Annotated in this window: 41 protein-coding genes (2 of these 41 running past the window's edge); 22 read left to right on the top strand and 19 right to left on the bottom strand. The window is 37.5% G+C overall.

Annotation, left to right across the window (positions count from 1 at the left end):
* The 8 genes from BDD43_RS03330 to BDD43_RS03295 form a co-directional block, all read right to left on the bottom strand.
* Nucleotides 1-205 carry the start of a MauE/DoxX family redox-associated membrane protein gene (locus BDD43_RS03330; protein WP_121196336.1) on the bottom strand. Its footprint begins 251 nt before the window's first position, so only the first 205 of its 456 coding nucleotides appear in the window; it begins with the start codon at nt 203-205; its stop codon lies beyond the left edge, outside the window.
* A 15-nt stretch (nt 206-220) separates the two neighbouring features.
* Nucleotides 221-2,827, bottom strand: coding sequence for a lanthionine synthetase LanC family protein (locus tag BDD43_RS03325; protein ID WP_121196335.1), 2,607 nt, complete (start codon nt 2,825-2,827; stop codon nt 221-223).
* A 535-nt stretch (nt 2,828-3,362) separates the two neighbouring features.
* Nucleotides 3,363-4,364: a helix-turn-helix transcriptional regulator gene (locus BDD43_RS03320; protein WP_121196333.1), complete on the bottom strand. Its 1,002-nt coding sequence runs from the start codon at nt 4,362-4,364 to the stop codon at nt 3,363-3,365.
* Nucleotides 4,365-4,878: 514 nt separating this feature from the next.
* Entirely contained in the window at nt 4,879-7,074 is a 2,196-nt protein-coding gene (locus tag BDD43_RS03315) for a peptidase domain-containing ABC transporter (protein ID WP_121196332.1), read from the bottom strand.
* 36 nt (nt 7,075-7,110) lie between these two features.
* The gene (locus BDD43_RS03310) at nt 7,111-7,479 is read right to left on the bottom strand and encodes a hypothetical protein (protein WP_121196330.1); all 369 of its coding nucleotides are present in this window, start codon (nt 7,477-7,479) and stop codon (nt 7,111-7,113) included.
* 2 nt (nt 7,480-7,481) lie between these two features.
* Entirely contained in the window at nt 7,482-8,765 is a 1,284-nt protein-coding gene (locus BDD43_RS03305; protein WP_121196329.1) for a hypothetical protein, read from the bottom strand.
* Between the two features lie 57 nt (nt 8,766-8,822).
* Nucleotides 8,823-9,023 (bottom strand): hypothetical protein, encoded by a 201-nt coding sequence (locus BDD43_RS03300; protein WP_121196328.1) that lies wholly within the window; start codon nt 9,021-9,023, stop codon nt 8,823-8,825.
* Between the two features lie 93 nt (nt 9,024-9,116).
* Nucleotides 9,117-11,492, bottom strand: coding sequence for an outer membrane beta-barrel family protein (locus BDD43_RS03295; RefSeq protein ID WP_121196326.1), 2,376 nt, complete (start codon nt 11,490-11,492; stop codon nt 9,117-9,119).
* 456 nt (nt 11,493-11,948) lie between these two features.
* On the opposite strand from BDD43_RS03295, the gene BDD43_RS03290 reads away from it, so the two are divergent.
* Nucleotides 11,949-14,795: a lantibiotic dehydratase gene (locus BDD43_RS03290; RefSeq protein WP_121196325.1), complete on the top strand. Its 2,847-nt coding sequence runs from the start codon at nt 11,949-11,951 to the stop codon at nt 14,793-14,795.
* Here the strand turns inward: BDD43_RS03290 and BDD43_RS03285 are convergent.
* On the bottom strand, nt 14,695-15,861 hold the full coding sequence (locus BDD43_RS03285; protein WP_121196323.1) for a sensor histidine kinase: 1,167 nt from the start codon (nt 15,859-15,861) through the stop codon (nt 14,695-14,697). The genes BDD43_RS03290 and BDD43_RS03285 overlap by 101 nt on opposite strands.
* A 698-nt stretch (nt 15,862-16,559) precedes the next feature.
* On the opposite strand from BDD43_RS03285, the gene BDD43_RS03280 reads away from it, so the two are divergent.
* The 4 genes from BDD43_RS03280 to BDD43_RS03265 all read left to right on the top strand — a co-directional run bounded on the left by BDD43_RS03280 (nt 16,560) and on the right by BDD43_RS03265 (nt 26,358).
* On the top strand, nt 16,560-20,510 hold the full coding sequence (locus BDD43_RS03280; RefSeq protein WP_147425560.1) for a hybrid sensor histidine kinase/response regulator transcription factor: 3,951 nt from the start codon (nt 16,560-16,562) through the stop codon (nt 20,508-20,510).
* A gap of 115 nt (nt 20,511-20,625) precedes the next feature.
* Nucleotides 20,626-22,944: a glycoside hydrolase family 31 protein gene (locus BDD43_RS03275; protein WP_121196320.1), complete on the top strand. Its 2,319-nt coding sequence runs from the start codon at nt 20,626-20,628 to the stop codon at nt 22,942-22,944.
* Between the two features lie 271 nt (nt 22,945-23,215).
* A complete protein-coding gene (locus BDD43_RS03270; RefSeq protein WP_121196318.1) occupies nt 23,216-25,156 on the top strand; it encodes a family 43 glycosylhydrolase in 1,941 nt (646 codons plus the stop codon).
* 95 nt (nt 25,157-25,251) lie between these two features.
* Nucleotides 25,252-26,358 (top strand): TlpA disulfide reductase family protein, encoded by a 1,107-nt coding sequence (locus BDD43_RS03265; protein ID WP_121196317.1) that lies wholly within the window; start codon nt 25,252-25,254, stop codon nt 26,356-26,358.
* 344 nt (nt 26,359-26,702) lie between these two features.
* Here the strand turns inward: BDD43_RS03265 and BDD43_RS03260 are convergent, their stop codons facing one another.
* The gene (locus tag BDD43_RS03260) at nt 26,703-27,443 is read right to left on the bottom strand and encodes a LytR/AlgR family response regulator transcription factor (protein ID WP_121196315.1); all 741 of its coding nucleotides are present in this window, start codon (nt 27,441-27,443) and stop codon (nt 26,703-26,705) included.
* Nucleotides 27,444-27,957: 514 nt separating this feature from the next.
* Between BDD43_RS03260 and BDD43_RS03255 the strand changes: the two genes are divergently transcribed.
* Complete coding sequence (locus tag BDD43_RS03255; RefSeq protein WP_121196314.1) at nt 27,958-28,713, top strand: LytR/AlgR family response regulator transcription factor; 756 nt, start codon at nt 27,958-27,960, stop codon at nt 28,711-28,713.
* An 816-nt stretch (nt 28,714-29,529) separates the two neighbouring features.
* Nucleotides 29,530-30,207 carry a hypothetical protein gene (locus tag BDD43_RS03245; protein ID WP_121196311.1) on the top strand — a complete coding sequence of 226 codons (678 nt, stop codon included), beginning with the start codon at nt 29,530-29,532 and terminating at the stop codon, nt 30,205-30,207.
* Here BDD43_RS03245 and BDD43_RS03240 read toward each other — a convergent pair.
* Nucleotides 30,204-31,336 (bottom strand): IS630 family transposase gene (locus BDD43_RS03240; protein WP_233276784.1). Its coding sequence is split into 2 segments (ribosomal slippage): nt 30,204-30,907 and nt 30,907-31,336, totalling 1,134 coding nucleotides; the frame shifts between segments, so codons are not numbered across the junction. The genes BDD43_RS03245 and BDD43_RS03240 overlap by 4 nt on opposite strands.
* Nucleotides 31,337-31,510: 174 nt before the next feature.
* On the opposite strand from BDD43_RS03240, the gene BDD43_RS03235 reads away from it, so the two are divergent.
* From BDD43_RS03235 to BDD43_RS03205, 7 genes are all read left to right on the top strand, one after another.
* Nucleotides 31,511-32,245: a TlpA family protein disulfide reductase gene (locus BDD43_RS03235; RefSeq protein ID WP_121196124.1), complete on the top strand. Its 735-nt coding sequence runs from the start codon at nt 31,511-31,513 to the stop codon at nt 32,243-32,245.
* Between the two features lie 133 nt (nt 32,246-32,378).
* On the top strand, nt 32,379-33,203 hold the full coding sequence (locus tag BDD43_RS03230) for a hypothetical protein (RefSeq protein WP_147425547.1): 825 nt from the start codon (nt 32,379-32,381) through the stop codon (nt 33,201-33,203).
* 46 nt (nt 33,204-33,249) lie between these two features.
* A protein-coding gene (locus tag BDD43_RS03225) for an IS630 family transposase (RefSeq protein ID WP_233276784.1) occupies nt 33,250-34,382 on the top strand; the annotation gives its coding sequence in 2 pieces (ribosomal slippage) (nt 33,250-33,679 and nt 33,679-34,382; 1,134 coding nt in all).
* 13 nt (nt 34,383-34,395) lie between these two features.
* Complete coding sequence (locus tag BDD43_RS03220) at nt 34,396-35,034, top strand: sensor histidine kinase (RefSeq protein WP_162846968.1); 639 nt, start codon at nt 34,396-34,398, stop codon at nt 35,032-35,034.
* Between the two features lies 1 nt (nt 35,035).
* Nucleotides 35,036-35,791, top strand: a complete 756-nt coding sequence (locus BDD43_RS03215; protein WP_121196308.1) for a LytR/AlgR family response regulator transcription factor — start codon at nt 35,036-35,038, stop codon at nt 35,789-35,791.
* Between the two features lie 470 nt (nt 35,792-36,261).
* On the top strand, nt 36,262-37,281 hold the full coding sequence (locus BDD43_RS03210; RefSeq protein WP_162846967.1) for a S41 family peptidase: 1,020 nt from the start codon (nt 36,262-36,264) through the stop codon (nt 37,279-37,281).
* Nucleotides 37,282-37,424: 143 nt separating this feature from the next.
* The gene (locus BDD43_RS03205) at nt 37,425-38,588 is read left to right on the top strand and encodes a pepsin/retropepsin-like aspartic protease family protein (protein ID WP_121201863.1); all 1,164 of its coding nucleotides are present in this window, start codon (nt 37,425-37,427) and stop codon (nt 38,586-38,588) included.
* 145 nt (nt 38,589-38,733) lie between these two features.
* Here the strand turns inward: BDD43_RS03205 and BDD43_RS03200 are convergent, their stop codons facing one another.
* The 3 genes from BDD43_RS03200 to BDD43_RS03190 all read right to left on the bottom strand — a co-directional run bounded on the left by BDD43_RS03200 (nt 38,734) and on the right by BDD43_RS03190 (nt 41,437).
* Nucleotides 38,734-39,063, bottom strand: coding sequence for a hypothetical protein (locus BDD43_RS03200; RefSeq protein ID WP_121196305.1), 330 nt, complete (start codon nt 39,061-39,063; stop codon nt 38,734-38,736).
* Nucleotides 39,045-40,175: a DUF4932 domain-containing protein gene (locus BDD43_RS03195; protein ID WP_121196304.1), complete on the bottom strand. Its 1,131-nt coding sequence runs from the start codon at nt 40,173-40,175 to the stop codon at nt 39,045-39,047. Before BDD43_RS03195 ends, BDD43_RS03200 begins: the two co-directional genes overlap by 19 nt.
* A gap of 341 nt (nt 40,176-40,516) precedes the next feature.
* A complete protein-coding gene (locus tag BDD43_RS03190; protein ID WP_246001428.1) occupies nt 40,517-41,437 on the bottom strand; it encodes a class I SAM-dependent methyltransferase in 921 nt (306 codons plus the stop codon).
* A gap of 169 nt (nt 41,438-41,606) precedes the next feature.
* On the opposite strand from BDD43_RS03190, the gene BDD43_RS03185 reads away from it, so the two are divergent.
* Nucleotides 41,607-42,191 (top strand): RNA polymerase sigma factor, encoded by a 585-nt coding sequence (locus BDD43_RS03185; protein ID WP_121196302.1) that lies wholly within the window; start codon nt 41,607-41,609, stop codon nt 42,189-42,191.
* On the top strand, nt 42,188-43,894 hold the full coding sequence (locus tag BDD43_RS03180; protein ID WP_121196300.1) for a porin family protein: 1,707 nt from the start codon (nt 42,188-42,190) through the stop codon (nt 43,892-43,894). The genes BDD43_RS03185 and BDD43_RS03180 overlap by 4 nt, the downstream gene beginning before the upstream one ends.
* Nucleotides 43,895-44,328: 434 nt before the next feature.
* On the opposite strand, the gene BDD43_RS03175 is transcribed toward BDD43_RS03180, so the two are convergent.
* Both BDD43_RS03175 and BDD43_RS03170 read right to left on the bottom strand, forming a co-directional pair.
* Nucleotides 44,329-45,039 carry a LytR/AlgR family response regulator transcription factor gene (locus BDD43_RS03175; protein WP_121196299.1) on the bottom strand — a complete coding sequence of 237 codons (711 nt, stop codon included), beginning with the start codon at nt 45,037-45,039 and terminating at the stop codon, nt 44,329-44,331.
* Nucleotides 45,039-45,824 carry a sensor histidine kinase gene (locus BDD43_RS03170; protein ID WP_162846966.1) on the bottom strand — a complete coding sequence of 262 codons (786 nt, stop codon included), beginning with the start codon at nt 45,822-45,824 and terminating at the stop codon, nt 45,039-45,041. Before BDD43_RS03170 ends, BDD43_RS03175 begins: the two co-directional genes overlap by 1 nt.
* Before the next feature lie 428 nt (nt 45,825-46,252).
* Between BDD43_RS03170 and BDD43_RS03165 the strand changes: the two genes are divergently transcribed.
* Genes BDD43_RS03165 through BDD43_RS03155 form a run of 3 tightly spaced genes read left to right on the top strand, consistent with a single transcriptional unit; the run spans nt 46,253 to nt 50,373 of the window.
* On the top strand, nt 46,253-48,670 hold the full coding sequence (locus BDD43_RS03165; RefSeq protein WP_121196296.1) for an outer membrane beta-barrel family protein: 2,418 nt from the start codon (nt 46,253-46,255) through the stop codon (nt 48,668-48,670).
* A 1-nt stretch (nt 48,671) separates the two neighbouring features.
* The gene (locus BDD43_RS03160) at nt 48,672-49,619 is read left to right on the top strand and encodes an ABC transporter ATP-binding protein (protein WP_121196295.1); all 948 of its coding nucleotides are present in this window, start codon (nt 48,672-48,674) and stop codon (nt 49,617-49,619) included.
* Nucleotides 49,606-50,373: an ABC transporter permease gene (locus tag BDD43_RS03155; protein ID WP_121196293.1), complete on the top strand. Its 768-nt coding sequence runs from the start codon at nt 49,606-49,608 to the stop codon at nt 50,371-50,373. Before BDD43_RS03160 ends, BDD43_RS03155 begins: the two co-directional genes overlap by 14 nt.
* Nucleotides 50,374-50,607: 234 nt before the next feature.
* Here the strand turns inward: BDD43_RS03155 and BDD43_RS03150 are convergent, their stop codons facing one another.
* The 3 genes from BDD43_RS03150 to BDD43_RS03140 all read right to left on the bottom strand — a co-directional run bounded on the left by BDD43_RS03150 (nt 50,608) and on the right by BDD43_RS03140 (nt 55,015).
* Nucleotides 50,608-53,337, bottom strand: coding sequence for an outer membrane beta-barrel protein (locus BDD43_RS03150; protein WP_121196292.1), 2,730 nt, complete (start codon nt 53,335-53,337; stop codon nt 50,608-50,610).
* Nucleotides 53,338-53,360: 23 nt separating this feature from the next.
* Nucleotides 53,361-54,386 (bottom strand): FecR family protein, encoded by a 1,026-nt coding sequence (locus BDD43_RS03145; protein WP_121196291.1) that lies wholly within the window; start codon nt 54,384-54,386, stop codon nt 53,361-53,363.
* A gap of 92 nt (nt 54,387-54,478) precedes the next feature.
* Nucleotides 54,479-55,015, bottom strand: a complete 537-nt coding sequence (locus BDD43_RS03140; RefSeq protein ID WP_121196289.1) for an RNA polymerase sigma factor — start codon at nt 55,013-55,015, stop codon at nt 54,479-54,481.
* A gap of 448 nt (nt 55,016-55,463) precedes the next feature.
* Between BDD43_RS03140 and BDD43_RS03135 the strand changes: the two genes are divergently transcribed.
* From BDD43_RS03135 to BDD43_RS03125, 3 genes are all read left to right on the top strand, one after another.
* A complete protein-coding gene (locus tag BDD43_RS03135) occupies nt 55,464-56,057 on the top strand; it encodes an RNA polymerase sigma-70 factor (protein ID WP_121196288.1) in 594 nt (197 codons plus the stop codon).
* A 308-nt stretch (nt 56,058-56,365) separates the two neighbouring features.
* A complete protein-coding gene (locus BDD43_RS03130) occupies nt 56,366-56,851 on the top strand; it encodes a nuclear transport factor 2 family protein (protein ID WP_121196287.1) in 486 nt (161 codons plus the stop codon).
* A gap of 243 nt (nt 56,852-57,094) precedes the next feature.
* Nucleotides 57,095-57,671, top strand: the 5' portion of a protein-coding gene (locus tag BDD43_RS03125) for a FecR family protein (RefSeq protein ID WP_121196285.1). It continues 455 nt past the right edge of the window; the window shows 577 of its 1,032 coding nt (coding positions 1-577); its start codon is at nt 57,095-57,097; its stop codon lies beyond the right edge, outside the window.

Raw genomic sequence — 57,671 nt, 5'->3', positions numbered from 1 at the left:
TACGTTCCTGCATGAGCCCGATGGCAATGATAATCTCCACTGGTGGGATGGTATAAATAAGGCATGTCGCCATCCAGTGCGGAAAAATCTGATTATACATGCTACGCTGAAAATAAGCATAATCAAAGTACTTGCTGAAGCTGGCGTACAGGAACAGAGCGACTAGAAGCGCTGTAATGCATACGATGATAATGTCTTTCTTCATAGGCTTTCTTTATAGCTAAAAATTAAACAATGACCAATTGATCTTTTTAGATTGGGTATAGTGCATGAGAAAGTTTATAATGCCTGCATTCCCGTACATGTAACTGGCAGAAGGCTGGGTAAAGTTCCCTTCCTGCCAATAAGTAATTCCATCTGTTTCGGTCTTGCGGCAGTGCATTAAATAATACACAATGTACCTGGCGCGATCTCTCCAGTCTTCATCCTTAAACGCTTTATATGCTTCAATATAAACGTGTCCCAAGCCCGCCAGCCCATTATTCACAGTGATGTAATTGCTGCATATAAATTTAGGGTGGCTTGCCAGTGCCTCGGTAGCGGCCACTTTAAATGTATTTTCTTTAAATATCTCATAAGCCTTTATAAAAGTTAAAGCCACCCCGGTAAAGCCATATTCAAACCAAGGCTCGATTACCCCATTTTTTGAATTTAGCGGCCATAGCAAGTGGCCGTTTGATGAAACCAGTTGTTTTAAAAGCCAGGACAGTGCTGTGAAAATTGCCTTCTTGACTTTTTCATCATTGTATTTTGAATAATACATCAATAAGAAATAAACTATACCTGCTATCCCGTAAGAAAAGCCTAAAAGCTTGATTCCCTTTTTGTCGGATTGATGTTTTTTAATTATCCACGATCCATCAGATTGCTGTTCTTTCAGTAAATCTGAAACTATTGAATGTAACTCCTGCTCATATAATTGTTGTTGGGTATGAGACGCACAGTATATCATTGCCAATCCACGTCCCGAACTCCCGGTGGCTAGGTTAACACCGTTGGACGGTTTAGTAAGGCCTTGATAAATTTGATTATGATAGTGGATATTTTTCTCCAAAACACCGGCATTGATCAAGGCGCATAAGGCCACCGAGTTGCCTGAACTTCCGTAAAACAAGCCAGAGTCACCACTCTCGGTTTGAGCGGCGCTTGCTTCCAGGCGTTCTGAATTTCTTTGGATAGGAATATTTAATGCCTTAAGATCAAACCCCAATTTCCCGGCATTGGCAAGTATGTAAAGTATGCCCCCGGCTCCATTGGCAAACCCATTGAGAGATTCATAACCGCGAAATTCGTTTGCTATGGCATTGCCCGTTTCAGCATTTTTGCTAATCCAATAACCAAACTGATCCATCATGATAGGATGTGCCAGGGCATTTAACCCTTTTTGAATTAGTTCTTTTATTTCAGTATTCTCGTTCCCGTGAATTTTAATTTGGGGTTCCGGAGATTTGGTTTTTAAGTTGGTTAATAATAATGCATCATAGGCTGACAACGTATGGCGCATGGACTTGATTTTAGGTCTTGATTGCGGATTGTTGACCAGGGATCTGCTGATCATGGATGCTATCGCATTGTTATCCGTGAAGAATTTCATGGACTTGAAAATGTCTTCCTCCTTATTGCCCGTAAATTTCGAGGGGGATATCCCTGTAAAAACTTTGAGCATCAAAGCGCCCAACCCAAAATAATCATCTTCAATACCTGCGGGATTCAATTGCAATTGCTGAGGAGAAATATAGCCTGGGGTACCCAAAGTAAAGGGAGGCTTCGGCGAATCAGGGCCTTCATCATGCGCAAGTTCAATATCTATACCAACAACAGTACCGTCCATACGTACTAAGAAATTCCCCGGATTAAGATCGCGGTGAATCGTATCCAGTCTGTGAAAATTATCAACAATTGAAACTACCTCTAAAAGGATTTTTATTAATTCGCGCCTGGCTTCGATGGGCATCGCGATCCACATCTGCCCTTGATGGAGCTGGTTAACCTTATCATAAAGGTTTATACCATCTATATATTCGATGACCAGGTAACCATCATTCTTATGCTCGAAATATTCTACAGGCTTTGACAATGAAATTCGATTTTCTGTCAACCATTGCAGTAGTTCATATTGCCATTCCAACCGGTCTTTTATAGTCCTGCCGAAATCATCCGTGCATTGGTGCGCTAAGCCTTGTTTAACTACGCACCAGTGTATGTTTCTCCAGTTATTCAGATTTAAGCATTTATATACATTGCCTTTTGCATCGCCTTTTAATTGAGAAACGATTAAATATTTGCCAATCCAGCGACTCGGTTTGGTGATCTTTTTTTCTTTTATGGGATGGAATGGCCACTTTACTTTCCGTTCAGCCGAAAACTCATGATTAAAGCTGGTATATACGTTATTGGCCAGGTGAATGACACCAGGTATTACCGGCCCTGCAAAAGTTTTGGTTAATTCGATCAACTGGTTAGCAAGTAATGTTAAAGTCTTTTTATCGGGGGGATAAATGGAGATTACTTTTCCAATTTCACCATAGCCAAGGCTTCCATCCAAAATCCTGGTATGTATAGTACTGTTAGCCGGGATGGTAAATGAAAAATTTAAAGGAACATTGTTGCTTAAAAATTGATTCATGAATAAGGCCATCTCTTGCCGGATAATAGAAATATGCAATACCCATCCCTGCATCCCGCTTTTGCTGCCGACCGATAGATAATTACCAATCGTTTGGTATTCCAATCCGTACTTTGTCAAAACGGTGGCATAATTAAAATCACCACTTGCCACAGGTGCAATTTCAGTTTGAACTGGTGTATTGACATATTGCTCTTTCATGTGTACGATTGAAATAGAAGCGTATTTTGACTTTGTAAGCGTCAACTTATAATGGTGATATTATAACCATCGATTCCAATTTCAATGAAACGACGGTTAGCGTCGCCCAGGATATGAGCAAAAAGACTAGTTAAGAAGCCTTTTAACCTCTCATATTGTTGAGTTTCCGTCGTTTCATTTATTTTCTCTTTTCTAATTTTCTTTTCAGCACGACCGTAGCCTTGATACGATCCCACCCATTTTTTACACTTGCGCTTATCGCTGCGCCTGCGTTCCTTGCACCTGATCCGGCAACCAACTTACGAGTACCACCGGTTTAAACATGGATGACAGCTTAATTAGGTCAGGGGACTATCACCTTAGTGCGATGCTTGTCGCCTGGAAATTGCGTTATGAATGCCGGTACTCCCCATGCGTATCATACAATCATTTTTATCTGATTGAATGATATAAATTTCGGTATAGAAAATATCGCATTTCGGCCAAGATCGTTTTATTTCAGGCCGGTATTTTGTCAAATTTTGATGTTTTTAATTTAAAATTTGCGTCTACGGGCCTCTTTGGGAGTAAAATCAAAATGTTTTTTGTAAACTTTTGTAAAATAGTGAGGGTGTTTAAAACCTGTTTTGAAGGCGATTTCTTTAACCTTTAACCTTGTTTTCCGCAACAATTCATGCCCGTAATTCACCCGTAAAATCTCGACATAGTCACGTATCGAATGTTGCATTTCCTTGGAAAATAGCCGCCTGATGCTTCGGTCAGATAAAGGAAAACGTTCTGCAAGCAAGGTTAAATTCGCAATATCCTCATTGGTAAAATGTTTATCAATATGTTCTCTGATCGAGATAATGATTTCTCTGGGACTTTCGCTTTTCAGGTTTTTACCTGACTCGAGCATTCGATGATATTCCTCAAAAAGCCCCATGCAATTGTTAGTAATACCAATTTCAAGACTACGCGGGCTGGCAGGATTTATTTTATATAACTCGCGTAAAAACTTTCGCATGGGCTCAATAATAGGATATTGCGGCAAATGGCTGTACAGATCTGTATTATGTTCAAATCCGTTCATGAATTCACGGAAATATGGATAATCGTCCAGGTGATTTTTGAGCCAGCCGGGTCTTGTAGATATATAAAACAGATAGTGTAGTCCTTTGGGGAAATTGGCAAAAAATTCGCCTGGCTTATTGTATGTGGGATAGCATACTCCCTTATCAGCCTCTGCGACGGCATTGCCGTCAGTTAACGAAAAGCTAACATTCCCGTGTAACATAAAGAATAAGAATAATGCCGGATTGTGAACGAGATAACTCATATCAAGTTCCTCTGTTAGCCGAAGTTCGATAATTTCTATAAAAAAAAGATAATGGTTATGTCTTTGGGAATAAATTGTTCCCTCTTTAATTTCGATTAATTCTTTTTCTCCATGACCAACTCTATAACGAACTTTCTTAAGAAAGTCTTGGCTGATTTTTGAAATTATTTTATGCTCTGATTTGAATTTTAGTAAGATCGGCCTTTGCATCTTTTCCATGTTTTTCTCCTTTGAATAATGCGATGAAATTTTTGTCCATTATGGATTTTTTAGGATGCATTTGAGATCCGCCGATTGGGGTAGCAACCAAGGCCCTTTTTATTAATATGAAATGCAAGAAATAAGTGAAAGTTCAAATAATTAAACTTTCACTTATGAATTGCTGATTATTCAGATTACTTGCATTTCGCAATAAAGTACAGGTTAAAAATCTTTCTAAAATTAACTAATGTTAAAAAAAAGTCCCTTAAATGACAGTTGGGATCTGTCCCGAAATTTAGCCTTTATGTCCCGAAAATAGATGAAGAGGGTTTTAATGATGCATAACACTCTCAATGAAGAGTCACATTAGCGAAGGATTACATGCAATTGCAGGTTTGGGTTTATAGTTCCGTAATGCGGAAGCCGTTAATGTTTATCTATGGAAAATAAGCGTTGTTTAACTTCGCTTTTAATCTAAAATGAAATAATAATTCTAAACACATGAATTAATAGTGTTACTTGTCATAACAACTTAATTCCCTAATTCAAGTTGATTTTTTACGAGTTCGTAGTATTTGCCTTTTTTATTTGTCAACAAATGATGATTGCCAATTTCAACGATTTCACCATCATCCAAAACAATTATTTGGTCTGCATTTTTAACGGTGCTAAGACGGTGAGCAATAATTATAACCGTTTTGTTTACAAAAAAATCATTAAGGTTATCCATGATGACTTTTTCATTATTTGCATCTAATGAGCTTGTTGCTTCATCAAATAAGATAAGTGAAGGGTCTTTGTAGGCTACCCGAGCTATTAAAATTCTTTGTTTCTGACCTCCTGATATTCCGTTTCCTGCATCGCCTATCTTAGTCTTATATTTCAATGGTAACGATTCAATAAAATCTTTAATATTACTTATTTTGACAGCTTTATTAAGCTTGTCCTGATCTATTGCTTCCTCACTTGTAGCTATATTCCGTTCTATAGTATCTGAAAAGATAAAACCGTCCTGCATAACAACACCAAAGTTTTTTCTAAAATATGAAATTGAAATATCTTCATAAGGGCAGTTATCAAGAGAAATGCATCCACTTGTTGGCTCATAAAACTTCAGCAAGAGCTTAAGTAAGGTCGATTTGCCACTGCCACTGGCCCCGACAATCGCAGTTATCTTACCGTGGGGAATGAATAAGTCTATATTCTTTAAAACATATGGAGACATTGGACCTTCATATTGAAATGATAGGTTTTTTATAGAGATTCCACTATTGGAGTTGGTTAGTTTTCCGTCTGTATCAGGCCTTATTTGAGCGTCCTCTGCTTCTAAATTTTGTACACTGTTGAGCCGTTCCATGCTAAGTTTAGCATCCTGTAACGACCGTATAAAATTTACAAACTGGGTAATGGGAGCATTCATCTGGCCGGTTATAAATGAAATGCTTAACATGCTCCCTAAAGATAATTTTCCCTTAATTACTGCTGTTGCAGCTAAAAATGTTATTAAGATGTTCTTAAATTGATTGATAAGTTCAAATCCAGAAAGTTGATATTGATCCGTCTTCTGTATTCTTAGATTTATTTCAAATAGCTTCTGTTGAATTTTTTCCCAGTTTTTCTTTTTGTAGGTTTCAAACTGATTTAGTTTAATCTCTGTTACACCTTTTATGATTTCATAAATTGCCTCTTGATTTTCACTCCTCTGCTGAAATTTGTAATAGTCCAGTATTCGCCTTCGGTTTAAAAATAGCTTGATCCAAAGAATGGAGAGGGCCGTAAGGATCAAATAAACGAGTAGAATTTCTATATCGTAATAAGCCATGACTCCAAAGAAAGCCGAAAACGTAATCAAGGAAAATAGCGTCAACAAACTTTGTGAAGTAAGAAAGTGTTCTATTCTATCATGATCTTGTACTCGCTGAATAAAGTCACCAGTTAGTTTTGTATCGAAAAACCTCAACGGAAGACTTAAAAGTTTACTAAGAAAAGCTGATAAAATTTCTATATTCACTTTTGTAGCAACATAGAGTAATATTCTGTTTCTTATAATTTCAATTGAAACTAATCCTCCGAAAAGCACCAACTCACCTAAAAGAAGTAAGGTGACAAAGTTTTGATTCTTGGCTGTCACGCCTTTATCTACCAGGTATTGAGTTAGAAAAGGAAACATCACGGTGATCAAACTTCCTAATAATAGGCAAAGAGACATATTAAAAACCTGTTTTTTAAATGGTTTTAAATATGTAAGTAAATTTAAAATATTAGGATTTGAAATCTTAGGAGGGTTGTAGTTAGTAAAATTAGTTGATGGTTCTAAAATCAAAGCGATACCTTTTTCATACTCACCAGCCCAGGATTTTAGAAAGTTTTCTTGATTTAAGGAAATAAGACCATATCCGGGATCTGCAATTTTGAATAAATAACGATTTGAGAATTTTTGTTGCTTTATTTCATATAAAACAACAAAATGATTCTGCTTCCAGTGTAAGATACAAGGCAGGGGCAGGTTTTTTAAGTGTTCTAAAGGAACTTTTACAGAAGTGGGCTCGAACCCAATTGATCGGGCTGCATCCGAAATGCCAAGTAAACTGACACCCTCCTTTGTTAAAAAGGAACGCTCCCTAATTGTTTGAAGAGCGTATTCCTTTTTATAAGCACTTGCAATCATGACCAAACATGCAGGGCCGCAATCCATCTGGTCATGCTGGGGGCAAAACTTAACTTTCAACTTGATATGTATATATTCGCAATAGCAACCAGGTTATCAATAAGTGTAGGCGATTTTTTTCTGTTCGGTTAATTCAGAAACCTTTTCAGTAATTGACGTCAACTCAGTTAACAGGTGTTGATCAATTTTCGGACTATCACAGGAAATGGATATGCTATTGGCAGATACAGCGAATTCAACCTTTTCTGCAGTATTCCATTTGCTAATTGAATCTTTGACTATTTGTTCTTTCCCGATTTTATCTTTTAGAAAGTTAATCAATCCGGCACGCTTTGATTGGTCAAACGTCACATAATAATAAAACTGTGTTTTCTTGGGATTGGCATCAATGCGATTGTCTTTTCTCGATTGAGCCCTTACTGATACTGACAATAAAAGTAAGGCTACGATAGCTGTATTTTTCATGTTTAAATTGCGTTAATTGCGTGATGTTTATATAAAAGATTTAATAGGTAGAGCCCCCTTTCGGGCTCCCAACTTTGGTCCAACTTGGCTAATAAGTCTGAAACTAATAATGGCTTACCGGTATTAATTTCATCGATGAAGTCTTTGATACAAGAAATATAATTGAACGATAATTTAATCCCTCTGGCATAGACAAAAAGCTTTTTGTTGTCAAGTGATTGTCTGTAATTCAATTTATAAGGTAATTCCAAAGAAATAACATCCGTTAAGTCAAATTCAACATCTTCTTCTTTTTGGAATGGGCTGGTTCTATATCCGGCATTGCTGGCAACAGTATGTCGTAAGTCCAAATAAGATTGACGAAGAAGGTCTTTGTAACTTAAATTCTCGATATCATCTGAAAACTTAAATAAATTAATGGTGCTTGCTATCCCATCTAAACTATCCATATCAGTTTGGTCAGGCATCAGAAGATCTTTACCGCCTTTCAAATATTGATCATTAATTATTTTCTGCAACTTATGAGCAATGGCGTACTCAGAATGATTATAAAACCAAAAAGTTAAAGCAATAGATAGTCCATCACTCTGACCAATATGATATTCACCTTGTGGCATGAAATATAGATCGCCTTCTCCGAAAGTATATGTAGTCGCGTATGGCAGAAGCCTATCAAGTTCCCCTTTATCATTAATTTTATTACCGGCTAAGGCCTCATACTCTTCCTTACTCCAGGTATACATCGTTTTGGGGCCAGGCCCTAAATGGAAATGCATTACATTTTCTCCGGGGGGATCTACATGGACACCTAAAGGCGTTTTGTCATAATTGCCAATAAAAATAGTCCAATTAATTCCTTCAACAGGGAAACCGACTTTATCTAATAACGGTTTGACTTTCAAAGCGATATTTTTAGATAATTGCAAATCGAATTTTTCGCCTGAATTAATAATGAGTCCAAATTTTTTATCACCAAATGCCCTGTTTACCCAATTATCAAGCGACTCACCAGGAATCGGAGATTTTGAATAAACTTGGTACATATTGTTCGATTGCAATTGATGTCCGTCTAGGTAAACCCTGTAACCATACTGATTGGTTTTAAGCTGGCCCAATGTAGAAATGATACCCATAATACATTCCCGAAATAATGCTGTCTCATTTTTTTCCAGCACGTTGTTAAAAACTGTTGTTTTCTTCATCGCGTTTGTATTATCTAAAAAGACATTCCACCACTCGTCTGAGAACGGTTTAACAGCAGATTTTGGCAGTGATATTGTTTCCATACAGCATATTGAATTAAATAAGAGGGATATTCTGGTATCCCCCTTATTGTTTAACAGTTAAACAGCTTGTTGAGGTGCCTGAGGAGCCGGAACATGCACATGCTGATGAATATGCGCATTGCCATCATCAATATCCTTGTCTTGGTGAATGTCATCCACAAGGCCACCTTTTACTGCTCTCTGCTCCATTGGAGAAAGAATCTCTAAACCGAAAAACGCAACAGATGCGCCTGGGTTGTTAGTTGATTTAATTTTCATTTTTTTATAGATAAATTTTAATTTTCGAGTTACCTTTTTTAGTCGTGAAACTCACCATTGGACATACTTGCAAGTATCTTTAAAGCAAACCTTTTATTTTTGGAGCCTTCCAATTTCATCTTCATTACCGAAATTCTGTTTCTTGACGTTGATCTTTTTATTGCCGAATTTGTATGATAATGATATTCTAATCATCCGGTTGTCGTTGTATGAATAATAATTTTGTTTGATCATGTCAGTGGTTGTGGTAAAATTCCTGGTATCCGTTCTGAAAATGTCATACGCCATAAGCGTTACATCTAATTTTTTATTTAGAACAGGATAGCTTACACCTGCGTTGATCGTGCTGTACCCATTTTTGCGATATACCAAGTCGCGTTTTGAAGTATGGACGGAAACATCCACTTCTGCCTTGAATTGGCTCTTCGAATCGATCAGAAAAGAATTGTTTGCGGAGATATGTGCCCCGAACCCGTTATTTTCGGGCAAGCCGACATTTTGTTTAAATTTGGTAATGCCATACCATAAAAACCCAAACAGGTTACTTTCCCACCATTTGTATTTATTGAAGGTGTAATTTTCAATAATACCCATACCGTGGGCTGTATAATAATTTTGCATCGTAAAATACTGCGTATTTGTTGCTGCGTCAATAGAAGGGATTTCATCATACCCATTTGTTTCAAGTGAGTAGTATAGTGATGTAGACAGATTGTATTTATAAGTATGAGTGAGCGTTAGGGTATGGCCGAACATTGGTTTCAAAAGTGGATTTCCTTCGCTATAGCTATAAGCACTGGAATAAAAACGAAATGGATTAATGTCGATGAAGGAAGGACGATCAATTCTTCTTCCAAAATCTAAAACAAATGAATTAGATTGATCGGGGTTATAGCTTAAATAAATTGTTGGAAAGAGATAGGTATAATTATTTTTATTGACTTGACTTAAAGTAATTGAGTTCCCAGTCGTTGTAGTGTGTTCAGTACGTAACCCTGCCTGTACAAACCACCTTTTGCTAAGCTTTTTGTTGGCAGAAATATATAATGCTTGAGTGTTTTCTGTATAATCGAACAGATTACTTTGATCTTTATCAAGAATGTATGCCGAGCCATTCTGGTCAAAAGTAAGTATGTTGTTTTTTGTATTTGAAAAAGAGGCCTTTGCGCCGTAACTCAGGCTCCCCCAAGGGAACGGGATTTCAAAGTCAATTCGTCCCGAATAATTATGTATATTTTGCTGGCCTGTATAAAGTTTAGAGATTAGGCTATTGTTAGTCGGAAGCAGATTGTCATAATAATTAACCGAAGTGAAATTTCTATTCAGATCGCTTCCGTAATTAAGATAATCGAAGTTAATATCCATTTTTTTACCAAGGCTATCAAACTTGATATTGTGATGCCAGTTAACCGAACTGTTGTTAATATTTCTGTTATTATTCCCAGCTGAAATAACTATGGAATCCAACTTGCCAGTTGCATTATTGGTAATATTAATTCGACTGTTCTCTATTGTTAAAGGCTTGTTGAGACTTCCCAAATACTGAATACCCATGGTATAAGATTTTGAAAATTTATAATCAAATCCAACACGTCCGCTAAAAATTCTGGAATTGAATTTTTTATTATAGTCCGAATTCCATAATTCTTCAGGATAAAAAAACTGGTCACCTTCAGTTCGTTTTGTTACTGATAGACTGTAATTCGCATTCACATAAAACGACAATGGCCCCCTGTTATAATCGAACGATGTTCCACTAGTACCTGATGTAAAAGTAGCTTGACTCATTGAGCCCCGGACAGCGGCATTCCATGAATTAAGACGTTGTTTTTTTAAATTTATATTGATGATGCCACTATTTCCGGCTGCGTCATATTTGGCCGGAGGATTTGAAATTATCTCTACATCTTTAATACTTTCTGAACTTATTGTCTTTAAAAAATTTATCAGGTCTTCTCCAGATAACTGAATAAATACATTGTCAACCATTAATCTTAAATGGCTTTTTGCTATCATTGAAATCTGATCTGTTTCAACTGAGATGCCCGGACTTGCTTTTAGAACGTCTAATGCATCACCTCCTTTAGATGCAAGTGAATTTTCTACATTAAAAACTATCCTGTCAATTTTTCTTTCGACTATAGGTTTTTTACCACTGATGGCTACCTCCGACAGTGATATATTCTCAGGATATAGTTTCGTATTGATTAATGTACTTTTAACGTCGGTCAATATTGTATCTATGCTTTTGTAACCTACAGATCGGAAACTCAACCGAAACGTATTAACTCCACTTAGTGTAATTGTATAGTTGCCATTTTTATCTGTTAGCGCTATAACTAAAGTATGATTGTCCTTGGATGCCGTTACGGTAACGTTTGGAATGGCCTGATTTTGCTGATCTACAACGTTGCCTTTTATTATTGATTGGGAATAACCCATTGTCGAAACCAATAGTAAGAGTCCCATGAAATATTGTTTAAGTTTCAACTTTAGGCGTTATATGTATTTACAAACTGAATTATTATCCATTAGGATATATAGGATTTTAATTGCTTTTCATAGAAGTGAATTTAAAAAGAACAACCTATAATTAAGAAAAACCAAAGGGGCGTCTATCCCGAAAAAGACCCATTATATCCCGAAAATCGCGGCATTTCATCTCTTTAGACTATTAAGTGGCTTTTATTATTGTGGTAAGTAATAGGAATAGTTAATACTATCTGGCATAAGGTACCCACTGGACTAACATAACACAATTGGTTTTTGGCTTCAAATTCTATCCTGAAATTCAACCCTTCTATCCTGAAATTCTACCGTTTTGTTTTGTCATAAGGAATTACCAAAGCTTAAATTATTTCTTTGGCTGTAATCAATAGGATTAGTCTTTAAACGAGATCCTTATTAGATGATAAATACAAAGCGATGAGCATAAAACTAAAATTGTTGGATATATCAATTTGCAGAACACCGGCATTCAGTATGCAGGATGAATTTAAATCACAGTGGGAAAACTTGAAAGAGATGATCAGAGAAGCTTCTCCTACCTTTTATCAAATAATAAAAAATTTAAACGATGAAGATATAGAAAACACGGATGCTAAAATTAAATACACTGTTTGGAAATATTTTAACAGGGCCAGGTTTAGAGCCACCCCGTACGGTACTTTTGCGGCTTTTACGCTTCTGCCAATTTTAACCAATGAAGCGTCTCCACCAATCTTAGATGAAAATCCTCAAAGTCACCGATTCATTAGTTGGAATGAAAAAGACACATATTTAAATGACTTTCCGCTTCTTCTAAAAAGATCTAATTGGTTTCAGAGTAATGCTACAATTTATACACTTGGTACAAATCACCGTTATGTAAGGATAAAAGACGGGATATTTGAAATTGCATCTGTTGCTGTGTTTCCCGAGCTTAACAAATTGCTGAAACTTTGTCGTGAAACGACTTCTAAAAAAGCGATCCATAAAGTAATGAAAGCTGATTTCAACTTAAGGGATAAAGAAATAGATGATTTGCTTTTACAAATGTTGACCATTCAGCTCCTGTTTACTGAACTATGTCCCAATATCACTGGTGAAGACTATTTCAAAAAAGCAAACATCAAAAACTTTAAGACAGATAACGCGTACATTATTTCAGAAAGAAAAATACTATCCGGTGGCACTGACAATGCGAAATACAGAAATATTCCCGAACTGATCGGCTTCCTGTCTAAGTACTTGCCTACAGATATAATCGAGGCACTTAAAGAATTCCGGTTGGCTTTCTTAAAAAAATATGAACATCGCCTTATACCACTTGCGATTGCGATGGATTTGGAAATTGGCGTTGGTTATGACGATCTAGGTGAACAGCAGACAGATCACCAGCTCACAGATTTATTGAATATATCAAGCACCGAAGTAACAAAAAATCCACATATACAGTATACTGCATTGCACCGTTTTTTGTTGAATAAGCTAATGAAAGGTGGTGTTATACTGTTGGATGAGTTTGAAGATCGTCAAACAGACACCGAATTGGCCATACCTAATACATTCAGTGTCTTACTTCATTTCTGGCACGGGCATCCCGTTATACAAAATGTTGGGGGCTGCACTGCCAATGCACTACTTGGTCGCTTTACAATCGCCAGCAAAGAGGTAGAAGAATTTACCAAAGGAATTACGGCAATAGAAGAAAAGGCCAATCCAGATATATTATTCTTTGATATTGCTTATCAGGCGGAAAAAGATGTAGATAATATCAATCGGCGAAAACAGCTATATCAATACGAATTACCTATATTAAGTTGGTCAGTAGACGGTTCTTCAATCCAATTGGATGACATATTAGTTACCGTTCGCGGCATGGACATAATTCTTTGGTCAAAGAAATACCAAAAAAGAATGGTTCCCCGCGTACCTTCAGCCTATAATCACACCCGTTCTAGCTTTGCTGTATTTCGTTTCCTTTGTGATATGCAACATCATCAGATCAAATCGAACTTAAATTTTAAGTTGCCATATTTTTTTCCTGGTCTTCACTTTTATCCACGGGTGGCTTTTAGAGATGTAATCGTTTCTGCTGCAATGTGGCTGGTAAAATCGGATATTATTATGGATGCCAAATCCGGTAAGCTGACCAATGCTAAAATCAAGTTGGCCGATTGGTTGGCTGGAGAAGGGATAAATTTTCGCTTTCAAGCTGGCCATGGAGATCAAATGCTATGTTTTGACCCAAGCTTAAGTGCAGACATAGATGCTTTTTTGCTTTATTGCCGCCAACACCCTTCTTCTGAACTTTACATTTCCGAAGCCTTGATTTCCGAAGAAGATGGAATAAATACTAATAGCGGGAAAAAGTATGTTGCAGAGATATTGCTAAGCTACAGTCACAAAAATCAGATATATAAGCCTGTTGAATTGAAAGACAATGAGATAGAGCACACGCTCAATAATAAACATGTAATTTTGCCCGGCGGCGAATGGCTATATTTTGAAATCTATTGTCATCCCGCCAAGGCAAACAGTCTACTTGTTAATCAGATCAATGCACTATTAACTGGTTACAAAAATGAGATTCGAAAGTGGTTTTTCATCAGGTACGATGATCCAAAACCACATATTCGTTTAAGGATACAAATGAGAAATGTCGAACATGGATACTCCATCATTAACCGTTTGCAGGTATTGCTGGAGCCTTATTGTAAAATCGGTCAAATTTTGGACATTCAAGTTAAGACGTATTTTCGGGAAACGGATCGCTACGGAGCCTTCCGAATAGATCAGATTGAATGTTTTTTTTATACTGACAGTGAATATGTTTTAAAATTGCTAACCAGGATAAAAGATAACACTGATCTTTATGCTGATACTTTAATGATGGTGCAAAAGCTACTGGCGTTAGTTTTGTCGGATATTAACGACCAGTTGGCCTTTTGCAGAAACATTGCTAAACAATTTGGTATAGAGATGGGGATGGGCAAAATAGATTATAAAAGATTGAATAAAATTTTTTCTGAACTGAAGGTCAAAATCAATCTTGATATTAATTTTACCTTATATAGTTTACCGGTGCAGCTCAAAATAGCATTCTTATCTATTTTCAATACTTGTAATAGCAAACAAGAAAGCACAAAACTACTTGCAGACTTAATTCACATGCACATTAACCGTTTATTCAACTCTCATCAGCGTGTTCACGAGGCTGTGTTGTATCAATACCTTGTAAAGGTTTTGGCTGCCCGTCATGCACTTTTAAATGCGCCAGAGGGATGCTAAGTTGCAGTTTGAAATGATTGTTGTTATCGGTACGATAATGAAATCGAACATCGTTACCATACGCATGTCTCAATCGTTTTTCAATATTCTTTAGACCGGAATGGTAGCCAGTCTTTAATTTCAATGGTTCATGATCGATCAGGTTGTCAGTTACTAAATGGAATGATTGGTCTTCCAAATATAAATTAATCAGTGCCTCATGTTCGGGGTCGTTTAGATTACCATGCTTTAAAATATTCTCTACGAGTGTTAAAAGTACTAAGGGAATTAAATGGATTTCGCGGACTTCCTCATTGTAATTTATTCGAAATCCCAACGCGTGATTTTTCCTCATTTGGCTTAAATAAAGTAAATTCTCAGCCTGTTCAATTTCATCTTCCAAACGGATAAAATCGCCCATCTTGTCCGCATCCACAGCATAGCGCATCATGTCAGTCAAGATAATAACAGCATCGGCTGCAACTGGCGACGACACATCAATGTTATGATATATAAAATCCAGCGTATTAAATAGGAAATGTGGGTTGATCTGCGCTTTTAAAAAGGCATTTTGTGCTTTAGTTAATTCCTGCTCAGCTTTTTGATTTTTTATAATCTCCTTCAAATGCTGTTGTTCTAATTCATTCGTCTTTCTCTTTTCTTTATTATAGGTTTTTAAAAAATAATAACCTGTAGAAAACCCCCAAAAATAAACACACCTGTATAGCACTCTTAAGCTATATAGTGAGGTTAGCTCAAGTGGCTCTTTGCTTTGCATGATGCCGCTATTAATCAAGAACCTGTCGATTAAAAAAGATGTAAGTATAAATATGCTGACTTCTACACTTAAAACAAAAGGTAGCCTCCAAAATGCTTGTCGTTTTTCTTTTAATGACCAAGGAAGCGCATAGTCGGCATGTAGATAAAAGAGTAATAGAATTGCGATGTAATGCATCGTGTAAGTCATTGGATGCCCAAAAACTTTAAAAACTATACCGATAACTACGGTTTCATAGAAGATGAATAGCGCCCAAACGAGCAAATGAATTCTATATTTATTAAACCAGTTGAAAAAAATCCATTTCATGTAAAACCCTCCTTTTATATAGAAATCATATCATTTTGTATAATATGATTTCGAGCAACTCCATTTTACGTTAAGTTTCGAGAAAAAAACATGAAACACCAACGTTTAAAAATCAGCGAGACTACATTGTTTGTTTACAGGACAAAAAAAAACTTCAAGCTCAGTGGAGACACCGTGCCGCCAACAGAACCGACAACAACGATGATTACCCTAACAAAAACGGGCATCTTTCAAACGGCCCGGCCAAAGTAATCGGTGTTATAAAATGAACCTGTTTTTCAGTCTTCATATAGCTCAAAAGCGTCTGCATAGACAACAAATGGATTCACATAGCAAGAGCATAATGATTGAATTTGAATCATTATTGAATGACATTACTAAAAGGTAATAAACCGTTTAAAGCCAAATAATTACAATGAATTCAATTTTTTGACGAAAAATCATCAAAAATGAAGTTTATTTCATCATGATTGTTGTTGTTACCAATCGTGTGTTTTTATATTTGGTGCTGTTAAACTAAATATATAAACCAATTTCGAGACCTGACTCGAGAAACTTACTTCATACAGATTTATTTAAAGTCCCGAACGAAATGCTATGAAAGCAGCGATACGTTTGTGTCTGTGCATAAGATTTTTAAGAAGTTTTGTTTCAGACAATAGATTAGATAACCCCATGTTGATTAATCGTATTAAAACGTGATTAGATTTTTTTTAGTTTCATTTTTATTGTTATTAAACTACAGCTGTTTTGCGCAGTCATTGGGTGTATTTAAGCCCATTGATACTCGTGATGGGCTTTCAGAAAATAGCCTTAGAAGCATTTTGCAGTTACCTGACGGACAGATGGTGTTTGTAAATGAAGGCATAATAAACTTATATAATGGAGCTTCGTTTCAATACCTCCATATAAATGAAAACTTTAGTTATCCTATTCCCGGATATACTGGTTTACATCATATTTATTCGGATAATAACGGCCACTTGTGGTTAAAAAGGTACGGAGAGCTATTGCTGATCGATCTTAAGTTGGAACGGCAGGAGGAAAATCTGGCCGCAGTATTAGCATCATATGGGATCAAAGAAAGCCTTTCAGACTTTTACATTGATAGCCAGCATAATCTCTGGTTAATCACAAAATCAGGGAAATTATTTCTAAAAAAGAGCTCATCTCACCGTGCAGAGCTTTTCCTTTCTCTATCCGATATTGAAGACTCTGATCCAATATCGGATGTAGCATATGATAATGGTATAGCTTATTTTTTTTTACATTCCGGAATAATGATCGCCATGGATATGGCTGATCGGAAAGTACTTTTCAAACAGAACACCTTTGAAGGATTAACAGCTTCAAATTATAACTATACTACTTATGTAATAAAAGGTTCCGGGAAAATTTTCCTTTTGCGCAATCGTTTAAGGGGCCTGCTACTGGTTTTTGATATTCACACCCGAAAATGGACCAAGGTATTAGACACCCCCTACAATTTAAATACACTTAGTATAAGTCCACAGTGCGGTATAATCGTAACCGTTCATGACGGTTTATGGGTTATGGACAATGATCTCAAAAACATAAAGTTTAATTCAATATTAAATCTCACGGATGGGCGCTCCATTAACACGGAAATCAGTACATCTGCATACGATCATCAGGGGGGGCTTTGGCTGGGAACGTTTAGTAAAGGGCTTCTTTTTTATAACCCTGCCAGTTACAAAATTAAGCAGGTAGATCGTTCATACTTTCCGCTTAAAAACAAAAGAGAACTTAATATTAAATCATTTGCAGAGCTGGATTCTGGCAAAACAGTTTTATTAGGTACCGACCAGGGTATATTTCTTTATGATTTCATTTCAGATAAAATACAAATATGGCCGTTATTGCCAACGCAAAGCGACAATCAATTTATTTTTAAAGACAGTCGAAAGAATGTTTGGATTGCACAAGCTGATATGTTGGTAAAATATTTAAATGGAAAACTTACCGTTATAAATATCCCAGAAGTAACTAAGATGGTTGAAGATGGCCAAAAACGTTTATTTATCATTGGGAAAGACAACAAACTATATAAACTAAATCCACAAGCCAATAGTATAGAACCAGTTTATAACAAAATTGAAGGACGTTCGGAGGTCTTAATTGCTTCGGACTTTGTATGCAAAGGAAATAAACTATATGGCGTATCGGGTTTGGGCGTATTTGTTTACGACGAAGATAATCAGACCGCATCATTCGATCGTTTTTCTAGGAACTACAGTTTCCGGCAGTTGAATAATCACCAGTTTAATTGTCTGGCAATTGACTCTTTGGACAGACTTTGGATTGGAACTCAGGATGGGTTATGCATCTGGAATTTTAATACAAAAAAACTTTTTTGCCTTCATACCGAAAATGGGTTGATAAACAATGGTATAAAATCTATAACACAGGATGCTAAAAACAATATTTGGGTAGCTACAGCTTACGGCGTTTCCCGATTGGAAAACATTACGAATTTAAGTAAAATCAGTTTTACTAATTTTTCGAAAAATGATGGTATCATAAGCGATCAGTTTTATGAGCGCGCTAATCTTAAAATTTCCAACAATAATATCTTAATCGGAGGAATAGATGGATTCAATATCATTAATACATCAATCTACCGCCTTACCCAACCGTTAAAACCAGTTTTCGGTGATCTTGTAGTACAGGGAGAGCATATTAAACCCGGGATTAATTACGATGGACATAAAATATTGAATCAATCTGTTACAACAGGCGGAACGGTAAGTTTAAATTACCTGCAAAATTTCTTTAACATCAGTTTTTCAGCCTTCAATTATGCCAATCCCTCCCATACGTTGTACAGGTACAAACTTAACGGCAATAATGATGTTTGGCATCAAACACAAACCGCTGATGGGATAGGACAGGCCACGTACACCAGCCTTGCTCCCGGCCATTACCAATTGCAGGTACAGGTCTTAGCCCCCATGGGAAAATGGGACACGAATAATGCTTTTTTAGATATTATAATTACGCCTCCCTGGTGGAAAAGCTGGCCTATGATACTTTTATATTGGATAACAGGCATCTTTTTGATGAGTTGGATTGTTATGAGTTATAAAAGAAGAGCTAAATTTAAGATTGAAGCAGCTCAGGAAATTAAATTGAATGAGTTGAAATTTAATTTCTTTACAAACATGAGCCATGAGATCAGGACGCCGTTAACCCTTATTCTCACACCGCTTGAGATAATGATTAAAAATATAAGCGATGAAAAGCTAAAGTTTCAGTTAGGTGGCATTTATAAGAATGCCCGGCACCTTCTCGATATGGTTAATCAATTGCTTGATTTTAAACGATTACATACCAGTCAAAGCAATTTACATTTAACCTTATCAGACATAGCCGAAAATGTACAGCTAATATGCGAACCTTTTAAGGAACTTGCATTGTTAAGAAGCATCAGATTAGAAATAAATACCCCGGGCCATCTTTGGATGTACCTTGACACCGAAAAATTTAGCGTAATCATTAATAATTTGCTGTCAAACGCCTTTAAATTTACTGCAGACCACGGCGCAATAAATATCACTGTTGAACAACTAGTTCTTGCTGATAGTGATGCCAAAATGGTTGAGATTAGGATTACCGACAATGGGGCGGGGATATCGGCTGAAGATATTCCTTCTATCTTTAACCGGTTTTTCCAAGCCTCAAATCATGCACTTAGCAGCGAAATCGGGAATGGTATTGGATTACATTTGGTTAAAGAATATGTAAAACTTCACCAGGGGAATATTACTGTTGAAAGTGAGTTAAATAAAGGCACGATGTTCAAGGTCAGTCTTCCTACTAATCTTGAGCCTTGTGAAAAACAACCCGATCTAAAATCGGAACCTAACACAGAGGAAATCGATATTCCTAAAATTCTGATTGCAGAAGACAATGATGAACTAAGAACGGTTGTAGTTGAACAGTTGAAAGGCGATTATCAAGTTACAGAAGTAGCAAATGGCCGCGATGCATTGGATACCGTATTGAGAAACGGTGCAGACCTGATCATAAGCGATGTAATGATGCCGGGATTAAACGGGTTTGATTTATGCCATGCCATAAAAAACGACTTAAAGACCTCTCATATACCAATCATATTGCTTACGGCAAAGGGGGCAGAAAGTTCGCAAATTGAAGGCTATCAGGCCAAAGCAGATGCTTATATCACCAAGCCTTTTAATATGGAGTTGTTGCAGTTAAGGATCAGAAACCTGCTTGAAGATCAGAAAAAACGCAAAGATTTGTTTAAAAATGCCGTCGTTATCCCGTTATCACTTGCCGTAAGTTCAGATATTGATGAAAAATTCATTAAAAAACTGATAGACTCGGTAGAAAAAAACCTTTCCAATTTAGATTATTCTGTTGAACAATTGAGCAGCGATATGAATATGGAGCGATCTGGGTTATATCGGAAAGTGGTAGCCCTAACCGGGCTGGTGCCATCAATGTTTATTCGTTCAGTACGGCTAAAAAAAGCAGCACAATTACTGCTAACTAAGGGCTATTCAGTTTCGCAAATTGCCGAAATCACTGGTTTTAATAGCTCCGGTTATTTTAGCAAGTGTTTCCAGGAAGAATTTGGCGTAAAACCATCCCAATACAACGGATAGCGGTAAAATGCTAAAAATTCAACATGATTAACTTAAAATTCAACATCATTAGTACCGCCGTTTTGATTTTTAAGATAGGTTTGCGTTGATAAGCCATATTAAAATCTATTTATCGATGTTAAAAAAACTAATCTATGCCTCATTCTTTGGTATTGCAGCTTTGCCGGCTTTAACCAAAGGACAGACTCACACAAGTACGTTTTCTGGAGTCAAGATCTCTGCTGAAAAAATGGAGGTTAATGTACAATTTTATAGCCCGGCTATCGTCCGTGTAACTAAATCGCCCATTAATCATAATTTTAAAAAGCAGTCCTTATCCGTTATTAAAGTCCCTGAGAAAGTTAAAATTATATCCGGCAATCTTAATAATGAACTTTACTTTAAAAGTAGTAAAATCATAGTTTTTATTGACCGTAATACCGGCCGTGTACGCTTCAGTGAACTCAACGGAAAAAAATTGCTGACAGAAAAGGATCGCGGTACCAATTTTTCATCAGTACAGGATAATGGGCACGAGACGTATGATGTCAAACAATCATTCACCCTGGATACGGCTGAAGCTTTATATGGATTAGGGCAGTTACAAAATGGCAAATTAAGCCAGAGAAACCAAAAAGTCCTTTTAAAGCAGGAAAATACACGCGTTAGCATCCCATTTATTCAATCTTCTAAAGGTTATGGCGTTTTTTGGGATAACTATTCTCCGACAACTTTTGAAGACACACCCCAGGAAACTTCGTTTGATTCGCAACGGGGAGATTGCTCTGACTACTATTTTATGTATGGCGGCAACGTAGACGGGGTGGTTGCCAAAATGCGTGAACTAACGGGGCAGGCGCCAATGAAGCCGCTATGGGCTTACGGTTTTATACAGTCTCGTGAGCGGTATAAAACACAGTTTGAGTTAATGGATGTTGTAAAAAAGTACCGCGCATTAAATATCCCTTTAGATGGAATTGTGCAGGATTGGCAGTACTGGGGGCCCGACAGCAATTGGAATGCAATGGCTTTCGATAAAAAAACTTACCCGCGCCCACAAGCGATGATAGATAGTGTGCATCAGCAAAATGCCCATTTATTTATAGTTTCCTGGCCCGGATTTGGGCCCAAAACTCAGCAATATGCAGAGTTTAAGGAAAAGAATATGCTGATCGATTTTGACACTTGGCCGCCCAAAGGTGGTGCCAAGCCCTATGATGTTTACAATCCCAAAGCGAGAAGCATTTATTGGAATTATCTGAATAAAGGAATATTTTCTTTAGGTCCGGATGCGTGGTGGCTGGATTCAACAGAGCCCGACCATATTAATATTAAGGAAAGTGACTGGTATCAGCAAACTTATCTCGGCACATATTTGAATTGGCTAAATGCCTTTCCGCTCGAACATACGAGCGGCGTATACAACAACCAACGCCTTACCAGCGATCGTAAAAGGGTGGTATTGCTGACACGTTCGGCTTTTGCTGGGCAACAACGCAATGGGTCTGATACCTGGAGTGGTGATTTAGGGTCGAACTGGGGGAATTTAAAGCGGCAGATACCCGCGGTACTTAATTTTGGGATGACAGGTTTACCTTACTGGAACGTTGATATCGGAGGTTTCTTTGCAGGCGCATTTGTGAAAGACGGCGGGGCAAAGAATCCTGAATTCCAAAAACTTTATGTGCGTTGGATGCAGTTCAGCACATTCACCTCTATGATGCGCTCACACGGAACGGATATACCCAGGGAAATTTATCAGTTTGGTAACAAGGGCGATTGGGCTTTTGATGTTCAGGAAAAATACATTAACCTGAGGTATAAACTGCTGCCATACATCTATTCGGTAGGTTGGAATGTAACGCATAATTCCGGGTCATTTATACGTCCGCTGCTTGCTGATTACCCTAATGACCGAAAAGTTAGAAACTTGTCTTCCGAGTTTTTACTGGGCAAATCTTTATTGATTTCGCCTGTAACTGATAAAGATGTACAAGACCAGCAAGTTTATCTTCCTGCCGGTTACTGGTATGATTTCTGGACTGGTGAGAAGATTGCAGGTAATAAAATGATCGATAAAAAAACGCCTATCGATGTTATTCCATTCTTTGTAAAAGCAGGTACCATTATCCCATGGGGCCCATCTGTACAATACGCATTGGAAAAGAAATGGGATAAACTTGATATCAGGATTTATCCGGGTGCTGACGGAGACTTTACCTTGTATGAAGACGAGAACGATAACTATAACTACGAGAAGCAAAAATACAGCGAAATAACTTTTCATTGGAATGATAAAGCAAAGACGCTTACAATTGATTCGCGCAGAGGAGGTTTTGAAGGAATGCTTACTAACCGGAAATTCAATGTGGATATTTCTCCGGTTGGTGCAGAGAATGCTGCAAAAGGAAAAATAGTGTCATACACCGGTACAAAAACAACAGTGAAGCTTTAATGAAACTTCCAAGATGAAAGCATTTAAAAAATTATTGCTAGTTGTTTTTTGGGCTTCAGGTATAGCTGCAAAAAGCACAAAACCCGATTAACAAACGAAATATACAGTCGATCCAAGGTAAACTCTTTAATTTAAATTGGTGGAAATTTATTAAGTAAACGTTCAAATAGGTAACCTTACATGGTGTTAAATCGGGATAAAAAATTCAGATGAAATTATATTCTTGCTAACATAGCTGTAATTTAGAAAACTAAGTTTTTAGAGCGACTAAATGAAATTAAAAAAGATAACCTTAATCTTATCAATTGCTACGTTTTGCTTCTTTTCAAGTAAGAGTTCTTGTCAGCAAAACCACTCCAAAAACTTTGAAGGCTATCTGTTTGCCTACTTTGAAGGTTCGGGCGACGTAAACCTGCAGGAGCAGCTGCGGTTCGCGGTAAGCTCCGATGCTGTAAACTGGGTAGCGCTTAACAATAACAAACCAATTATCCCATCCAAAGAAATATCGGAAACCGGCGGGATACGCGATCCGCATATTTTACGTGGTGCAGACGATAAATCATATTACATAACGGCTACAGACATGTATACCTACAAAAATGGCTGGGATAGTAATCCGGGTATTATCATGATGCATTCTGATGATTTAATTAATTGGCACCATTCGGTAATTGACCTTGCAAAGCTATACCCTCAAAAATTCGGTAACGTTAAATGGGTTTGGGCACCACAAACTATTTATGACACCAAGGCTAAAAAATATCTGGTGTATTTTACTATACGGTTTAAAAATGATCCTAAACTTGATTTTTATGCAGCTTATGCCAATAAAGATTTCAGCGGTTTTACTGAAGAGCCCAAGTTGATGTTTAGCGCTAAATACGGCGCTATAGATGGCGACATTATCCATAAGGATGGGCTTTATCATTTCTTTTTCAAAGGCAATAATAAAGACAGTACCGGCAAAGAAATTCAAAACGGAATAAAACAGGCAACTAGTAAATCATTACAAGGGCCATGGAAAGAGGACGACATTTATCTGGATGCTTACTCGAAAAAGCATACTGTTGTTGAGGGATCGAGCGTATTCAAGTTAAATAATTCGGACGATTATATCCTGATGTATGACCTTTATGCTAATCTGCGATACGAATTTCAAAGAAGTAAAGACCTTGTAAACTTTACCCAGGAACCAGAAAAATTTACCAAAAATTTTAATCCGCGCCATGGCAGCGTTATCAGCATTACCCGGAAAGAGGCGCGTTTATTACAATCCCAATGGGGCGGTGTGCCCGAACAATTGCTGCAGCCAGCATCTGCCAACGACCTTTACCATTTTAAGGCCGAAGGCAATCCGGTTATTAAACACGAGTACACCGCAGACCCTGCAGCTTTAGTTAAAAACGATACGCTTTGGTTATTTACCGGGCACGATGCCGCAGGGGGGCAAAGCAACTACAAAATGAATGATTGGTTAGCTTATTCAACCACTGACCTTAAAAACTGGACCGAATACCCTGCGCCGTTAAAGGTTAGCGATTTTAAATGGGCAAAAAGCGGCGATGCTTATGCCGGGCAGGTCATTGAAAAAAACGGCAAATATTATTGGTATATCAGCACTAACTGGTCGGGTATTGGCGTGGCAGTTGCCGACAGGCCCGAAGGGCCTTACCATGATGCACTTGGCAAGCCACTGCTTACCAATAAAGATTGCTTCGCATCAACACATTCCTGGGCTTGTATAGATCCTACTGTTATAATCGACACAGATGGGCAAGCATGGTTATTTTGGGGCAACGGACAATGTTACAGTGCCAAATTAAAACCGAACATGATTGAAATTGAAGGCCCTGTTAAACAAATCAACATCGACGGGGCTGATTATACTGAAGCACCGTGGATACACATTAATAACGGTAAATATTATCTTTCCTATGCTTCGGGGTTTCCGGAAAAGATTTCTTATTCGATGAGCGATCACATCAATGGCCCCTATCAATACAAGGGTATAATTAATGAAATTGCAGGAAACAGCAATACCAATCATCAGGCCATAGTTCAATTTAAAGGCGAATGGTATTTTATTTATCATAATGGTGCGCTACAGCCAAATGGCGGTAGTTTTAGTCGCTCTGTCTGCATCGACCGTTTATTGTATAATGCCGATGGTACTATAAAAAGAATAAAAATGACTTCGGAAGGCGTAAACTAACCGTTGCAGAACGAAATTACTATTTGCCGCTCAACCAACTTACTAAGTTGTTGAACCTATCTTGATTCAATTCAGTCAATTAAAATGCCCTGATAATGGTAAAATCAACGAATTTAAAAGAGTTTCTTACCGGGATATTTTTAGCGTTAGGAATTTATAGTTGCGGTAATCTCAACATTGAAAAGAATGCGGTTATAAAAGGGGACGTTCAAACTCCAAAAAACGGTAAAATATATTTATTAGATATTTCCAAGAAAGATGTAATAAAGGACTCTGCAAACGTCGTTAACGGCAAGTTCATTTTTACGATAAAATCAAAATCTTCCTTTATGCCGTTTGAAGCTGCATTGAGCACGTGGAGAGACACCAGAGGGGTGAAAGGCTTATGGCCGATAGGACTGTTTAATCCTTATCGAAAAAATTACATCGAAAGCACATTTTTCGTTGACCGTGGCATCACTTCCATTAATAAAGTTGAAAATCAGGATTATTATGAAATCAGGGGTAGCAAACAAAATGAACCATTTTACAGAAAGTTGCAATTCGGAGATCTAAATAAAAACCAAAATGCAGCGGAACGAAACGAAGTAATTGCTGCTGACTTAAAATTAATAAAGAAATATCCCTATTCTTTTTATCTGCTGAACTTAATCTATCTAAACCGCGAACTTTTTACAATTAATGAATTAAACCTTCTTACGGCGGCGTTTAACGACGAGGCAAGAACTTGGACACCATACGATAAGTTAAAGAGTTGGATGGCATACCAAGAAAGGGGAAATAGCATGTTGCCTAATATAGTTCTTAAAAATGAAAACGGTGGGCAAAGCTATATTTTTGATGATAATGTGAAATTCAATATGTTGGTATTTTGGGCTAGTTGGTGTGGTCCTTGTCGCAAAGAAATCCCTGTACTAAAAGAGATTTACCAAAAATACCATAATAATGGGCTGTCTATAACAAATATTTCTATTGATAACAATGAGAATAGTTGGAAAGAAGCTGTGGCTATTGAGAAGATGCCCTGGAAACAATTAATAGCGAATGATTCAACAAAAGGCATTTTCAATCTTCACTATAACATTTCTTCAATCCCCGTAATTGTGCTGGTTGGTAAAAACGGAGAATTAATCCAACGTTTCGAAGGTTCGTTAAGAAAAGAAGAATATTATAAAACGCTTTCTATTTTGGATAAAGAATGAGAATATCCGGCGCTTTAAAAAACTTACTTTTCGAATCACATGGAATAAAATATTCATATCAGCGCAATATGACTGTGGTAATTCTGATATTTCGGGGATACATAATGAAATAAATAAATAGTATCACGCATGTTTGCCTGTGCTAATGAAGCGGCAGCCCCATGCAAAATAATCACTGTTAAACAGCGATTTACTCTACCTATTACTTTCTTAAATCAGTACCTATAAGCCGTAAAATGCTTTTAAATTGTTGGTGCTTTTCTGAATGCCCTGTTGATAAAATAAAAATCAATATCTCCGGCAAAAGTTAATTTAAAGCGCCAGATTTCAAAGCCGGAGCAGTATCATTTACGCCCCGGCTTTATGAGTTTCTCGGTTAAAAATACCATAAAATTTTTACGATAATACTCGCCGACTGTTATTTTGAGACCATTAACCATTTTTATGGTATTTCCGTCAATCGAATCAATATGTGTCTTACTTATAATATAGCTACGTTGAAATTGGACAAAATTAGCCAGTTGGCTAAAGATTTTAGAAATTTCTGATAGTGACATGTAAGTAAGAACTTGTTTTGTTGTTGTATGTATGAGAACATAGTTTAACTTGCTTTCCACTGCAACTACATCAGCGTATCTGATCTTGACAATTTTTAGTTGTTCGTCCTTGTTCTTAACAAAGAAAAAATCATCGTTTGGCCTTGATGAATAAATTGTATCATCAAGCGAAGGAAGTATTTTTGCTATGGTTCCGGCAAATTTTGAAAAGGTATAAGGCTTTAAAAGGTAAGCTTCGGCATCTACTTCATAAGCCTCATAGCCATATTGTTTATAGGCTGTTGAAAATACCAAACGTTTTGCTTTTTTTCGAATTTCTTTAGATAGTTCAATACCAGTTATCTGGGGCATTTCGATATCCAATATAATTAAATCCACCATTCCGCCGGAAGCTATTTCTATCAAAGCCTCTAATGGATCGATGTAAGCTTTGATGAGTTGTAAATTGGGTATTAAGCTGATATAATTTTTTAACCATTCGATAGCGAAAGGTTCATCATCGATGATTATACATTCATAGATTTTCATATTGGATAATTAAATTAAGTTCTCTTTATTCTGGTCAAAGGGTTTGATAATCTGAAAGATTAATTATAAAGGGAAAAGTTAATAGCGTGATATTTATATCTAAAACGACCATCATCAATCTTTCAAAGGTGGCATATAAAGAAAATTTACCTTTCCATGTAGAAAATATACCTATTCAGATAAAAAGTACTGAGACTAGCGGCATTTCATTTAATTTTATGGGATGGTTGAATAGCGTCTGAAAGATCAATACGTCAAAATGATATATATTTCGAGAGTTAATTATTATTAGGTAAGCTTTTGAAATTAACTTTACAGATCAAAAGAGATAATTTCGGTACCCTCAATTAAAAGGACTTGAAATCATATTGAAAAGCTACTCCAGAATTTTTACAACCATTGGAAGGCAAATCACCGGATGTTTGTGCATGTAAAATATGGCTTGCTTTACTTTTCAGAATTTAACTATATATAACACCTTTAATCCATGTCAATCACTTAATTATCTGGATATATGTTAAACTGTATCATCGTTGATGACGAACAATTTTCGGTAGAAGCAATAAGGAAATACATTGATATGCTGCCTAAACTAAATATTGTAGGTATTTATACAGACCCTCAAACAGCATTGGAAAAAGTAAGTTTGGAAAATAACATCGACCTGTTATTTATGGATATTGATATGCCTTTGATTTCAGGAATTGAATTGGCAAAAGCCTTAAGACGTAAGACGCAGAAATTAATTTTCACGACAGCACATTCTAAATACGCATTCGAGGCATATGAAGCAGAAGGGGATGCGTACTTATTAAAACCATTCACTTTTGGCAAGTTTTCAACAACAATTAATCGTTTGTTTCCAGCGGAAATTGTGCCAAAGCCTATAGAGTCAAATCAGGAGCCTAACTACGGTGATAACTTTTTCTTGGTTAAGAATAAAGAGGAAGACTTACGTATTGTCAAGGTGATGTATAAGGATGTTATCGCTTTTGAGAGTGCGCATAACTACGTTAAGATATATTTAGTAAGTAATAAAATTTTAACCGCTTATCTAAGTATTAAAGACGTTGTTGAAATATTGGGAGTTCGTGATGGGTTTAAGCAATTTCACCGGGCCTTTATTATTTCAACCGACAACATCAATTATATCGAAGGAAACACAATCAAAATGAACAATAATTTGACCTTCACCGTGGGTGACGGTTTCCGGGAAAATTTTAATGCTTTTATTTCTAATAAACTTCTTAAAACATTAAGGAAAAAGTAGTATCTCACAAGGGGAAAGTCTTATAAATCGATAACTTTTTTAAAATAGATACTTGCTCAATTGGCAGAGAGATGGAATACCGGCAGTAATCGAATGTGGAATTAGATCAAATGGATGCCAGTGTTAATGCGCTTTCAGGTCTTTGTAGCGCGCTTCAAATAATTGATTGACACTGGAGAGGTTTCGGTAATAGTTTGAATCTTTATTGGCCAGTTTTTTTCCTTTTAGTTGGCTATCATTATTGGATTTCTTATATTTGAGCAAGTAAGATTCTTTGTTACAAATATGTAACAAAAGTAAAGTTTGAAAGTGTAAAATCCTGATAAACAGTGTGTTGTATTGGTTCACTATCCCCCTGTTAATCAGAGGGTCCCTGGTTCGAGTCCAGGCTCAGGAGCTTGAAAATCAATGATTTAACCCAACTCTGGCGAGTTGGGTTTTTTTATTTGCAGAAAATTTGCAGAATAGCTTCGCAAAATATCCATCACTCTTATTTTGCGGTAATTTTTTGTCATTAAGCAGACCCCAGGCAACGCAGGATAAGCTAAACGCTTTTTATAAAAAAATTTACTTAATACAATTATTAGAAGTAAATAATTTAAACCAAACAATCGGTTTTATTGATTCCATTATTTAGGCCATTTATTGTAGGCGACGTAGATACGCCTTAATACCTGTCAAGATCATACTGATTATTCTGTTTGATTTAATTTAGGGAATGCAACCAAATTCACAGTCATTCATGCCACTTACACATTTCGATTATTTTATCTATACGTTGGGTACCACCTTTGAGGCATAATTTAACATATCCAAATGAAAAAAAAAACCTTATTATTGATGATGCTTTTTGTTTGTTTACTAACTAATGTGGAACAAAAAGCAAATGGAAAGCCATCCCCCCCCCATAATGCCGGATTATTTGGTTCAAGCTATTTAAAGGATTCGGTAGTATTAACATCCGAGTTGATTAATTTCAACGGAGCATCGGTATTAATGCTTCATAATAATAAGATGAATGAAGAAACAATTGATACCCTTCCTGTTATCAAAGGCAGATTTACAGTCCCGGTAGATTTGATACCGAGACCCCAAATTGTTACATTTTTTATTATTGTTGATGGTCAGTTTAATGGGATTAAAACCCTGCTGGCACCTGGGTATCAATTATCACTCAAAGCAGATGTAAACAACTGGACACGGAGAAATATGAAAATACATTGGGATGGCACAGGTTCGGTGATTAATAACTTTTATACCGAAATTAATCAACACCTCCAGTACTATGACCCTAGCGGTAAAGAGTCTTTTGATAGCTGGTACCAACGTTCCAAAATAACTACCGATTCATTATTCATTAACTGCACTCGGTTATATAATGATTCCCAGGATGACAATTATGCTTATTTTAAAAATTTAATTTATTCTGACGTGAACTTTAACCGGTTAAATGAGCTTTTAGGATACGCCTATAAGTTACTAGTGTTATGTTAATCGTGTAATGACGGATAAAGTCTTTTCAGTTTTATTCGCGCATCTTTATTTTCGAACTGCCAGTTAATTTTGCTGTTCTTATTATTTCTGTTGTGTTGCCATGCCGCTACCTCTTCATTGATCTTCAGCATTGTTGAAATATGCCTGTTTAGGCATTGCCCATTCAATACATGCAATTCTATCTCGGCCATATTGAGCCAGCTTCCATGCTTGGGCGTATAAACAAACTCAAACCTATCCCATAGCCTTTTGGCTTCGGCTGGTTCAAATGTCTCGTAAAATGCAGAGGCCGAATGGGTTTTAAAATTGTCCATTACTAAAGTTATTTTTTTCGCTGTCGGGTACCATTCATCTGCTATTCTTTTTACGAATAAAGCCCAGTCCTTTTTGGTTTTAAACGCCGTAATTTCTACAAAGCGCTTGCCCCTCAAAGGCTCGTTGGCCATAAATATATTGACTACCCCATGCCTTATGTACTCGTAATCTACTCTTGCCTCCTGGCCAGGCTTCATGGCTTGAGAGGGCTGCCCTTCTTCTATCAATTGTTTTGGCGACTCATCCATACATACAACCGGAAATTCCTCATCATAAGGTTTTTTGTATACATCCAATACGCGTTCCATATTGGCTACAAATTCGCTGCTTTTTTCCGGTGGTATTACCCAGCCCTTTACTTTCCAAGGCTTAAGTTCGTTTTTTTAAGCACACTTCTTACTGTTACATGCGAAATACTTTCTACATATTCCAACTCTACCATTTTATCGGCGAGTAGCCTTAATGACCATTTAGCAAACCCCTCAGGCGGCTCGCTGCAACACAAGGCAACCAGCTTCGCTTCTACATCGCCATCTGATTTTGTTTCATAAACACGGCTGGTGGGGCGACGATCTAAAACACCTTCAAAACCCTCTTCAATAAACTTTTTCTTCACCCGGTCTATCGTTCGCATCCCTACTTTCAGGACTTTGCTGATCTGTTCATTTGTTATTTTCTCCGCATATTCCCCTTCATCACAATTCAATAGTATATAGGCTGTCCGGAATGTTTGAGAACTATGGGAGCCCTTGTTGATTATCGAGTATAACTCTCCAACCTCCTCTTTTGTAAGTTTTATCGTATAACGTACCATCTGTAATTTGTTTTACAAATATACGCTTTTATACGTCATATTATATTTAACTTAACACTAGATACTGAAAGCCCTATAGAGGTAGATAAATACATAGCAACTAATTTTGACAGTAAGATAATAAACGACTTATCGAATAGCAGCAATTTGACCTGCCCTGCCTTTAAAAATCTAATGGGCTTTTCATATTGGTACCTTTATTACAGTTTCAAACACGATAACAAAGTAAAGAATAGTATTCCTTATGATAAATATGGCTCATTGTTAAAAAAAATCAATACGACCTTTAAAGGTGATGTTAGGGATTATGTTTTTTACAAGTTTATCAATCTTAATTTAAACGCGGTAATTAACACTTATGAAGAATTTAAGGTGGCTGCTAAAAACACTTTACCTTATTTAGGCAACATAAATAGCACGCTTTACCAAAACGAACTGATAACTCTCATAAATAAGAAAGAGTATGAGCTTGGTAAATACAAAATTGGAGATGCAGCACAAGCATTTTCGCTTGTTGATAATAAAGGAATTAAACATACGCTGTCAGATTTTAAAGGCAAGGTGGTTTTAATCGACTTTTGGGCTAGCTCATGTGCGCCATGTCGTGAAGAGACCCCTTACTTAAACAAACTGTATGAAAGATACAAATCTGATAGCCGTGTACAAATTATAAGTATTGCCGTACGCGATAGAAAGGATGCGTGGCAACAAGCATTGCAGCACGATAAACCGAAATGGTTGCAACTTTTTGATGGTGATGGTAAAACGAGCAATTACTTTACCAATGCCATACCTAAGTTTGTAGTGTTAGATAAAGCAGGATTAATAATTAATTTGGATGCCCCGGCACCAAGTAATGCCGACAAACTGGAAACCATTATTAAAACTCAAATTGAAAAGGATAAGTAGCGTTGTTTTAAAAAGATTTATAATTTTTCTTTTAATAGCTAATCCATCTTATAACAGGTGCCTTGCCCAGCATGTTACTATTTTCGGTAAAGCCCCTATACGCGTTGAAGCGCAAGGCGTATTGCTTAAACAAATGAACAGCAGAACTCTTGTTGGCGATATAAGGAATGAGATAAGACAAAAAATAATACCCATTTATATTGCAGGTAATTGGATAGCTATACGAACCACCAATGTCCCTTTTGGCACAATTAATATATCGGAGCCGGGACATAAAGAAAAGTATAATAATCTGATGCTTAATCATTATCAAATCAATAAGCTTTATGAAAGATCATACTATACCACAACCTCGGTACACGGACAGGGGTACATTTTGCAATTTGACAGCTTAAATAAAGTATTAAAGCAAGTAAAAAGCAATAAACGTCTTCTAAAAGAAGGGGTTGATATAGGCTATATTTCGCTAAAAATTAACGATTTCTTTTTTGTAGATTTTTATGATTACAATACCGATACACTGGTTCGTCGATATTACATTAAACGGCTTAAAGTAATTCCAGAAATTAAAGTTTATCATCAACAGCTGAAGGAACAAATACATGAAAGCCAGGTACAGACCGGTGGTATACAAAAACTGTTTTTTTCACCCGGTGGAAAGCTTGTCGCTGCTACTAATGCTAAACCGGAATTTAGGGATTCTGCTGTTAAATACCTTTTAATAAACCTAAAAACACGAGATACGCTACAGCAAATTGGCCCCACACTTTTAATGCTACCAGAGCTAGCTGCAAATACAGATTATGAATTGCAATTTAGCTATGTTATACAGCCAGAAAGCATGGGGTTACTTTATTTATCAGTAAAGCCATATTGGTATCAGTCAGCCATATTTTATTTTATAGCAACAATTGCCTTTACATTGCTTGTAATTACTGTTATACTAGTGTTAAGTTAAATATAATATGACGTATAAAAGCGTATATTTGTAAAACAAATTACAGATGGTACGTTATACGATAAAACTTACAAAAGAGGAGGTTGGAGAGTTATACTCGATAATCAACAAGGGCTCCCATAGTTCTCAAACATTCCGGACAGCCTATATACTATTGAATTGTGATGAAGGGGAATATGCGGAGAAAATAACAAATGAACAGATCAGCAAAGTCCTGAAAGTAGGGATGCGAACGATAGACCGGGTGAAGAAAAAGTTTATTGAAGAGGGTTTTGAAGGTGTTTTAGATCGTCGCCCCACCAGCCGTGTTTATGAAACAAAATCAGATGGCGATGTAGAAGCGAAGCTGGTTGCCTTGTGTTGCAGCGAGCCGCCTGAGGGGTTTGCTAAATGGTCATTAAGGCTACTCGCCGATAAAATGGTAGAGTTGGAATATGTAGAAAGTATTTCGCATGTAACAGTAAGAAGTGTGCTTAAAAAAACGAACTTAAGCCTTGGAAAGTAAAGGGCTGGGTAATACCACCGGAAAAAAGCAGCGAATTTGTAGCCAATATGGAACGCGTATTGGATGTATACAAAAAACCTTATGATGAGGAATTTCCGGTTGTATGTATGGATGAGTCGCCAAAACAATTGATAGAAGAAGGGCAGCCCTCTCAAGCCATGAAGCCTGGCCAGGAGGCAAGAGTAGATTACGAGTACATAAGGCATGGGGTAGTCAATATATTTATGGCCAACGAGCCTTTGAGGGGCAAGCGCTTTGTAGAAATTACGGCGTTTAAAACCAAAAAGGACTGGGCTTTATTCGTAAAAAGAATAGCAGATGAATGGTACCCGACAGCGAAAAAAATAACTTTAGTAATGGACAATTTTAAAACCCATTCGGCCTCTGCATTTTACGAGACATTTGAACCAGCCGAAGCCAAAAGGCTATGGGATAGGTTTGAGTTTGTTTATACGCCCAAGCATGGAAGCTGGCTCAATATGGCCGAGATAGAATTGCATGTATTGAATGGGCAATGCCTAAACAGGCATATTTCAACAATGCTGAAGATCAATGAAGAGGTAGCGGCATGGCAACACAACAGAAATAATAAGAACAGCAAAATTAACTGGCAGTTCGAAAATAAAGATGCGCGAATAAAACTGAAAAGACTTTATCCGTCATTACACGATTAACATAACACTAGTCTTGCTAAAAAGAAGAATTAGGGCTTCAAAAGAAAAACAAACAGAAATAGAGCAGTCTTTAAGACGGGTACAGGCTCAATTAAATCCGCATTTTACCTTTAATGCTTTAAGCTCTATTCAAGGGCTTATCAACACCAATCAAATTAATGATGCTAATTACTACCTGCATGAGTTTAGTGCTTTACTGAGGCAAACCTTAAACCGTAGTCAGTATATCTTTAACACACTGGATAAAGAAATTGAAATGATGAATACTTACATTGGGCTGGAACAATTGAGATTTAGTTTTTTATCGGATATTCAAATATCAAAAACGCTTAACTTACGCGATATTGAAATACCCACGTTGATATTACAGCCACTGATTGAAAATGCAATTAAGCATGGCGTTTCTGTTTTAGGAGATAAAGGACAATTGCAGATATCTTATAAAGAGGGGCAGCAGCCCGGTGCCCTTGTTATTATTATAAGAGATAATGGAAATAGCTTTGATGATGGCGCAGCTTATGGATATGGCTTAAAGTTGACCTTGGAAAGAATTGCTGCTATCAACAAATTAAAAAGAGAAAAAGCTATTTCGCTGGAATTTAACAAATATGCAGGGACAGCAATATCTTTGATATTTAACAATTGGATATAGAATGATAAAAGCTATAATTGTTGATGACGAGCGGTTTAATATTAGAAATTTACAATCATTATTAAATAGCCAACATTCTGAAATTGAAGTGGCTGGTACCGCAACATCTCCCTCGCAGGCAAGAGGGTTAATTTTAGATTTAAAGCCAGATGTAGTTTTCTTAGATATCCAGATGCGGGGCATGAATGGTTTTGAGCTTTTGAAATCTTTGGATGAACGCTCTTTTGAAGTTATTTTTGTTACCGCTTATGATGAGTATGGAATAATGGCCATAAAATTTTCGGCACTCGATTATTTGCTTAAGCCAATAAGCATTATCGAATTAAACAAAGCAGTAGATAAAATAAAGGATAGGATTAGTACTAAAAAGCAAAATTTAAGACTGGAGAATTTGCTCTACTTGTTAGATAACCAAGACCGAGACGAGAATGAAAAAATCGCATTGCCAACGTTAAAGGAAACGTACCTAATTCCCGTTAAAAACATAGTGAGATGCGAATCATCAAATAATTATACAACTTTCTTTTTAGTTGACGGGGTATCACATTTGATATCAAAGCCTATGTATGAGTATGAGGAACTCCTTTCACCGTATGGTTTTATCCGTTGCCATCAATCGCACCTCGTTAATAAAAAGCATATAGTAAGTATTCTTAATGAGGATTCGGGATACCTAATTATGGAATACACAGGCAGCAAAGTACCTATCTCAAAGCAAAAGAAGAGTATCGTTAAATCGTTTTTTAAAATACAATGATAGTGTGAGTATCAAAAGCTATGATTTGAGGGTAAGCTATGAAATTGAAAAATGTGGATAAAGCATATTAAGCTTATTTACGCTGACTAAATGGACATTCCGGGGCCGTTGAAACCTCGTTCGGGAATATCGAATAGTTAGTTCCCCGACACTTTGACCATATCAACTAATTGATTCTTAATTGAAATTTTAAACGTCAACTACACAAATCGGTGCTCTACATTCTACGGAATCGCCGGGTCAGGCGTCACGGAATATCAACGCCGGGGTGGCTTTTCTAACCCTTTTATACCTTTTACTTTATAGTCCCTGATCCAGTTTCAATGGTACCGTATTTTTCAGACACTTTAGTACTTCAGACCTTATTATGATTAGATTTGACGGTCAAACTCCCCCCGGTGATTTAAACTACAGCACTAATTATTTAAAACTGAGCGTGACATTTTGCGATTAAAAGTCATCTTATGAATATGAAAGCGACTATTTTCCTGTTTTGGTTATTATTTATTACCGGCTTCCGTCTCAAAGCACAGGTTTCTATGCCTGATAGCGTTAAGTCCTTTTTGGATAAAAGCATGGACATTGTTCAGGCGAATTCAATTAACAGGGATTCTGTAGATTGGCCTGACTTGCGAAGACTCATCTATCAAAAGGCAGCCGGGGGGAAAAGTTATGAAGATATTTTACTTGTCTATCCTTACCTGTTCGAGCAGATCGGAGATCATCATGGGGCATTGAAGTTTAAAGGTAAATCCTATTACTGGAAACATTCAGCTCCCTATCACAACCAAACGGTGATAGCGGCTGTTAAAATGTATGATACCGTTATTGTGAAAATGCTATCTGGAAATATTGGATACATTCTACTACCCGGAAATAACGATTTCAGTGCTCAGCATATCGACGATGACTCACAAAAGATCCGGGATGCAATTGCTGCGGTTGATAACAAAAACGTTAAAGGCTGGATCATTGATCTGCGGGTAAATACAGGGGGTAATATGTACCAGATGTTGGCGGGTCTTGGTAATTTGCTTGGAGATGGAAAGATCGGTGCCTTTGTAAATCAGCACGGGCAACAAGACGGGATATGGAGCATCAGGAATGGTAATATTTATATCGATAGCGCACAGGCCTCCAAGATTACCAGCGTAAAAAGAGAAGGAAACAAAATTGTGCCCATTGCGGTACTGATCAGCGGCCGGACAGCCAGTTCGGGAGAAGTGGTCGCGATCAGTTTCGTTGGCAGGAAGAAAGCGGTTCTTATCGGCGAAAACAGCGCGGGATATACAACCGCCAACCAGGGTTTTATAATCAATAAGGATGCGGGCCTGAATCTCGCTATCGGTTTTGATGCCGACCGTTTGGGATATATTTATAAAGGCAATATCTCTCCCAACATATTAATTGAAGGAGGTGACGATTTTGAAAATCTGGATAACGATAAAAAAGTCAGTGCTGCGCGGAAATGGATTTTGAAAACTAGGTAAGAATTGCCATCACGTAAAACAAATTGCCAATAATCTGCTTGGAAGAAGGCCGAAGATTTGATAGTGCAGGATTCTTAGGCCAAAGGTTTATACTTTTTGATAGCCAGAATGTTCTTAACATATACAACCCCAGAAGCTATATTATGAAAAATATTTTGACCTTATCGTTAGTCTTGATCTCGTTTTGCGGCTTCTCTCAAAATAACTTACCGGTTATCCGGGCGACTTCCAACCAGGCTAAAATTTTTGAACCTAACAATGTTGCATCTAACTGGAGCATCAACCCCAAGTTAAAGCCAGACATTCATTCAACCGGAAAACTGGCTTACCCGGGCACTGTAAAGTTTAAAACAGATATTGACTCTATTAGCTTCAAAATAGCGCCAGGAAAATACAAGGATTTTATTGTTCTGCTTAATGGTAAAGATTCCTGTTTTACCAGGATTCAAAGTACCCAGGTGAAAGATTTTAGTAAAATATCTGTAGAAATTCATGACACAATCCCCTTTTTTATCAACCAGTTCAACACTAACTTTCTACCTGTTGTATTGAATGGAACGGACTCGTTGTTACTTAATTTTGATAGCGGAGCAACTGAAATATGTATCACGACTGACGCTTTAAAATCAAAGGTAAAGTCGCGGCCTCAACTTTATAATAACGCTTATGATATACAAATCGGGAACCAAACGTTTAAGAGTAAAATATATGATATATCGATAGCAGGTAACGAAGTGGATGGCTTGCTTGGCTGGAACCTGTTTGATGGGATGATTGTAGAGCTGGATTACGATCATAACAGGATGATTGTTCACTCTAAGATGCCAAGGCAGATTGCGCACGATACCCAATACGCTAAATTCAATATCACATACATTAAGAACAAACCTTTCATTGAAAGTGAAATTTCACAAGGTGGTACCATAAATAAAAGTTTGTTCTTTTTTGATTTAGGCTACCAAAGAGCGGTTATGCTTGACAACGATGCACTCACAGGGGCGCAGTTTCCCACTAATAAAATGCGGCTTATTAAGAAGGTCATAATGCACGGGACGAGGGGCAATGAAGTACCCGTCATCACCTCCAATCTGGAAAGCTTAAAAATAGGAGAATTTCAACTGAAGAACGTTCCGGCGCAAATCATGACTCAAGGTAAGCCGATGCCGGGTGTCAACGTTCATTATTTGGGAAGTGATGTTTTGAAAAGGTTCAACACGGTGCTTGACTTTCAAAAAAACGTGGTCTATCTCAAGCCAAACCATCTTTATGACATTGAATATGCCGACCAAGAGAAAAGAGGCGGATGAAAACAGGTCAGTTTGCTGACTGATAACTAAACGGCCACTTTCCTGCCAGAAACCTAAAAGTGGAATCGTTTTATTTTTCAGCCTGGGTAGGATAAATGATTTCATATCCTTACCGGCAGCCTTACTCATGAATTGCATGAAATGATTAACATCCTGTTGATCCGAAAGAATAAACGGGCGCATGGCTGCATCGAATTTTTCTCTGTCTAATTGGTTTTATAACATAAAAACAGACAGGCACCTTACCGTACGACACACCACTATCGTTGTAATCGGTAGCCAGGTTAGCCCTTCCTTCATAACCGCCGATCAGGTAATTGGCGCGCTGAGACGCAAAAAACACTTTAGTGATCGTATCACCATAGCGGGCAGCCAGTATAGATGCTTCGCAATACGTGGCCCAGCATTCCACCGGAATCAGGTGGTCAATATCAGCGGTATATCCACCTATAACACTTACTGGGCCGCACACCATTGGAGCAGCTCAGGATATAGATCATCAATTTTTCTATTAGGATATCTTTTACGAAGACTAGTCAAATAATCATTGAACAGTGGCATTTTTATAAATCCCCGTTGTTTGCTCATCACTTCGTTTACATCTTTATAAATCATCCTCAGCGTTTGAGTATCGTTCTTAAAAATATCCTCACAGTACAGGATAAAAACACCAAAGGTCATATATTCATTGAATACCTTAACTGGGTTCTGGTAATATTCTGTTCCATAGGTCGTATCCACCCATTTTTTGCGTTCTTTCAATGCCGCGTTTATCTCCATTTCATGATCATTAGAAGGTTTACGTACATAATTGTGGTCAATCTCGGTAAACATACCTTTGGTATTCATCGCCTCTGTAAAAGCCGGCGACCATTGTTCATTATGATCGAGCGGCGGAAGTACCATCTGTATCATTTTGAAATTGCTGTCACCATAATCAAAGGTATAGTTCAGACCGTTGATCAGCGGAGAGCAAAGTATCTGGTAGTTCGCTATTTTGGTGTTGAAATTTTTCTCCAGCCATTTCCATTGTTTTTTGAGATAGCCATTTTTTTCATAATCCGTGACAAGTTCTTTGTAGAAGTTTTTATGCGTGGCGAAGAATGTCCGAAAGCCCGATATCTCAGCAAAATGCTCAATTCCGGCTTTATAAGTTGTAATAGGGTTGACTGTTATTTTCTGGGTACTGACCTCATCGGCAGGCAGAATAAAGATTTCATCGGGCACTAACTTCTTCTGACTAAAGTTATAAGAGATGGCGTTACCCGTCAAGAAAACATAGTTAAGCGGGCTTTGTTTAAGAAGCGAATCGAAAGTGGCTATGACAGGTTCATTTTGATAGGGCTTGAATTGCCGGAGGACATACTGGTAATACGCCCCTTTTTGCTGGATCATATCATCATTGCCAAGCCCGAATTTAGTGATGGCGATCATGATATGGATCAGTTCCTTCACTTCGTTGATCTCTATCTTATATTTTCCTTTATTTTTTTGTTGAAAGCGTGGGGTGAAATTGACATTGCCATCTTGTGCAAATAGGAGCGTTGTACTTGTTAAAAACCAAAGTGATAAGAAGATTTTTTTCATGGTTATAGGTGTTAGAAAAGTTATATGGTTTTAGCTTTTGATTAAAATCGTCATCGGTTCGGGCAGTTGCAACATCATTGAAGGTTACAAACGGTGCGGCCTTAAAGCAGAAGTTAATTTCAATTGTGTGTGTGAACATGGGGACTTCAAAGGTGCATTACAGTTTCCACAATTCAAGATAATAAGAACAACCGATGTAGTCAATTCTATATTTAGATTAAATTGCATAAACCATCTCTGGATTAAGCAATTTGTACAAGCCATATTTTATTATAGGAATTTGAACAAACAGCCTTTTTTCTTCTATTTCACGCGTAGACATCTTACACACATAGTTGTAATTATAAATAAGGATTTTTAGGAATATAAACTAAATGATAGCCGGTTTTTTTTAGCTTTTTAAGTTCATTATCATTAGGAAATTGTTTAAAAACGATGGTAGCCAGTACCTGACCAGGGAGTATTTTTAAGCTGACTAAAATATCCAATAGCTTTTTTTTGATTTTTATTAATAGAAACTTGCTGTTTTTATCGTCTGTTTTCACGTCGGCAGCGCCCTGAAAATAGAAATTAGGATTGATCTTTTTAAACGCCACTAAGGGAAGATTTAATCCCGCTGCAAATTTTTCAAATTCTCTTTCAGATACCTTATATACAAAATTACCTACAGGCTCATAAGAAAAGCGATTTTTCCAAACTTTATTAAGTAAATGAACATAGTTAGCCAGCAAATTATTGAGCAACAGTAATAATGGCATTTTAGAAACAGGGTCTTGAGGCTCTATGACCACAATACCCTTTTTAGCTACCCTTATCATTTCATATAACGCCGCATATGGCCGGGGAAAGTGATGATACGATTCCTTACAAAGCACATAATCAAATTTATCATTATCAAAGGAAAGCTTTTCAGCATTTTCAGCAGCATATTCCCTAATAATTTCTTCATCCTTTGCAACCTTTAAAAAATCAATATTAAGGTCAGTTGCTAAAGCATTGCCGCCATTTGATAGAATATATTGCGCATCAAATCCGTAGGCATCTCCCACGGTTAACCATTTTTGTGATGGTGTAACCAATAGAGGGGTTAAACAACGAAAGAAAATATTTTGAAGCCACTTGGAAACAGTATCATCCGATAAGGCTTTTACTTTTTTATAATAAGCAACCTTATTAGCTTCAGTTGGATAGTGCAGATTGTACCACTCGCTATGGCGATCATAACTCTCTTGATTAAACATTAAACTCTCTTGATGGAACATTATTGAATAGCTCTTTCTTATTCAATACGGCCATCGGGGAGTAAATGCGGGGTAAAAAATTGATCTTAATAAAATTTATATATTTTCATATCTACCCCGCGTTTTATCTTATTTATGCGTACTATATATCTAAGGATACTTATGTTTATTGAACTACCGAACTACCTGAATGAACCTATTTTCTAATAAATCCAAGCTAATTAAAGGCTGTATTGCCAATGAACGCTTGGCACAGGAGGGTTTATACAAGCTATATTATAAGGAAATGTGGCAGCTATGTAACCGATATTTAAAATCTGGAGAACTGGCCGAAGAGGCTGCAAATTTAGGTTTTTTAAAGGTGTTCCAGCATATCAATTCGTTCGATGAAAGTAAGGGCGAACTTACCGGTTGGATAAAGGTGATTATGATGAGAACCTGTATTGATCTGGTAAGAAAGGAAATTAAGTTTAACAAGGATGTACATCTTGCAAATGACCCTGGAGATGTTTTTGTTTCTCCGGAAATATTAGAAAAGCTATATGCTGAAGACTTAATTAAAACGATTCGAATTTTACCGGTTGCAACCCAGATGGTTTTCAATTTATCCGTTATTGACGGATATTCGCATAAGGAGATCGGTGAAAAATTAAGTATAACTGAAGGCACATCAAGGTGGCATTTAGCAGAGGCAAAAAAGCAATTACGAAGTATTCTTGAAGCTAGCGCAAAAAGCGATCATAAACCAACTGAAAAAGACAAACAAGCAAGATGAAAAATTCAGAGTGGTATAAAAAACTTTGGCGGGAAAAGCTGGAAGAACTCCCCCTATCCAAGGACACAGATCAGGCATGGGCTGGGATGAAGCTGATATTAGACCAGCAGCTGCCTGTGAATCCAACGACGGGTAATAGCGCAGGTGGCGGCAAATTAGCTAAACCATTTATTTCCAAGGTCGTTTCCTTATTAGGGTTCGCCTTACCTGCAGCAGCAATTATTTGTACGATTGCCTATTTTGTAGCTAAACCATCCCACAACAAGATCAAGAAAGAGAAAGAACATGTAAAAGGTTTGATTGAACATTCAACTAAGAATGGGCTAGAAAAAATTACGCCTGCCGATAGTGCTTATTCTATAAGCTCTGATAAAAAACAAGACTTTCCAGGCAAAACATCAGCAACAGATAGTAATGCTAACAATACCGAGCTCAATAATGCCAAAAATAGCTCTCAATTATTAGCTTCTACCCGGGGATCAAGCACAATAGCGCCTACTAACAAAAATGTGTATGGCAGTGCGAAAAGCCACAATTACAATAATATACCTCAATTATTGACTTCTACTCCCCAGCTTTCAAAAACAAGCAGGGCGAATAATATAGCCTCAAACAATAATTCATCGCATCGTACTTATTATAAAACGCAGGCAAGCGCAAACATGAGTAATAAGCCGGGTTTAAATATGTCTAATTCAAGTAAGAAACCGGGCCCTGATAATAAAACAATATCAAACGATAGTAATATAGGTTTAAAAAGAGAGGCATTAACGACAATTGAACAAAATACAAACGATGTTGATCCTTTTAACGACAAAAGCTCATCTGCGCAGTCATTAGCTGGTAAAGAGAAAAATTCAGTATCAAGAACCGATAACAGGACGACTGGCTCATCAGGTACTGACAGCACTGTGAATAGCCAAAATATATATGCCTTTAAGGAAGACCTGAACAAACACTTTAAAAAGAATAAGAGGGTTAAGGATAAGAGCGTTAAACAGGATAAGCCTATCAAAGCAAAAGGCGTTTCTATCTTTAATAGGCTTTTTAGTGGCGGCTCCCTTTTAGGCAGCAACAATTCAAACGGCACACAGCTTGATTATGGAACTGGTTTCAATTACGGCATAACAGCAGGATATAACACTAATAATATCGCTAACAATTTTTATTTTGGAGCATATGCCTCTTTTGACATTATTAACGATCATTGGTATTTAAGCCCCGAGTTTTTGATTAACACTGGAAGGACGGTTTCGGGTAGTTATTCTCATCCCAGTTACTTCCGGCCCGATTCCATACCTCCATTTAGCATAAATGACTCCCGGAAAATTTATGTATTGGATATTCCTTTTAATTTAGGGTATAGACTGTCAAAAACCATCAGTCTTAAAGGAGGCCCCGTATTTAGCATACCGGTTAAGCAAACCGCAATCCTTAGCAAAGTTGGATATGCCCCAGTTCCGTTAGATACTATGCAGCACACCAAAGCAATCAACGCAGCATTGGCACAAACAGTTCTTACACCCAAATTCAATTTAGGTGTTTCAGTTGGTATAGGTATTCAAATAAGACGGTTTAATATTGAAGCAAAGTATCAGCAAAGTCTTACCCCTTATAAAGTAAGTTCTGACTTGGGAAGTTATAAATTCAATTCCCATTCCTTCCTGTTTGGAATTGGATTTCAATTAAATAAGAGGCGCTAATCTATTTGCAAGTATTGTATTGTTAAAAAGTGGCAATTTTGGGCTTAGACAAGAATTATATGTTCCTGGAGCCACCCCATATTACATGCTAAATTGACCAATGTGGGTAAGACGAACTGATTGATCCCTTCGGTCAATTTTAAATAACCATCTTTGGCACTTCATTTCAATCTTTTAAAAGAAAAAAGTAAACTGTTGAGCAGTGGGCAGTGAAATTGGTTTTCCATCTGCCGATCACTACATTTCCTGTATAATAAACCGTCTCTATCACCGCGAAACCTTAAAATTTTTCACTGTCTTGAGCTTTGGTTGTTTGAGCGGTAGTGTCGTAGGTATGTGCAGATGCATAAAGGTCAATATAACTGTGTTAACATTTAGCCGAAAAAGGATGGCATATTTTTCAATTAAAATTCTGGTAATTTTGTATTTCAAGTTCAATATAATCCGATCGCCTTTATGAATGCATCTCTATACCCGCTACCAATTGGAACCGGATATTTGCCAATATGAATGATGTTCCCTTCAATATGTTTGATCTTTGATTTGTTGATCAGAAAAGATCGATGCGACCTGCTGAATTTTTGTTGAGTTAACATCCCGTCTAATTGCCCAAAAGACATCACACACTTTATATCGCCATCCTCCGTTACAATTCGCGAATAGTTTCCTTTTGCCTCAATATAGATTATATCCTGAAGCATAAGCTTATGAATTTTACCTTCTCCTCTTACAAAAATAAATTCAGGATCTGGGCTTGTTAACGTTGTTGATTCTGAGTTAGTTTTTTTCAGCAGATCAGATATCTTGTCAATAGCAACTACAAATCTTTCTAATGAAAATGGTTTTACGAGATAATCGCAGGCTGCTATATCAAACGCTTGAGTAGCATAATCTGTATAAGCTGTAGTAAAAACGACATAAGGCGGGTTTTTTAACGTTTTTATAAAACTTACACCATCTAACACTGGCATTTGAATATCGACAAACATAAAGTCAATTTTAAAAGTCTGAAGGGCGTTACGAGCTTCGAGTGCGTTTTCACAAAGCTTACAAACCTCGATAAAATCAAAATGTGCGCAAAAGTTAGCTACAATATCTCGTGCGATTGGCTCGTCGTCAACGATTAAGCATTTAAGTTTATTCATTATTTTGCTTTGATAGTTAATTGAGTCTCATAACGATTTTCCTTTAATTCCTGGACTAAACTATATTGGTTTGGATATAAAAGTTCCAACCGCTTTTTAGTGGTAGCTATGCCTAAGCCGGAATTTATTGTTGAATTGGGTTTTTTTTCTGTTCCAACACTGTTTGATATATTGAAATGAATCGTATCGTTTTCTATACGTAGATCGATCGCTATTGATATTTCATGATTAAATGTGTTTGTGGCATGCTTAAAAGCATTTTCTACGAAAACGATTAATAACATCGGAGCTATGTTAATCTGCCTATCTAATAAAGAATTAATGTTCCTTGACAAGTTTAATCTGTTTCCGACTCTGATTTTTTCTAATTCGATATAATTATTTATATAAGTTAACTCATCGTTTAGAGATACAAAGTTATCGGTAGTTTGATACAATGAATATCTTAGAAGATCGGATAATCTTAGCAACAACGCTGGCATATCAGGTTGTTTTGTAATGGAGAGTCCATACAAATTATTAAGCGTATTGAATAAAAAGTGCGGACTTAACTGCGATTTTAAAAGTGTTAATTCCGATTCATTTTGCCGACGCGCCGTTACAGCTTCGTTTATCTGTTGTCTTAAAGCATCACGGGTCATAGTTAAAAAAACTCCGATTATTATAGATGGCAGAACTGTAAAAAAGCTAATTAATAGATATTTGATTAAGTATTTTACATCATGTGCTTGATCTGGTGAAATCAAACTGAAGCCAATCGCCCCAATTAGCGTTAAGAAAGTCAAGGCTATAACAGAGTAAGCTATAAATCGTATGACGAATAGGTAGCGAAACCAATTAATATACAGCCAACGCCCGGTGTATGACCCCAATATTTGAAGAATCAACGACACTAAAATATAGGTATAATAAGATTCTGGATTTCTTGAAGTTACCAGCCATAGCATATTAACTAGCAAGACAAACCCTAAAAAGAGTATATGGCTATAAGATTTAGAATCGAATAGCCGTTTGCTGAAATTTTGAACAGGCTTCACGATATAAAGATGAGAAAAACCAGCTCAGTAAGTAAATATTAAATTAGTCTGGTTAGTTAAATTATCTGCTCGTCACTGATTACGCGTAGTCTGAACTTAATAAACGCATGTTTATCCTCAAAGTTTTTTCCGTTTTAGTAATAGCTTAATATTTGCCTATATACTAAAGAAGTCCCATGAAGAATTTTCTATTTACAATAAGTCTATTAATCTTTTACTTTTCATCTAACGCACAAATTAAATCAACCTTCGGCGTCAGAGGGAATCTTATTGGCCCTGACAATGCTAATTTTATAGGAGAATTTATATTATCTGTAAAGAGTATCAACAATCCTTTATTCAAAAAGCAAATCGTTTTTAAGAATAGTCTATTTCGAGTTGACTCATTAATGAAAGGACAATATGAGTTATCATTTGCCTTGCCGCGCTATAAAACTAAAACCATCATTGTGAAAATAGACAGCAGGAGCCGTTTTACTGAATTAGGTAACGTTACGGTGGAAAAGGAAGTTATTAAATTAAATGAAGTTACTGTCATAGCAAATAAACCACTCGTTACACAATCTATTGATAGGTTGGCTTACAATGTTTCGGCAGACCCGCAGGCGAAGTCACAAAGTCTTCTTGAAATGGTCAGGAAGCTTCCCTTAGTGACGCTCAACGCAGATGACGAAGTACAAATTAATGGAAGTTCGGATTTTAAAATTCTTATAAATGGTAAGCCGTCATCGCTTTTTAATCGCGGCGCAAAAGACGCTTTTAAAAATATGCCAGCGAATAACATAGCTAAAATAGAAATTATCACAACGCCATCCGCAGCTAATGATGCAGAGGGAGGCTCAGGCGGGATTTTAAACATTGTAACTGTAAAAAAAGACACACCTGGATATACTGGAAATTTAAGTAGTGCAGCTAATTCATTGGGAGAACAACGTTTATCAGCTAACATAGCTGTTAAAAGATCCAAATTGGGATTAAGCTTAGATGGTGCATATTTAAATCAAAATAGTCCGTTGTCTTCCTCCGATAATTATCGATTAACGTACAGTCCGTTCAAAGCCAGCGCAAGTCAACAAGGGTCTGTCAGCAGTGATGGTAAACTTTCTTATGTTAATGCAGAACTTAGTTATGAACTTAACGCTCAAAGTCTGGTAAGTGCAACTGTTGGAGTTAACGGAAGTGAAAGAGGAAAACTGGCTGATGAACATTTTTTTGAGTATGGGGGTAACGGGCTGTTGCTCGATAGTTATAGATTGAAAAATAACGGGGAATCCAAGAATTTAGGATTGGATATGGGATTGAACTATCAGCTTGCATTCAAAAAAAATAAAGAACAATTGTTAATTGCTTCCTACAAGTACTCATCTTTTTCTAACAGCTTGGTCAATGGTCTATATTCCACTGAACGTTACAATTACAATAACGATGATCTCATACAACACAATAAATTTGGTTCAAAAGAGCAAACTATTCAGGTCAATTATATTCAACCATTAAAGATTGTGAATATAGAAACCGGGATAAAATTTATTGGACGAAATAATAAAAGTGATTTTAGTTACACGCCTTACAACCCTTTAACAGGCCAGGAGCAAACGAATAACATCGTAACTAATAACTATGACTACACCCAGGGTATTTTTAGTTTTTTCAATTCAAATCAATTTAGATTTGGTAAATATGGCATCCAGGCAGGTTTTCGTATTGAACGGACAGACATTGATGCGCACTTTACATCGGTCGGAACAGCTTTAAAACAGCAGTACAATACGGTTATTCCGGCTGTTTCTATTCAATGGAAATCGGGTAGTGGAACAGGTGTGACATTTGGTTATACTGAGCGTATACAGCGCCCTTCTATCAACCAGCTTAATCCTTTTGTAGACAAGTCAAATCCTTTATATTTCACTTCAGGCAATCCAGCTTTAAATCCCGTGAGGCATCATTCACTGGATTTGAATTACACCAGCTTAAAAAAAGCATCTACTATAATAGGGTTAAATTATATCTTCTCAAACAATACAATTCAAAATCTTGTATCCCTCACCGCCGATACTGTTACTTTTTCAACCTATCAAAATGCCGGAAACTCAAAAAATCTGGGAACTTATTTGAGTATCAATTATCCTTTGTCGAGCAAAATGAGCTTAACCATAAATGGCCGGGTGTCGCATTTATGGATAAATGGGTTTTTAGCCACAAGGCTATATAATAATCAGGGTTTTCAGGGGAGTTTTTACACCAATTTGAATTATAGATTTTTAAATGATTGGAGAGCTTCTGCAAATGTAGGAACGTACAGTAAATTCATAACACTTCAAGGCAGCCAAAACGCCTATACATTTTCATCTCTCAGTGTTAGTAAAGACCTTTTCAAAAAAAAATTGTCCTTATCTGGAACGCTAAATAATCCATTTCAACATTATCGGTATGCTATTAACCGACTTACAACAGACGAATTTATACAAGAAGCAAATTATCGAAACGACTACCGGAGAATTGATTTCGGCCTCAGTTATCGATTTGGGAAAATAAATGGTTCGATAAAAAAGAATAAAAAAATTATTGACAATGACGATCTGAAGGACAATTGATATGCAAGAAACATTTATTAAAACGGCAAAAGAACAGGCGATAGAAACTAAAAACCTTTCATTTAACTACAAGGGAATACCTATTATTAAGGGTCTTGATCTTAAAGTAGAGCGAGGTAGTATTTACGGTTTCCTTGGCCCAAATGGAGCAGGTAAAACAACAACTATCAGACTACTGCTTGGCCTTCTATCTCCTAAGGAAGGTAAAATAAGCTTACTCGGAAGTTCTTTAAATATTAATCGGGGAACGATACTCAAGAAAGTAGGCGCGTTGATAGAGACGCCCTCACTTTACGACCATTTATCAGGTTATGACAACCTTTGTGTAGTTGGAAAGTACAGAAATGTCGGAAATAATCAGATACAAGAAGTTTTAAATCTGGTTAAACTTTACGACAGTAGAGAAAAGTTAGTTAGCCAGTATTCACTTGGAATGAAACAAAGACTTGGATTGGCAATGGCACTTCTTGATAAACCCGATGTATTAATTTTAGATGAACCGGTTAATGGTTTAGATCCAATGGGGATTGTAGAAACACGGCAACTACTCTTTGAATTGAATGAAAAATATGGTACAACTATATTTTTATCCAGTCATTTACTTACTGAGATTGAAAAGCTGGTTACTCATGTAGGTATTATTAACGAGGGGCGATTAATATTTCAAGGTCCAATCGCAGAACTAGATAAATTTAGCAAAAACGCAGCAGTTGTAAAGATCGGAACAACTGATCACATACGAGCGCAAAAAATTCTCCAGGACTCCTTTGGATTAAGTAAAGTTAGCGAAGGATCGTTGATATTCCCATTTAAAAACCTTGAACAAGTAAACCAAATTACGATAAAACTCGTCGCAGCAGGATTGCCAGTTTATCATATCGAAGTTCAACAAGATAGTCTGGAAAAGACATTCATAAAATTAACTCAAAAAGCAAATGAGCTCATTTAGTAAAATATTTTCAGCAGAAGTTATCAAAGTAAAAAATACTTTTGCCATTTTTTTATTAGTGTTACTGGCCTTAGCTATACCACTATTCGTCAGTATGGAATATTTAAAAAATGCTGACAAAGTTATAATTCACAATTCTAACCCTTGGTCTAAAGGGTGGAAGCGAACAATTATAGGAATTGCCATTTTTGCAGGCCCTTGCGTAATTATTATGCTTAACGCTCTTTTAATGAATATAGAACATAAGACAAATTCATGGAAAAATCTTTTCACACTCCCCGTTTCACCAGGAATCATATATCTTTCTAAATTATGTGTGAGTCTTCTTATACTCACTTTATTTTTCCTGTTTAGTATTTTCTTTTTTTTTATATGCGCAGCAATTATAGGCGTTATTATCCCCAATAGCGGTTTCTTCCAGTATAGCCCGGATATTATAGCGATGTTTTCTATTGCTTTTCGAACCTTTATATCGCTTGCAACAGTATTTGCTATCCACTTCTGGCTAAGTTTCCGGTTAAAAAATATGTTTATCGGTATGGCGGTGGGTTTAATGCTCATGTTTTTCGCAATGATGACTTATCCGCAGATGGAAACCGTATTATTTTTTCCCTACAATTACGGAGAATTAACTGTTTTTAAATACTATTCATATCACCATATTTTCGCCATTCATGAAATATTAAGTTTAGCCCTTTTCGCTATGATTTCATGTGGCTCATACTGGGATTTTACACGAAATTTTAAAGGGTGAATTTGTGCGGAACCAATAGTGGACATTCCGGAGCTTTTGAAACCTCGTTCCGGAATATCGAATAGTTAGTTCCGAGACACTTTGACCATATCAACTCATTGATTCTTAATTGAAATTTTCAAACGTTAACTACATAAATCGGTGCTATACATCCTACGGGAATCACCTGGTCAGGCATTCCGGAATATCAAGTCTGGTCTTCTATAATATCTGTTTTCAATAGAAGGCTATGCCTTATTTGATCCGTTCTAATTCCTCCTTATTACTTTGAGCCTTTTTAGGAGCGGTTACTTTACCGCCAAATTTGTAGGAAAAGCTTAAATTAAACCGCCGGTTCTCGTTCCGGTTATAATAGGTACCATATAACCCCTCAAACTGGTTAACCCCTTGGTTGATGTACGTATAGAAAATATCCGTTACGCCTAATTTAATGGTAGCCTTGTTGTTCAAGAAGCTGTATTTCAATGCGGCATCCGCCCTGTATTTACTACCAATGGTACGGGCCAGAACCGCTCGCTTAGATTTGTAAAGGTTCAGGATCTCTAACGATAGCCTGGGGTGAAGCTGTAAAGCATTTAAGATGTTAAAATTATACCCAGCACGCTGTACATCAATGAATGTTCCCAAATAGGGCGTTTGATAACGGTCATAAAAGGCATCACCGTTGGCAGTAAGGTTCCACCATTTAAACAGTTCTTTATTATAACTGATGGATAAATTCCACGTATCATAATGCTTGAAATTGTCCACCGTCTGTTTGGTAGCTCCGCTGCTGTCAGCTAATGAAGTGAAATAATTGTAGTAGTCGCTTGTGCGGCTATAACCCAGGCTGATATTCAGATCGGTATGATAGTTATAATTCAATTCTAAGGAATGCGTGGTTTCCGGTTTTAATAACGGGTTACCCTGCGTATAGAAATAAGGTGATGAATAGTCAATAAAGGGGTTCAGGTCTTCATAACCGGGACGTCCGATCCTGCGGCTGTAAGAAAAACTCAAGGTATTCACACCAAAATTATGGAGTATAAACAGGCTGGGAAACAATTGTAAGTAATTACGGCTGACTGTTTGCCCGGTAGTGATAGATTTACCGGAATAACGGGTGTTTTCGCCCCGTAAACCTGCCTGGAAATCAGTTTGCTTGCCCAGTTTAGTCACATAATTAACATATACCGCGCTGATATTTTCATGGTAATCAAAGGTATTGGTGCGATTGGTGTCCGTAATAAACTGTCCGGCTGAATTACCGGATTGAAACAGGATATTGCTTTTGGAATGGGTAAAAGCGGTTTTTCCCCCGGCCTCCAGTTTTGATGTTTTATTTAACGGGTAGCTGTAATCCACTTTGGCGGTTATCAGGTCTATCGCTACACCAGCATCATTCCGAATATTTTCAGGGCCTTTAACCAAGCCACCTGTAGAATTAAAATAATTATTTTGGTACGTATTAGGATTGGCCGAGAGATAACTGGTGTAATCCGCATTAAATAACAATAAATGACCGTCAAGGCCTAAGACATGCCGGGAATTGATATTCAATCCGTAGGTATCGTATTTGCCGGAACCATTGTTCAGAGAGGAAAGGCTGGAATCCTGCTGCCGGGTGGAGTAGTTGTTAAAATTGACCGTCTGTAAAAAGTCAGACCGGCTCCTGTTTGTGTTTAGTGTTCCTAATATACCAATGGTATTTTTATCATTAAGGTCATAATCAGCCCCAAGCCGTGCATTATTGGCTTCTGCAGTGGAATGGGAGGTTTCATCCTGATGGTAAGTTAAAGCGTTTTGCCCGGTAATAACCTTATCACTCAAATATTGACTAATGCTTCTGTTGTGCTGATAACTGTAATTACTGAACAGGTTTAACCGTTTCAATTTATAGTTTAAGGTAATCCCCTCCGTAAACCGGGGAAAGGTTCCTACTGTGATACCTGAAGTGATGGTGCCATTAAAGCCCAGGTTAGTGCCCTTCTTAGTTTTTATATTGATGATCCCGCCTTTACCTTCCGCATCATACTTGGCAGATGGATTAGAGATCAGTTCTATTTGCGAAATGGAACTGGCCGGCATACTTTGCAATAAGCTGCTGATCTGCGACGCGGATAGTTTAACAACTTTATCGTCGATCATCACGGTTACCCCTTGTTTACCCTTTAAGGTGATCTGGTTATTATCAACAGACACACCGGGGGCTATTTCAAGTACATCACCAATGGAACCTCCGGTAGCCAGGGCGCTGCTTTCCACATTCACGATGGTTCTGTCTATCCTGCGCTCAAACAGTGGTTTTTTAGCAGTGATTTTAACTTCTGCAAGTTGATTGGGCGATGTTGCCAGGATAATTGCCGGTACAGCCAGCGGGGTATTGGCGACCAACTGAAACGATTGCGAGTAACCTTTCAAATACCCCATCTGTGTTGCCAGGATCAGGTAATGTCCGGCTGTCAGATCTTTAAACCTGTACCTGCCTGATGAATCCGCCAATACACTCTTTACCACACTTGAATCTGATTTGAGCAAAGTAACCGTACTGTAGTCCAATGGATGGTTTGCTTCATCCAATACCACACCGCTTATCGAAGCGTTTCTGAGTGTATCAGTTGGTGAAAGCTGACTTAAAGCCGTGTTAGCCGAACTTACTATAGTTTTATCGAGTGCTTGTTTAAAAAGCGCATAGTTCTCCTGGTCAACCCGATAATAGCTTATTCCCACCGGTTGGAGTAACCCGGTTAATACGGTTTCCGGTTTTTGCGTTTTAAAGTTTTGCAGATAGAGGTTGACCGTCTTGCCATTTAGTAATTCGGCTTCATACATAAAGTTAATATGGAATGTCTTACTAACCGACTGCAAAGCATCTTTCAGTTTAACAGGTGGTGTTTGGGAAGTGGTTTGTTGTGCTGCGGCATAAGACACGCTAAAAGGAATTATTCCAAAGAATATTAAAACGGTGTATTTAAAAAAAGTCATGTTGGACGTATAGGTAAAGGTGATTACTGAACAATAAGCTGATGATTTTTGACATCCTTTTTGATGGAGATACCCAAAGCCACGGAAATGCCCCTGTACATCTTATCCTCATCATTAGTGCTAAACTTGCCGGTTATTTTCTTCAGCTTAATATCCGGTCTTTTAAAGATCACTTTATAACCGTAGATATCCGCTAATTGCTCAAATAATTCGCCTGCTGTGATTTCCTCAAACGCCAACATTCCATCTTTCCAGGCGATCTTGTTAGCCATTTTTGTATGCCTGCGGATAATCGTGTCCTGTTCAGCCTGGTATTCCAGTACATCGCCAGGTTTCATGATTAAAGCAGGTTTATGTGCAGCAGCAATCGCCATACTTACTTTACCGCTAACCAGTGCCACATTTATAACTCCCCTGCGGTCATTAACGTTAAACGTAGTGCCTAATACTTCTACATTGATTTTACCGGCGTGGACAATAAACCGGTCACCTGCGGTTATAGTTCCCGATTTGTGCAGGTGTTTGACCTTAAAGAAGGCCTCCCCTTTAATCCATACTTCTCTTGTTTGTTTTTTACCCCAATTAAAAGCGTATTGCAGCTGACTGTTTGCATTCAGCGTAACTTCTGAACTGTCGGGGAGCATGATCGTTCTGGTCTGGCCGTAAGCTGTGCCGATCGCTATTGTCCTGTTGTTATAAAAATAAAATACAACACTACACAGGATACCGACCAATAAGACCGCCGCTGCGCTTTGCATCCACATCGGGATAATGCGGCCTCTTGTTTTCTGAACTGTAGTTTGCGCGGCGATCTGCTGCCAAAGATCATGCTGTTCCTGGCTATCCATCAGGTCTTCTTTGAACCTGAACGATAAAATAAGCTGCCGGGCCTCCGGTATGAGGTGTTGTAAATTGGGATGATTATTTTGTGCCGTCTGCCAAAAAGCATCTAAGTTATCATCGGGGAGCAGTACCCAATTGGTAAAATCGGGATCATCAAGCAGATCATGCAGGGTATAAGCGCTGAAATCGGTATTCCTTTTTTTCATATTTTGCCTTTCAGCTCCGATTAGCTATAACCTTGCTTTTTTACCCCATCAGGATCAATAAATCTTTCAACTTATTTATAACTCCTTTAAAATCAATGGAATAATTTTAAAGAAAACAGAGAAAGTAGCAGTAAAAAATCATCCTGGTCAAGCTTTTCACGTAAAGCATCAATCGCCCTGGCCATTATTTTGTAAGCACCTTTAACAGAAACACCCATCACCTCTGCGACTTCTTCATAGCTCAAACCCTCATAAAACTTTAAAAAGATGGCTTCCCGCTGCCTCGCGGTAAGTTGGTCCAGGCTGGCTTGCAGCCTGCGTTGCAGGGCAGCTTTATCCTCGTCATTTATGATCGTCTCTTCTATGTTAATAGCGGCGTCGAAAGGGTAATGCTCAGTTTCTTCATAGCGTTCTTGCTTTTGCAACATATTTGTTTTTTTGAACAAAGAAAGCCGGAATGCTTTAAACAGGTAGTTCCTGACACTTTGCGGTTCCCCAAGACTTGCACGACGTGTCCATAAGGTTACAAACAGTTCCTGGATACATTCTTTAATCAGGTCTTTGTCAGCAGTAAACTTAGACCCATAGTTATATAAACTGTTTGCATATTTTTTATACAACGATTCCATAGCCTCAGCATTATCCTTTTTTAAAGATAACCAATGGTGCTCGGGGCTGATGAGATGTGGCTTCTGGGTATTAATGGCGATTTTTTTTGGCTATTATAAGCATTTTATCAGGATATACACATAGCCGTTTTATCATATCGATGATGAAGCGCTTTTTTCAAATATTAAAAAGCAATAAGGCCGCGCAAAACGCCATCCTTTTTTCCGAAGATGAAGATAATGGGAAAGCCAAAAAATAACATAAAACTAATTGTAGGTCCGGGATCAATCAGGTATAGTTTTCCACGTTAATACTCCAATTTGATTTAAAGAGTATTTCCAGTGAATACCGCTCCTGCAATTGTATCAAAGATGAGAGTATCGGCATGCTAATTAGTTAACATGAACTTAATCTCCTGTTGTTCCGGGCGGTCTACCTTTGCACCCGGATAGACGTTTCGGTTGCGATATGGCATTAAAAGATTTAACAGATCACTCCTTACTTAAAAAATGCCGCCAGGACGATCAATCTGCCTACGAGATCTTGTTTGAAAGATATTTCCGCAGGCTGTTTAATTTCACCCTTCATTATATCAAAGATCCGGTTATAGCCGAAGAATTGGTTATGGACCTGATGCTGATGCTTTGGAAGAAACGCCACCAGATAGAACTCCGGGGAGATCTGTTGCCGTATCTGTTTGGTGCCATGCGTAATACGGTGATCAGCCATGTACGGAAAAGAGCCATCGTGACGACCAGTCTCGAAGTCATTCATAATGAGTTTACCGGGTTGGCCAGGAGTGCCGATTATGATCTATACAGCCGCGAAGCAGAAGGGATCTATCAGCAAAAACTAAATAAGTTAAGTCCGCAGCGCAGGCTGGTATTTGAAATGAGCCGTTTTGAAAATAAAAGCTATGCGGAGATCGCCGGTCAGCTCAATCTTTCTCTGAATACCGTGAGGAACCATATGACCGCTTCACTCCAATATTTTCGTGAGCATCTGGGCAAATATATAGATGCAACCCTGACTGTCATGCTGCTATTCCTGATGAAGCGATAAGTTTACTGCATTAGCCAAGCATCCTCGCCCAACCTCAGACACCCGGATTTGTCGTTTTTGAGCTTATCATGCACCAATTTTTGTAGCTTTTGATGCACCCGATTTCCATCTCTGCAATTTATCCTGTTAAAAGCCAGCAACACGCGATATATCGAAAACGGGTACAGATGAAATGTAAAAGATACCCAAGTGCTGAGTGTAAATATTGATCAAGTGGCAAAATTGCTGTAAATTGAGTTGAAATTATTAATGCCACCAGCGTTATTTATTATTGTCACGAAACCAGAAAACTTAGCGTCTTACACGATATGACAACTAAAAAAAACACCCTATTCAGTCTGCTGCTGATACTGATCATGGCTTCGGCATTTCGTACAAAAGCGCAAAATAACCCGTATCCGGTTTATAAGCCCGTATCAAAGGAGCTCTATCAGGAAATCGTTCGGATGGACAGCTTATGGGAGGACAGTTACAACCACTGCAAGATTGATGTGCAGGACAGTCTATTATCGGAGGACATGGAGTTTTTTCATGACCAGGGCGGCTTAGTTACGTCCAAAAAGCAACTTACGGATGCTTATAAAAAAAACATTTGTGGGCAGGTCACCCGCGAATTACTGAAAGGGAGTATCGAAGTTTACCCGATCAAAGACTATGGCGCGGTCGAGATGGGTTATCACCGGTTCCATAGCATCCATGACACCGGCCCTAACTCCACCTACGCCCGATTCGTGCATGTCTGGAAAAAAGAAAACGGGTCCTGGAAAATCACGCGGGTAATCAGCCTGCATTAATTGAATAGTGCTCGCATTATAGATTTTACCGTTTTCCAGTAGTGTCCGCCAATAACGTCAATATAGGATCTGAACTAGACACTATCGGCTCGATTCAACCGTCCCGGCCCACCACATTACTATCTATAAAAAGTGGGTGCGGCAATAGCTCATGAATTTCACGATCCCCCAAACGTAAAATTTATTTTCGATTGCGTTGGTAGTACCGCCGATTTGTTGCGTCATGCTTAATGAACAACAAAAATGGAAGAACAGGTAACGCGAGCACTATTAGAAAAATTCCTGGAAAACCAGTGTACAGCCACAGAAACGGCCTTGGTTTTAAAATGGCTGGAACATCCCGGCAACGAACAGCAGTTGCATGAACTATTAACCGGCGAATGGCAAAAAACGATAGAGGATACCCAGGTAGAAAATCCATCCGATGAACAAATGCACCAGTGGAAACAAAGAATCCGTACGCTTATTTCGGAGGCAGATAACGAAAAAGTATATCCTGTCCTGAAACCACCAGGAAAGCCTTTCTATTTAAAATATGCGGCGATATGGATCACCACCATCATTGGCTTTAGTGCATTCTGGGTGTTTCATAACAGAAATAATCAGCCGCCGCCTGTAATTGCGATGGTAGAAAAACACAATCCTTACGGGCAGCGGTCCACCATTATATTACCCGATAGCTCCATTATCTATCTGGGCGCGGGCAGCAGCATTCAGTTTCCCGAACGGTTCACCGGTAAAACACGGGATATCCGTTTAACAGGTGAAGCTTTTTTCGAGGTTGTACATAACCCTAAAAAGGCTTTCATCGTACATGCTG

The organism is Mucilaginibacter gracilis (genome assembly GCF_003633615.1).
Classification (GTDB): Bacteria; Bacteroidota; Bacteroidia; order Sphingobacteriales; family Sphingobacteriaceae; genus Mucilaginibacter; species Mucilaginibacter gracilis.
This window is presented reverse-complemented; position numbering and strand designations above follow the sequence as displayed.

Coding starts and splice junctions, on each gene's coding strand:
- BDD43_RS03195 (WP_121196304.1), bottom strand. CDS start 40,175: ATGAAAAAAATCTTCTTATCACTTTGGTTTTTAACAAGTACAACGCTC.
- BDD43_RS03270 (WP_121196318.1), top strand. CDS start 23,216: ATGAAATTAAAAAAGATAACCTTAATCTTATCAATTGCTACGTTTTGC.
- BDD43_RS03245 (WP_121196311.1), top strand. CDS start 29,530: ATGAAAAAAAAAACCTTATTATTGATGATGCTTTTTGTTTGTTTACTA.
- BDD43_RS03155 (WP_121196293.1), top strand. CDS start 49,606: ATGAGCTCATTTAGTAAAATATTTTCAGCAGAAGTTATCAAAGTAAAA.
- BDD43_RS03210 (WP_162846967.1), top strand. CDS start 36,262: ATGAAAGCGACTATTTTCCTGTTTTGGTTATTATTTATTACCGGCTTC.
- BDD43_RS03265 (WP_121196317.1), top strand. CDS start 25,252: ATGGTAAAATCAACGAATTTAAAAGAGTTTCTTACCGGGATATTTTTA.
- BDD43_RS03235 (WP_121196124.1), top strand. CDS start 31,511: ATGGGCTTTTCATATTGGTACCTTTATTACAGTTTCAAACACGATAAC.
- BDD43_RS03160 (WP_121196295.1), top strand. CDS start 48,672: ATGCAAGAAACATTTATTAAAACGGCAAAAGAACAGGCGATAGAAACT.
- BDD43_RS03305 (WP_121196329.1), bottom strand. CDS start 8,765: ATGGAAACAATATCACTGCCAAAATCTGCTGTTAAACCGTTCTCAGAC.
- BDD43_RS03310 (WP_121196330.1), bottom strand. CDS start 7,479: ATGAAAAATACAGCTATCGTAGCCTTACTTTTATTGTCAGTATCAGTA.
- BDD43_RS03180 (WP_121196300.1), top strand. CDS start 42,188: ATGAAAAATTCAGAGTGGTATAAAAAACTTTGGCGGGAAAAGCTGGAA.
- BDD43_RS03325 (WP_121196335.1), bottom strand. CDS start 2,827: ATGAAAGAGCAATATGTCAATACACCAGTTCAAACTGAAATTGCACCT.
- BDD43_RS03200 (WP_121196305.1), bottom strand. CDS start 39,063: ATGGTGTGCGGCCCAGTAAGTGTTATAGGTGGATATACCGCTGATATT.
- BDD43_RS03275 (WP_121196320.1), top strand. CDS start 20,626: ATGTTAAAAAAACTAATCTATGCCTCATTCTTTGGTATTGCAGCTTTG.
- BDD43_RS03165 (WP_121196296.1), top strand. CDS start 46,253: ATGAAGAATTTTCTATTTACAATAAGTCTATTAATCTTTTACTTTTCA.
- BDD43_RS03320 (WP_121196333.1), bottom strand. CDS start 4,364: ATGGAAAAGATGCAAAGGCCGATCTTACTAAAATTCAAATCAGAGCAT.
- BDD43_RS03260 (WP_121196315.1), bottom strand. CDS start 27,443: ATGAAAATCTATGAATGTATAATCATCGATGATGAACCTTTCGCTATC.
- BDD43_RS03135 (WP_121196288.1), top strand. CDS start 55,464: ATGGCATTAAAAGATTTAACAGATCACTCCTTACTTAAAAAATGCCGC.
- BDD43_RS03215 (WP_121196308.1), top strand. CDS start 35,036: ATGATAAAAGCTATAATTGTTGATGACGAGCGGTTTAATATTAGAAAT.
- BDD43_RS03130 (WP_121196287.1), top strand. CDS start 56,366: ATGACAACTAAAAAAAACACCCTATTCAGTCTGCTGCTGATACTGATC.
- BDD43_RS03230 (WP_147425547.1), top strand. CDS start 32,379: ATGAACAGCAGAACTCTTGTTGGCGATATAAGGAATGAGATAAGACAA.
- BDD43_RS03285 (WP_121196323.1), bottom strand. CDS start 15,861: ATGAAATGGATTTTTTTCAACTGGTTTAATAAATATAGAATTCATTTG.
- BDD43_RS03140 (WP_121196289.1), bottom strand. CDS start 55,015: ATGGAATCGTTGTATAAAAAATATGCAAACAGTTTATATAACTATGGG.
- BDD43_RS03145 (WP_121196291.1), bottom strand. CDS start 54,386: ATGAAAAAAAGGAATACCGATTTCAGCGCTTATACCCTGCATGATCTG.
- BDD43_RS03300 (WP_121196328.1), bottom strand. CDS start 9,023: ATGAAAATTAAATCAACTAACAACCCAGGCGCATCTGTTGCGTTTTTC.
- BDD43_RS03205 (WP_121201863.1), top strand. CDS start 37,425: ATGAAAAATATTTTGACCTTATCGTTAGTCTTGATCTCGTTTTGCGGC.
- BDD43_RS03190 (WP_246001428.1), bottom strand. CDS start 41,437: ATGTTCCATCAAGAGAGTTTAATGTTTAATCAAGAGAGTTATGATCGC.
- BDD43_RS03290 (WP_121196325.1), top strand. CDS start 11,949: ATGAGCATAAAACTAAAATTGTTGGATATATCAATTTGCAGAACACCG.
- BDD43_RS03255 (WP_121196314.1), top strand. CDS start 27,958: ATGTTAAACTGTATCATCGTTGATGACGAACAATTTTCGGTAGAAGCA.
- BDD43_RS03185 (WP_121196302.1), top strand. CDS start 41,607: ATGAACCTATTTTCTAATAAATCCAAGCTAATTAAAGGCTGTATTGCC.
- BDD43_RS03150 (WP_121196292.1), bottom strand. CDS start 53,337: ATGACTTTTTTTAAATACACCGTTTTAATATTCTTTGGAATAATTCCT.
- BDD43_RS03295 (WP_121196326.1), bottom strand. CDS start 11,492: ATGGGACTCTTACTATTGGTTTCGACAATGGGTTATTCCCAATCAATA.
- BDD43_RS03175 (WP_121196299.1), bottom strand. CDS start 45,039: ATGAATAAACTTAAATGCTTAATCGTTGACGACGAGCCAATCGCACGA.